Here is a 57671-nt window from a genome sequence, read left to right on the forward strand (position 1 = left end):
CACTGCGGAGAGCCTATCATGCAGTTGTCAAAGGTCGCTGCGTTGGCGCTTGTTGCTAGCTGTCCAAGCCTACTGTCCGTATCTCGGGCGGGGGCCGCTTCTGAATGCTCAATCTCAGGGACACTAGCGGATTGGGGCGAGAACTCGACGGCCGACATTGACCTCACGTCCGGTGGAAGTTGCCAATTTCCAATCAAGATGCGCGGCACCTTGAGTAGCGCGGACATCTCTCAAAAGCCGTCACACGGCAAGCTGAAAAGGCTCAACCTGTCTACGTTCGAGTACAAGGCGAAGGCCAAATATAAGGGGAGCGATACTTTTGCCGTCAGAGCAACGGGTCAGGGCCCGACGGCTTCCGGCACGTCGGTAATCACTGTGCACGCGACGATCAAATAGCGTTCCGCGCATCGATCGCGTGGTGAACGCGTAAGCGACAGCCACGCGATGTCTCGCGCCAATGGCAACACAATGAGAAGGGACCATCGGAGCGACCGATGGTCCCAAACGCTTCAAAGGTTCTTCGTTAGCAAAAGCTTTGCTGTGTCTTGCCAAGTTTGGCTGCGAGCAGACTTGGCGGGCTGCCTGCAGGGTTGATGCTCGCTTTACGCTGGCCTTCTGGACCCTGGCCTCTTTGACGCTGGCCTTACGGACACTGGTCCCGTCGGACACTGGTTGCCATCGGCTCTGGTCAGGTCGGCGCTCGTCGCTCTCGGCGCTGGATGGTGCGAGAAACCGGCTCGATCAACCAATGCCAATTGAACTGCCACCCCAACAAATAGTCCAGGTGTTGTTGTCTGTTCCTCTCGAAGAAGTTTGGGTTAGCGAGGCTGCCAATTCCCGCATCGTTGGATGAACGACAACCGGCAGTCCGCCGACCGGATTGCGAATGGCGCAGGTCCTCGCGCTGGACCAGTCAGCGCGAGTTTTGCTTTTTCGGGGATCGCGCCCTCCTGGCGGGTTTTGTCACTGCAATGTCAGCCGCGGCAGGGCTTGCAACTGACGCCGCGAGAATTTCGTATTGAGCATGCATCCAATGGACTTCCGCCTTTCCGTCGGGTTGACCATCGGCGACCCAGAGGTGGTAGGCGCGCTCGCGAATTGCCTCTTCCAGATTTGGCATGGGATTTTCCTTGCGAATGATCCGCCCGGCCCCGGCCAAAAGACTTGCTCTCGTAGGGTTAATGAAATCTTAACGGGGAAGCGGAAAGCCAAGCGTCGCGCGGGTACGACCCAACGGCGGTCGGCGCTGCGAGAAATCTCGGCAGCCCTCGTGGAGGCCGGTCGCAACGAACGGTAATCCGCATGCGGCTACCGGCATCAAGCTCATGCTTACAGAAAGGCGACGGGACCGTGCACTCGCCGCCTCTTTGGGAGGCGCGGGGGCCGCACAGCGAAACTAGTCAGTCGATTGGCGCGAGCCGTTCGTGCCACTGCGCCGCAAGGTTTTTGATCTGCTCGAAATTCAGGATCGCCGGTTCACCCTCGCGGACGATTGTCGTCCGCTTGCGTTCCTTGGGTAGCAACGCCATCGCGCGCGATACTGCCGCGTGCAGTTTCATCGAGCCGTGATTTGTCAGGGTAACGAGCTCTTCCGGGTCAAGGGCCATGGGTCCACGCCTACGCTACCGGCTGGCCCGCAAGCCAGCACACGCGCCCCGAGTGCCCAATTCTCCAGATATCCCAACATGGTTAATAGTTCGTTATCGTTTGGCTCTGTCATTGGAATTGGCGCGCGCGGGTAACGCAGCGTGTTGTCCCGTAAGGAAAATGAGCCTCTCAGGCTGCACCGGCCCCTCTTTGGGCCGAACCCCATCCCGCCCGATTTCAAATGCTGAATGCGTTGGCTCCCGCCAGGCTCACAGCAGGGTGAGTTCGCCCGCTCCGCGCCTGCCCGCGCACCAGTGAGCCATTGCAGTCGCAATTGGTCAGGCTACCGCCGCCAACGTGCCATCGGCATGCGGGCTTGCGCAAAGCAGACGCTTGCGAATGGCCTCTTCAACGAGCGCGAGCGCTTCCTTGGCTTGTCGCGCTTGGGCTTCCGCAACTTGGGCGCGAAGCTCCACGGCCGTCAGCTTGTCCTTCTGAGCTTCAATGCAGCACTGGGCTTGCTCCAGCGCTCGGCAAGCATCCTGCAACTTACGTTCGGTGGTGACGGTGAGTTCACGCTGTGCCCGCTCCGCGGCTTCCGCTCGCACTTCGGCCAGCCGCAATCTTTCTAAGGCGCTCGTGCAAAGTGATTGGGCACGAGCTTCGGTCTCGCGGGCGTGCTTCTCCATATCGCGGAAGACATCGGCCGCTTGATATACCAGATCGAGAGCTGTTGCTCCCTTGTCTGGTGCCAGCGGTGAGGGAAAGCTCAGGACGCCCTCATCCCCTCCAACTGGCGCTCTGGAACCACGCTGCGCCATGCCGATCAAGCTCATCGCGAACACACATACGAGCAGTATCATGAGTAGGTATGGTTAACGGATGGTTAAACAGTTGCATACTTGGAGATGTCGCGACTGCGCGCGGCGGGCAAGGCATGCAAAATCAGTCAGCAATGTCCGTACCTAGCGGAGGAACAGGAGCTCGCGCCAAAAGCGCTTTCGGCTCCATAAGCGTTCTTCTGCCCGATCGCCGCCGACGGGCGATAGCCGGGACCGCGCATCCTTCGAGGCCTCCGCTTTGCTCCGGCGCCTCAGGATGACGGAGATGGGTTGGCGCGCTCGGACCAGTCCGCCACGAACAGCCCTCGCACCTCCATGCAAATTTGATCGGCTGCCATTCCAAGGGAATAGACGTCCATCGCGTTCCCAGGCGGTTGACCTTTTTACCGCCAACCAGTTGGATGCGCGCGCAACGAGGCACGACGACATTCATCGTGGATCTGGAGAGGTCGACGATCAGGCCTGGGCCCGCGCGGGGCTTGGTGCGATCCGGTGTTGGACTGTGCCTTAGGGTTCGACAGGGGCTTCTCATGACTTTTTCCAGCATCTTTGCGCAGTTCGTTGCGCTCCTCGGCGGCATCGCGCTGCAATGGCGCAAGCTATCGGGCACCGTGCCTGCGCCGGCCTGGGGCCAGACGCCCTCGATTCCCGAAGCAAAGCCGCAAGGCGCGATCCCGACCTTGAAGATGCCGACGGCCAGGGGCTGGAGCGAGGGGCAGAAGCCGACGGTCGCCCCCGGGCTCAAGGTCAACGCGTTCGCGACCGGGCTCGACCATCCGCGCTGGATCGAGGTGCTGCCGAATGGCGACGTGCTGATCGCGGAGGCGACGCAGATCGCCGGCGCGCCGAGGTCGGTGTTTCACTATGCGATGCAGGCGACGATGCGGCGCGCCGCGGCGCTCGGCGTGTCCGCCAACCGCATCACGCTGCTGCGCGACAAGGACGGCGACGGCGTCGCGGAGCATCGCGGCGCGTTCATGGAAAACCTCAGCCAGCCGTTCGGCATGGCGCTGGTCGGCGACACCTTCTATGTCGGCAACACCGACGGCGTGATGGCCTTCCCCTATGTCGCGAACGCGGACCGCATCACCGCGCCGGGCAAGCGGCTCACGACGTTCAAGCCGAGCGGCCACTGGACCCGCAGTCTTCTGGCAAGCCCGGACGGCAAGAAGCTCTACGCCGGCGTCGGCTCGCTCAGCAACATCGCCGAGATGGGCATGGAGGTCGAGGAAGGCCGCGCCGCGGTCTACGAGCTCGATCTCGCCGCCGGCACGCATCGCATTTTTGGTGCCGGACTGCGCAACCCGGTTGGCCTTGCATGGGAGCCAACCACGGACGTGCTCTGGACCGTCGTCAACGAGCGCGACGGCCTCGGCGACGAGACGCCGCCGGACTATCTCACCTCGGTGCGCGACGGCGGCTTCTATGGCTGGCCCTATTGCTACTGGGGCAAGACGGTGGACGACCGCGTGCCGCAGGATCCGGCGATGGTCGCCAAGGCGATTCAACCGGACTACGCGCTGGGCGGCCATACCGCCTCGCTCGGCCTGTGCTGGATGCCGGCAGGGACCCTGCCCGGCTTCGGGGACGGCATGGTGATCGGCCAGCACGGCTCGTGGAACCGCAGCAAGCTGTCCGGCTACAAGCTGGTGTTCATTCCGTTCGAGAACGGCCGCCCGTCCGGCCCGGGTCGCGACATCCTGTCGGGCTTCCTGTCCCCGGACGAGAAGGAATCCTACGGCCGCCCGGTCGGCGTCGTGATCGGCCCCGACAAGAAGTCGCTGCTGATGGCCGACGACGTCGGCAACGTGATCTGGCGCGTGACGGGCGCGTAAAAATTACGTCCCCACACACAACGTGGCGCGCTGCTTGCGCAGCAGCGCGATCACGGATAGCGCGGTGATCATGCCGGTCTTGGGATTTTCGGACGGGACGTTCTCGATGCCCATCGAGAACCGCGCCGAATCCGCTTCGACCTCGATGCGATGAACGTTGCGTGTCACGGTGGGATCGGCCCAGACCTGCATCTGGGTGCGATCCGGCCCGATGCCCGCCAGTGATAACGCAACCGCGACATTGACGTTGGCAGGAAAACCCTTCGCCGCTTCGCGCGCAGATCCTTCGAACAGCTTGAGCGGCTCGCGCAGATTGTCGATGTCGATGTTGTTCTCGACGATGAAGGGCGCGCCCTTCAAGCCGTCGATCGGCTTGCGCGTGACCATCTTCACGGAATGGATGGTGCCCACGGCAGCGGCGTTGACGGCATCGAGCCCGATCAGCGCGCCGGTTGGAACGATGATGCGGCCGCCATTGGCGCGCGCGAGATCGACGAGATCGAAATTATCGAGCAGCCCGCCGACGCTGACGACGACCGCGGCCTTGCCGCGCTTCACCGCGGGCTCGACGATCGCACGCAACTGGCTGCTCGGCGCGCATTCGACCACGATGTCGGCGGCGTCGCCGAGCTGGTCGATCGGCATGATCTGCGGCGGACGGCGCAGACCGCTGATGAACGCCTGATGCTTGGCGGGGTCGCGCACCGCGACGGCCGATAGCGTCAGCCCCTCGATGCCCTGATCGAGGGCGACTGCGATCTTGGTGCCGATCGAGCCCAAGCCTGCGATGGCAACCCGCAATTCGTTGGAAGCTTTCTGTCCAGTCATCGCGTCCCACCTTCTCGCCCGGCCAATGTCATAACCGCTCACGCCTCCCGCGCATAGCTGCGCAGGCGCGCCTCCAGCACCGCCAGCATGGCATCGCGGGCGGGATCGCGCGAGCCGCGCAACCATGCCGCTGCGAGCGGCAGCCGGCCGACCGGACCGCTCTGCTTCGGCCGGAGCGGCACGAAGCGCACGCCCGTCACCGCCACCCGCGTGGTCCAGCGCGGCACGATGGCAACGCCGAGCTTGGTTGCGACCAGGTTGATGATGGTCTGCTTTTCGTCGGCGACCTGCACGATGCGCGGCGTCAGCCCGGCCTGCTCGAACAGCTTGACCGTGAGGTCGTGGCTGTGCGGCCGCGAGCGGCGGTCCGGCACCAGCATCGCCTCGTCGGCGATCTGCGCCAGCGTGATCGACTTGCGTTCCGCCAGCGCGTGCCGCTGCGGAAATGCCACGATGGCGGTCTCCTGGAGCAGATCGCGGAATTCGAGCCGCTTGTCCGGTTGAACCGGCGGGCGAACGAAGGCGAGATCGAGCGCGCCGGTGAGGATCTTTGGCAGCAACCGGACGGTCTTGTCCTCCAGCAACTGCACCGCGATATCGGGATGCTTGTCGCGGAAATCGCGCAGCAGTGGCGGCAGAAGTCCGGCCGCCGCGCTGTCGATGGCGCCGACCCGGAGCCGTCGCGCGGCCCCCGCACGCGAGCGGTTTCGCAGATTACTCTCGACGGCCTCGACCTTGGCGAGGATCGCGCGTGCATCGCGTAATAGCGCCGTGCCGTCCTCCGTGAGCGACACCGCCCGCGTCGTCCGCGCGAACAGCCGCGTCCCCAGATCCTCCTCCAGCAACCTGATCTGCCGGCCGAGCGCGGAAGGCAGCATCTGGAGCTGCTGCGCCGCATGCCCGAAATGCAGCTGCTCGGCCGCCGCCACGAAGCATCGGAGTTGATGCAATTCCATCCAAGGTCCTCTCGTCTCAACCCGCGAGGATTATATCATTTTTTTGTATAAACCAGCGCCAATTGAGTATGCCTGCTGCCCCCGCCTAGGCTCGCTGCCGGCGTGGACCTCCGGGGTCCGCCGACACAATGAAACCGAATTTCAGGGAGGCCAGGGTGGCGAGCGAGATTCAGACGCGCGTGCTGCGCAAGATCACCTGGCGCATCGTTCCCTTCATCATGCTGCTGTACTTCGTGGCCTTCATCGACCGCGTCAACATCGGCTTCGCCTCGCTGACGATGAACAAGGACATTGGCCTGTCGCCCGCGGTCTACGGTTTCGGCGCCGGCATCTTCTTCTGGGGCTATTTCCTGTTCGAGGTGCCCTCCAACATCATCCTGCACAAGATCGGCGCGCGGATCTGGATCGCGCGGGTGATGATCACCTGGGGCCTCGTGTCGGCGGCGATGGCGTTCGTGCAGGGCGCGACGAGTTTCTACATCCTGCGCTTCCTGCTCGGTGTCGCCGAGGCCGGCTTCTTCCCCGGAATCATCCTCTATCTCTCCTACTGGTTCCCGGCACGCCAGCGCGCCGCGGTGACCGCGCTGTTCATGGCGGCGGCGCCGCTCTCGACCGTGCTGGGCTCGCCGATCTCGGGCGCGCTGCTGGAGATGGACGGCCTGTTCGGCTTCAAGGGCTGGCAGTGGCTGTTCGTGCTGGAGGCGCTGCCGGCCGTGCTGCTCGGCTTCGTCGTGCTGGGCTTCCTGACCGACCGTCCCGAGAAGGCGAAATGGCTCGCCGACGACGAGCGCCGCTGGCTGATCGAGACCATGAATGTGGAAACCACCAGCAAGGCCGCGACCGCGAGCCACAGCATCTGGCGCGGGCTGGCCGATCCGCGGGTGCTGGCATTGTCGCTGATCTATTTCGGCACCTCGGCCGGCCTCTACACGCTCGGGGTCTGGGCGCCGCAGATCATCAAGCAGTTCGGCCTGTCCTCGCTCCAGGTCGGCTTCCTCAATGCATTGCCGGCAACCGCCGCCGTCGTCGCCATGATCCTGTGGGCGCGACATTCGGACCGCACCGGCGAGCGCACCTGGCACGTCGTGTGGGCCTGCCTGATCGCCGCAGCAGGCCTCGCCTATGCCGGCCTCGCGGCCGGTGTCGTCGCCGTGCTGGTCGCGCTGGCGCTGGTCAATATCGGCATCTCCTCGGCAAAGCCGCCGCTGTGGAGCATGCCGACGCTGTTCCTGTCAGGCCCCGCGGCCGCAGCCGGCATCGCCACCATCAACTCGATCGGCAATCTCGGCGGCTTCGTCGGGCCCGCCATGATCGGCTGGATCAAGGACCAGACCGGCAGCTTCGTCGGCGGATTGTATTTCGTCAGCGGCCTGCTCGTTCTCTCGGCGGTCCTGACCCTGCTATTGTCGCGCGCGCAGACCGCGCCCGTCGAACCCGTCCCGCAATCCCACTGACATCCCAAACGGAGCATCTTCATGCGCACTCATTCGATCGCAGCCATTCCCGCCGACGGCATCGGCCCCGAGGTCATCTCGGCCGGCGTTCGCGTGCTGGAGGCTCTCGCAAAGCGCAGCGGCGACCTCGCCTTCAGCGTCAAGACCTTCGACTGGGGCTCGGACTATTACAAGAAGCACGGCGTCATGATGCCGGCCGACGGACTTGCCGAGCTCAAGAAGTTCGACGCGATCTATTTCGGCGCGGTCGGCGCGCCTGATGTGCCCGACCACATCACGCTGTGGGGCCTGCGCCTGCCGATCTGCCAGGGCTTTGACCAATACGCCAATGTGCGACCGACCAAGATCTTGCCCGGCGTCGCCTCGCCGCTGCGCAATGTCGGCGTCGGCGATCTCGACTGGGTGATCGTGCGCGAGAACTCGGAAGGCGAATATGCCGGCATGGGCGGCCGCGCGCACAAGGGCCTGCCGGAAGAGGTCGGCACGGAAGTCGCGGTGTTCACCCGCGTCGGCGTGACGCGGATCATGCGTTACGCGTTCCAGCTCGCGCAGTCGCGTCCGCGCAAGCTGCTCACGGTCGTGACCAAGTCGAACGCGCAACGCCATGGCATGGTGATGTGGGACGAGATCGCCGCCGAAGTCGCCGGCGAATTCCCCGACGTCACCTGGGACAAGATGCTGGTCGACGCGATGACGGTTCGCATGACGCTGCATCCGAAGAGCCTCGACACCATCGTCGCGACCAACCTCCACGCCGACATCCTCTCCGACCTCGCCGGCGCGCTCGCCGGCAGCCTCGGCGTGGCGCCGACCGGCAACATCGATCCGCAGCGCCGTTTCCCCTCGATGTTCGAGCCGATCCACGGTTCGGCCTTCGACATCACCGGCAAGGGCATCGCCAATCCCGTCGCGACGTTCTGGACCGGCGCGCAGATGCTCGAGCATCTCGGCGAGAAGGACGCAGCCATGCGGCTGATGGCTGCGGTCGAGCGCGTCTGCGCGGCCGGCGTGCTGACGCCTGACGTCGGCGGCAAGGCGACGACGAAGGACGTCACCGACGCCGTGATCGACGCCATCCACGGCTCGAACGTCTAGCAGGCCCTGGAGAGCGGGCGTCGGAGGGGCATTCAACGCCGGACCGGGAGCTCGACGCAGCGAGCGTCGAGCCCCCCGGCCTGGACGTCACTGCACGCCTCGGCGGGCGAACTCGTCGCCGACCTTGGCCTCGATGAGCTTTGCTGCCGAGACGTCGCGATCGCCGCCCGCTTTGTCACCCTGTCTGAGTTTGGCCAGTCCGCGTCCATAAAGCGCGCCTGCCTGGCCCGGTGCCAGGCGCAACGCCGAATCGTAGTCGTCAATGGCCGCGGCCAGTTGACCCATCTTCAGGCGGATCAGCGCACGTGAGTCGTATGCCGCGGCATCGTTCGGTCCCGACTTGATCGCCCTGTCGCAGTCGTCGAGCCCCGCCTGCAGATCACCGGTGACCGCCCGGGTCCAGCAGCGTCCGCTCCATGCCAGCGTCAAATCCGGATCGAGGCGGATCGCCTCGTCGAAATCCCGCGCGGCCCGATCGTACTGGTTCAATTTCAGGTGGGCCACCGCGCGGTTGGCGAAAGCGCCGGCATAGCCGGGTTTGAGCTTGATTGCCTCATCGAAAGCCTTAATCGCGTCGTCATAGGCTCCTTTCCTCAAATAGGCCACGCCGCGATTATTCACCGGCTTGACGTAACCTGACGCAAGCTCGATCGCGCGATCGAAATCGGCGATCGCACGGTCGTACTCCGCTGCCGCGCTATAGGCGTTGCCACGATTGTTGTAGGCCACAGCCAGCGCGTCCGCCCTGATATCACCCGAATTGATGAGCGCCGCACAGCCGGCGATCCGGACCTGGGCCGGGACGCGGTCCGCACCATTGCACTGCTCAATGTTCTTGAGGCGGCCGCTTTTCTGCGGCTCCTGCGCGGCCACCGGTGAACCGAGCAACAGCAAGACGAGAACAGGCGCGACGCTATCGACGATGGCGGCCCTCTTGATCATGTCCGTGTCAAGCCTCGCTGATGGGCGAACACCGCCCTGGATGCTTCGCATGCCGCGACAGGGACAAGATGCCCGCCTTGAAGATCGCTTTAGCAGCCTCGGCAGATCTTCATCCTGGGACCGGTCTCCTGGGGCTGCCGCGCCGTGGTGGTGCCGTTCTTCTTGAGCAATTTGCTCTTGCCCTCTTCGATGAGCGTCGAAAACTTGACCCCGCCGTCATCCGAAATTTCGATGTGCGGCGTGGTGCCCCGGATTCCCATCGTTGCAACGGGCGTATCGACCTTCATATCGCCGGTCTTCGCGACCTGGCCGGCAACGAATGTGGCCGTTCCCTTGGTCAGATTGAAAAACGACGAGTTGGACTTTCCAGCCGGCTCATACACGTACTCGTCCAAAGTCATGCGCGCGTTGCTCGACAGGTTGAACGACGAGCCATCGATGAAGTTGATGCTGACACGGCTGTCCGTTTCGGTTCGCACCACGTCGCGCAGATACACGACATCGCCGGCCTTGGTTTGAGCGGCCTGATCGGGAAGGTTCGCCTGGACGACGACCGCACCGTCGTGCTCGATCGTGACCGACCCCGTGACGGCCACGACCTTTCCGATGGGCTTTGGCGCAACATCCCGAAGGACGGGCCTTAACGGATCGACTTGAGCCTGCGCCGGCGCCGCAAGTCCACTCGCGATGACCCAGGCAAAACCGGCCACCAAGGCTGTAATCGTGTGGCTGCACATGACCCGCCCTTTCCGAGAAGATCCTGCCGAGAAGATCCTGTTCGCGTGCCCGCTTGCCGGGCTTTGGAAGTCCCGGCCAGGCTCGCACGTCATGCACCGCGAATATCTACCACCCGGATCGGTCCTGTGGACCAGCTCTCCAGAGGGAGTACCTCCTTTTTGCCATTGATCTTGGCGCCAAGCCGTTTGCCTCGCTACCGAAAGTGAGCCACTTTTTCGCACCGCTTAGTCGTCAACAGTTCCGAGAGACAAGCTGCTCGTGTCGAGTACGCGGCATCTCGCGTGACCTGGTCAATCTTCCGTACCCATAGAGATGGGGGATTTAGTCAAACGTTTTCGGCGCGCAAGCCTGGGATGCCAGCGCCATTGTTTGCCCCAGTGGCGTAGGCAAAACCGAGAAGAAGACCGCGGCACCGCGCCAAGCCCGAATAATTCGGCATGCAAGGCCAAAGTCAATGTTCATCGCTTCGGGCGTTGCCCCCCATGCTGCTATTGCGGCTCTGCCTCTCCAGATCATCGGCATGGTTCGGACAGCGTTTGGTCACGCGACTCTCACGCGTGACAGCGGCGCGGCAACTCGGGTCAGCGTTGGCGACCTTGTCTGTCGCGGTGACGTAATCGAGACCGCTGCGGATGCGCAGATTGGAATTCGGCTTCTCGACGACACCGTATTCAACGTCTCCAGCTGCGCTCGCATCGAGCTGCGCGAATTCACCTGCGATTCCGACGGCGCTTCGCGTTCGACCGTGCTCGCAGTCGCCAGCGGAAATTTTGCTTTCGCGGCCGGCCGGCTGGCAAACAGCGGCACCCTGACGATCGACACCCCCATGGGAAGCGTTCGCAGCCGTTCCCATGCGAGCGGATTCGGCCTCCTGACGATCGCGGCGTTGACCTTCTCGATGATGAAGGACGCACAAGCCGCAGACCCGGACACCACGTTTCTGGACGACGACAGGATCACCTACAAGGACCTGCAGCACGGCGCCTTCGAGCTCATCACCAAGGAGGCGGTCCCGCGACACATCATCGTGGATGATCCCGGCGAGACCATCGTCCTGCACCGGATCGGCTCCTCGGTCAGCATGAACCAGGTTGCCAACAGCGCTGCTCGAATGGAGGAGTTGCAGGCGGCTCAACAGGACGTGCTCGCCAATCTCACGCGAGGCGCAACAGGATCGAGCACGCCACCTTTCGCCGACTCGCTTCCGCTGGAGCACATCAATTTCACGTTCGAAGACAGAATTGTGCCGTTGGGCTCGTCTACGCCAGAGCCGGTGTTCGTGACCCCACTCATCGTACGGCCGCCGCCGACACTGGGCGTATCGGCCGGGCCGGTCGAGATCGACACGATCACGTTCGACGAGTTCACCGCGACCACCGGCACCTTCGCCGCCAGCAGCGCGTTCAATGCCACATTGACCTATGGTATTAGCGGCGGGACGGTCGGCAACACGGTCCTGAATGGAAGGACATACGATCTTTCGCAGGCCGGACCGTATGGCACCCTCTATCTCAACAGCACATCCGGCGCCTACGCATTCGTTCCGAACAGCGCTGCAATCAATGCCCTGCAGTCGCCGACGAGCACGAGCTTCGTCATCACGGTCTCGGACGGCGGGCTCTCGGCGAGTCAGACCTTCACCATCGCCATCAACGGCGTCAACGACACCGCCGCGATCTCAGGCAACGCCAGCGGCGGGGTGGTGGAGGCGGGCGGCACCGCCAATGCGGCGCCCGGCACACCAACCGCAACCGGCACGCTCACAGACACGGATGTCGACAACCCGCCCAACACCTTCACGGCCATCAGTTCGCTGACCAAGAGCACCGGCGGCTACGGCAGTTTCACGATGACTGCCAACGGCGTGTGGACTTACATCCTCGACGATCACAATAGCACGGTGCAGGCCCTTCGCGTCGGCGACACCCTGACCGATACCTTGACGGTGACCACCATCGACGGCACCCCGCAAGTCGTGACGATCACGATCCGAGGCAGCAACGACGCCGCCGTCATCTCCGGCACATCGACCGGTTCAGTCGTCGAGGCGGGCGGTGCTTCGCCCGGCATGCCGATCGCGGCAGGCACACTTGTCGCCACGGATGTCGACGACCCCTTCAGCACCTTCGTGGCGGTCGGCGCGCCGACGGCAAGCGCGCACGGCTATGGCTGTTTCACGATCACCGCGGCAGGCGAGTGGACCTACAAACTCGACAATGCCAACGCTGCGGTTCAGGCCCTCAACAAGGCCGACACGCTGACCGACTGCTTCACTGTGACCACGACCGACGGCACGGCACAGGTTGTGACGATCACCATCAACGGCAGCAACGATGCGGCCGTCATTTGCGGAACGACGACCGGCTGGGTGCTCGAGGCCGGATGTGTGGCCAATGGAAAGCCTGGCAAGCCGACTGCGACCGGCACGTTGACCGATGCCGATCCCGATGATCCGTCCAACACCTTCACCCCGGTGAGCACGCCAAAGACGAGCGCGGGCGGCTTCGGGACCTTCACGATGACAGCGCTGGGCACGTGGACCTACACGCTCGACAACAACAACAGCGCAGTGCAAGCCCTCAATGACTGCGATACTCGGACCGATCACTTCACCGTGACGACGCTCGACGGTACGCCGCAGGTGGTGACAATCACGATCAAGGGCATGAATGACGCCGCCATCATTTCCGGAACCACGACGGGCTCGGTGCTCGAAGCCGGCGGCATCTCGTCCGGGATCCCATGCGCGACCGGCAAGCTCGCCGATACCGACGTCGACAATCCGGCCAACACCTTCACAGCGGTGACCTCGTGCACTGCAAGCGATGGCGGCTACGGCACCTTCACCATGACCGCGTCCGGCGTGTGGACCTATGTGCTCGACAACAACAACTGCGTGGTGGACGCGCTCGACATCGGCGATACGCTCACCGATCACTTCACGGTGACGACCATCGACGGCACCGCCCAGGAGGTGACGATCTGCATCCGTGGCGCCAGTGAAGCCGACCCCAACGACTTCGACAATCTGGCAACAGGAGCAACCGTCGTCTGCGATCCCCCGTTTGTCTACGGCACGCCGGGGGATGACTGTATCGCCGGCGGCGGCAATTTTCCCCAAACGGTCTACGGAGGTGCCGGTGACGACACCCTCAACGGCACCGGCGTGAACGACACCATCTTTGGCGGATCGGGCAACGATGCGATCAAGGGCAACAACGGGGATGACGTCATCTACGGCGGCTCCGGACGAGACAATATCGACGGCTGCAACGGGTGCGACACCATCATCGGCGGGCTCGGTTCGGACAGGCTCACGGGCGGCAATGGCGATGACAACTTCGTGTATCTGTCGACGGCAGATTCCCGTGCAGACCGGTTCGATACGATCACTGATTTCAAATCAGGAGCCGACAAGATCGATTTGACGGCCATCGGAGCGCTCGGATTCCTGATCCTGGCATTGACCTCGACAAGCACATTCGTGCCGGCCCACACCATCGCCTGGATTTACGACGGCTCGGCCAATGAAACCGTCGTCTATGTCAATCCGACGGATCGAACGCTCCATATCGGTGATTCCGGTCTGCTGGAAGTTCATCTCCAGGGTGTCGCGACCATCGATTCGTCTGATTTCATCGTGGACCAGACCGCCGCGCTGGCCCCGGCTTTGAGCGACACCATCGGCCCGACCGCAGCCATGCAAGGTGACACGGCCGTCGTTGCGATCAGTACGTCCGAGGTCTCCGCCGACACGACGGACGGTAACAGTCCGCCCTCCTCGAGTGGAGGCTCAACCGCTCCATCGGTGGATGTCGGCCATCACCTCGATGCCGCTCAGGATCGGAGCAGTGTGAGCGAGGCAACCACCTCTTCCACCTCGAGCCAAGCTGCCACGCCATCCACCCTCTCGGATCCGGCAACCGTTTCGCCGTCGATGGACTCCTTCAGATTTGTGTTCGAACAGACCGCGACCAGCGAGAGCACCCATTCGAGCGGAACTGGCGCGGGCGGCATGCCGCAGGAAAGTCATCCCGTGCCGGATGTCGCCCCCACCATGGCGAGCGCTGCCGATACGGGAAGTGCGGTCGATGCCGTCCCCGAGATCACCCTCGACAACGGCGACGGCGCTCATTCGAGTTCTCCTCAGGCCAACGAACACCGTCACACTCCGACCGGGGAGCCAAGCAGGCCTCATTCTCAATTTCATTCTGCGGCTGATGACGCACACGGACACTGGCAGGAAAATCCGCACGGGCTGGGCCATTCCTTCCACTTCCTGAATCCGGCGATCGAGAGATCGGGCATCGCATTCGAGAACGATGTCCCAGCACCGCTAGACCATCACGAACGCCCGGCAAAAGCCGACGGACATGGTGACGCCGCGCTAGCCGCCGAGCTTTCGCAACTGCATCATAACGCGCACCTTGTCGACGGTTCAGTCGGATCTCATGTGCATCACGACCTCATCGTGTGACCCTGGTCTGCTGACGATGCCGGCAACGTATCGCGGCATGTTCGCGTGAGACTCGCTCCGCAAGCCGGAGAGAGAACGCACTTCCTGGTTTCCGATCAGACCGGTCCCGGACCTACCGCCGGCTCGGCGTTGTCGGCGTCGCCATCGCGGCCGTCGGCTCCGGCGGCGTCAGATGGCGCGGGACGATGATGGACTGTCCGGGTGTGAGGGGCGCGTTCTCCGCCAGCGAGTTGCTCTGCGCGAGCGTCCACAACGGCACGCGGCGGGCTGCAGCGATGCTCGCCATGGTGTCGCCCGCGCGCACCGGTACCCGCACGCCGCTGTCCCACAATTCCACCAGCGTATCCGCCGGCACGAGATAGCGCAGCGGCACGGCATCAGCCTGGCCCTGCGCGGGGATACGCGGCAGCTGCGCCACCATCTCGACGATCTGGCGATGAATGTCGTCCGACTTCTCGATGTTGATGTGGCTGACCCGCGAATTCTCCTTGAGGTCGTAGCTCGCATAATGGCCGCGATAGCCGGGCACGGCCACGACGTCGCCGCCGCCGAGCACGCTGTCGGACAGGAAGATGTTGATGAAGCGCTCGACATTGAGCGGCACGTCGCCGGTCGCATGCGCGGGGTCGATGGCGATGACGAGGCTGATCGGAATGTTCTCCTTGGCCGCCATCTCGGAGATCACGATCGAGCACAGCCCGCCCATGGAATGGCCGATCAGCACGATCGGCGCCGGCGCCTCCTTGTAACTGGAGATGACGCGGCCGCCGATGAACCGGCACAGGGTGAACTCATAGACGTCGGCCGCGAAGCCGGCCTGCGTCAGCTTCTCGCCGAGCCGGTCCATGCCGGTCGAGAAGATCGGCCCCATGGCGCCCCGGAACAGGTAGACCTTCGGCGGCGGCAACGGCTCCACGGGCGCAGCAGGAGGCGGCGGCGCGGCGGTCGCGACCGCAGGGCGCTTGGACTTGGCCGGAGAGGCAACAGCCGTACCGGTGCCGAGGGCAAGCAGCGCGACCGCTGCGAGCACGACTAGCCGCCTCAAATCCATCATCAATCCAGCCGTCCCACACGCGAGGCAAGGGCCTCTCCCAAACCGGCTTAGTGACGACCGATTTGGCGGATTTTGGGGCGCCGAGGGCCGTCCGGACCGCACCAGGCGGCCGGACTCCTATGGGACTTCAGTATTTTGCGACGACGGGCGTGCCCCAGTCGAACTTGTAGTTCAGACCTGCCTTCACGATGTTGCCGCGGGTCGAGAAATTGTAGGTCGCGAAATCGACCCCAACGGGATTGGTCTGCGGGCCGGTGATCGTGCGGCTGCCGAGATCGTAATAGAGGTACTCGCCTTTCACGCTCCAGTTGCGGGCGAAGGCCCATTCCGCGCCGGCACCGACCGTCCATCCGAAACGCAGGTCCGAGGCGCTTGCGGTGAACTGGCGCCCGAGCCCCGGCACAGCGAAGAATTCGTTGATGTTAGCTGTGTCCTTGACGTTGGCATAGGCGAGACCGCCGGTCACGAACAGCAGCAACCGCTGCGACACGATTCCACCGAGACGGCCGCGCACGGTCCCGAAGAAATCAATCTTCTCGCTCGCGCTGGTTCGAACAAGGGGACCGATTGCCGGCAGATCGACATTGCGGGAGTCGTTGATGTCGGCGAAATCGAAGTCTGCCTCGATGCCGACCAAGCCGCGACCAAACTGGTAATTCCAGCCAACCTGTCCGCCGACGAGATAGCCTTCCGGCCGCAATCCACCGACGGCAAAGGGGACGGCGCCAGGCTGCGAGATCGTGATCAGAGGGGAGCCGGAAACGGCGACGTCGCTGGAATTATTCCAGGCATAGCCGCCGTTCACACCGATGTAGAAGCCGCTCCAATTGTAGCCGGGATCGACAACTGCGGGACGTGCCTTGTAGGCAAGATCGGCGGCCGAAGCAGCCACCGGTCCGAGAGCGAGGAACAGGGTGGCCGCGATGATCTTCTTCATGTTCATTTCCAATCCATCGCGTCCGACGGACGGACGCGCGATTCTAAAATTCTGCAGAATTGGCGATATCCTAGGCGGCCAGGCCGCATCTGGCTGTCACCTGAAAGACACAACCTTGGCGTGAGGGCTGGGACAATTCCGACGATACTGAGCGCGTCGCGACGCTCACAGCCTGCCCTTGAGCCGGCTGCGATGCGCGGTCTGTAGCAACACCGCAGCCTTGCCCTAGAGCGGCAGGATCCGGTTCAACAGATCGAGCAGGGTGCGCTGCTCGGCCTCGCTGAGCGGGACGAGCATCTTCTTGTTGTACGGCTCCGTCAGCCTTGCCGCCTCCTGAATGAGCTTTGCGCCCTTTGGCGTGAGCACGAGCTCGACGGCCCGGCGATCCGCCTTCGAGCGGTTGCGCTTGATGAAGCCCGACGATTCCAGCTCGTTCAGGATCTTGATCAGGTTGGGCAGGCGCAACCGCAGCAGGCTTGCAAGGCTGCTCGGCGGAACGCCGGGATTGTCGCGGATGACGGCGAAGATCGCATAGGTCGCGGGCGTCACGCCCAATGCGGCGAACTCTTCGTAAAAGCCCTCGAAGAATTTCAGCTGCGCCAGCCGCAGCATGAAGCCTGGCGTGCGCTGGAGCGCCTGCAAATTCAACGATTTCTCCGGCGGCTGGCCGGGCTTCCCTGCGGGTCTCACGAGCTCATGTTCCTCGAACCTCGGCGGCCAGACATCCGCCGAATTGACTCTCCCGAAAATAGATATAAAATATAACTATTATTTAGCGGCACCAAGACCGCCCACGGGAGGGAGACAATGAACAGCAAATTCCTGCATAAATTGTGCATTTCGGCCCTGATGCTGGCCGCAGCGCCGGCATTCGCCCAGGATGCGGTGAAGATCGGCATCCTGAACGACCAGTCGGGCCCGTTCGCCAGCTATCAAGGCATCGGCTCGGTCGTCGCGGCAAAAATGGCGGTCGAAGACTATGGCGGAAAGGCCGCGGGCAAGCCCGTCGAGGTCGTCGCGGCGGATCACCAGAACAAGACGGACATCGGGATCGGCATCGCGCGGCGCTGGTACGAGAACGACGGCGTCGACGCGATCTTCGACATTCCGAACTCGTCGATCGCGCTTGCCGTGGCCGGCATGAGCGCCGAGAAGAACAAGGCCTTCGTCGGATCGGGCGCCGGCACGGTGCTGCTGACCGGCGAGAAGTGCACGCCGAACACCGTGCACTGGACCTACGACACCTATGCCTACGGTCGCGGCCTCGGCAAGGCGATCGTGCAGCAGGGCGGCAAGAAGTGGTTCTTCATCACAGCCGACTACGCCTTCGGACACGATCTGGAGAAGCAGGCCGCGGAGGCCGTGAAGGCATCCGGCGGCGAGGTGCTCGGCAGCGTGCGGCATCCGCTGGGAACGGCCGACTACGCCTCTTTCCTGCTTCAGGCGCAGGCTTCGGGCGCCAACGTCGTCGGCTTCGCCAATGCCGGCGACGACACCATCACCTCGATGAAGCAGGCCGCCGAGTTCGGGCTGACCAAGGACCACAAGCTGGTCGGATTGATCCTGGGAATGAACGGCCTGCCCGCGCTCGGACTGAAATTTGCGCAGGGCGCGCAGATCATGAACCCGTTCTATTGGGATCTGAACGACGGCACGCGCGCTTTCGCCAAACGTTTCGCCGAGCGCATTCCGTCGAAGGCTTATCCGAACGACATGCAGGCCGGCGTCTATGCCTCGGTCATTCACTATCTCAAGGCGGTCGACAAGGTCGGCGGCGCCAAGGACGGCAAGGCCGTCGTCGCCGCGATGAAGGAGATGCCCACCGACGATGCGCTGTTCGGCAAGGGCTATATCCGCAAGGACGGACGCAAGATCCATCCGCTCTACCTGCTCCAGGTCAAGGCCCCCGAGGAATCGAATTCGGCCTGGGATCTGCTGAAGGTCGTCGCCACGATCAAGGGCGAGGACGCGTTCCGCTCCGAGAGCGAAGGCCACTGCCCGCTGACCAAGCAATAGCGGCCGGGAGCTGACCATGAGCGGCATTGCATCCAGTCAGGTCGACCCGTTTGCGCCTGACTTCCTGATCGACCCCTATCCCGCCTATCAGGCGCTACGGGCGCTCGGGCCCGCATTCGCGCTGGAGCGCTACGGCGTGTGGGCGATGGCGGGCTATGCCGAGGTCGAGCCGGCGCTGAAGGACTGGAAGACCTTCATCAGTGGCGAAGGCGTCGGGCTGCACGGGATGAACCCGGCGCTTCCGAAGCCGCTGACGCTGCAGATCGATCCTCCCGATCACGACAAGGGCCGGCGGGTTCTCGGCCGTACGCTGTCTCCGGGCGTCGCAAGGAAGCTGCGCGAGACGTTTCAGCAAGAGGCGGAGAGGAAGGTCACCGAGCTGATCGACAAAGGCACGTTCGATGCCGTGACCGATCTTGCGGAAGCCTATCCGATGAAGGTGTTTCCGGATGCGATCGGCATCCGGCCGGACGGGCGCGAGAAGCTGCTGGCCTGGAGCACGTTCGTGTTCGACAGTTTTGGTCCGGAGAACGAGATGCTTGCGGCTTCGCGGCAGGAAGGTCTCGCGGCGCAAAGCTGGATCATGGAATGTTGCGCCCGCGACGCGTTACGGCCTGACAGCCTCGGCATGATGATCTACCAGGCGGCCGACGACGGCGAGATCAGCGAGCACGAAGCAACGCATCTGGTGCGGCCGTTCCTCACCGCGGGGATCGACACCACCGTCAATGGCATCGGCAACACGCTGCTGGCGCTCGCCACGCACCCGGATGAATACCGCAAGCTGCACCATAAGCCGGAGCTGGCGCGCAACGCTTTCGAGGAAGGCCTGCGCTACGATTCCCCGGTGCAGACGTTCTTTCGCACCACCTCGCGCGACGTCGAGATCGGCGGCGGCGTGATCCCCGCGCACCGCAAGGTGCTGCTGTTCATGGCCTCCGCCAACCGCGATCCGGCGCGGTGGGACGGACCCGATCGCTTCGACGTCGAGCGGCTCGCGACCGGCCATGTCGGCTTCGGCGCCGGCATTCACGCCTGCGTCGGCCAGATGATCGCGCGTCTGGAAGGCGAATTGATCTTCGGCGAGCTCGCAAGGCGCGTGAAGACCATCGAGCTCACGGCAGAGCCGAAACGCAGGCTCAACAATTCCCTGCGCGGGCTGGAGAGCATGCCGGTTCGTGTCACCGCCGCCTGACGGCATCGCATGTGACGTTGCGGTCGGTCAGTTCCGGTGCTTGAGCCGGTCGCGGTGCGCGGCCTGCTTGGCGCGGTTGCCGCAGATCGCCATGCTGCACCATCGCCGCGCACGCCTGCGGGTGTGGTCCACGAACACCATCGTGCAGCTATGGCCCTCGCACGCCTTCACGTTCGAGAAGTCTTCCTCGCAGACGAATTTCGCCATCGCTTCGCCGACCGGCAGCAGCAGTGATTCCGGCGATCGCCAGCGCCGCGTCGTGCGCAGCGCGAGGCCATGATTGTCATCGTGATGCCGGGCTTCGATCCGGCCGAAAGCTTCGTCGCGTGCCAGGAGGCTGTTGAGCGGATCGAGCTCGCCTAGCGCATCCGCGCCGAGTGGCCGGCCGGCATGCCTGCGGACGAACGTCCTGAACCACTCGCGCAAGGCCCTCGCCTGTTCGGCGACAGCGTCCAGCTCGCCCGGCTTTGCGCGCGTCCTCAGCATCTCCAGTTCTTCCGCGGGGACGAGCCTGGCCTGCGTCAGCCAGTCGACCAGGCCATCGCCGTCGTTGATCCAGTCGACGGGCACATCAACCGGCGTCGCGATCGAGTTCAGGAAATCGAGACCGAGCGAGTCGGCGATGAACATGGCGGGCGGTCTGTTGTTTGACATGCGTCGCCTCTCTGCCGGGCGGGAATATCCGCTATGTAACCTGTTAAATGCCTATTGACAAGTTACGCATCGGGCTAATAACCTCAACTTAGTAGTTTAACAGGTTACTATCCAGGAGGCGAAGATGGCCAAGGCGGAGATGACTGTGATCCTGGCCCATGGCGCATGGGCCGATGGATCGAGCTGGGCGCGCGTCATCACGGCGCTCAAGGCCGAGGGCATCAAGGCGCAAGCGGCTCCGCTGCCGCTGACCTCGCTTGCGGACGATGTCGCCGCCCTCAACCGGAGCCTGGACCGCACCGAAGGCCCGGTGGTGCTGGCGGGACATGCCTATGCCGGCGCGGTGATCGCATTGGCGCGCCCCGCACACGTGAAGGCGCTGGTGTATGTCGCAGCGCTGGCACCTGACGAAGGCGAGAAGGTCGCGGACGTGTTCTATCGTCTCGCCCCGCATCCGCGGGCGCCGAAGCTTGCGCCTGACGACAACGGCCTGATCTGGCTGCCTGAAGACGCCTTCGCGACCGCCTTCGCACAAAACGCATCCGCGGAAGATCACACCGTGCTCGCCGCCGTGCAGCGGCCGATCTCGGTCGACTGCATCACGGTCCCTGCCGGGCGTCCGCTCTGGAAGGACGTGCCGAGCTGGTACCTGCTCGCGGAGCAGGACCGCATGATCGTGCCGGAGACACAGCGCTTCATGGCCGAGCGCATGAAGGCGCAGATCCGTACCCACGCCGTCGATCACACGCCGAGCCTTACGGCGCCCGCTTTGGTCGCCGAGATCATCCGCGACGCGGTTCGTTCCGTGCGCGGCAACTAGCGCTTCATCCCCCATCGAAAAACGGAGAACGACATGACCACCACCCGATATCGCACGGCAGACGTCGACGGCTTCAAAATTTTCTATCGCGAGGCCGGACCTTCGGGCGCGACGAAGCTGCTGCTGCTGCACGGCTTCCCGAGCGCCGGTCACATGTTCCGCGACCTGATCCCGTTGCTCGCGGACAAGTACCACATCGTCGCGCCCGACCTTCCCGGCTTCGGTCAGTCCGACATGCCGCCGCGCAAGGACTTCATCTACAATTTCGACAACATCGCGCATGTGATCGAGCGCTTCACCGAAGTGATCGGCTTCGACCGGTTCGCAATCTACGTGTTCGATTATGGCGCGCCGACGGGATTTCGGCTGGCGCTCAGCCATCCCGAACGGATCACGGCCATCATCTCGCAGAACGGCAACGCCTATGAGGACGGCCTCAGCGATGGCTGGACCCCGATCAAGGCCTATTGGCAGGATCCCTCGCCGGCGAACCGCGACGCGCTACGCGCCTTCCTCACGCCGGAGACGACGCGCTGGCAATACACGCACGGCGTTCCAGATCCGGCCATGGTGTCGCCGGACGGCCAGAACCTCGACAATTTCTACCTGGCGCGTCCGGGCTCGGACGACGTGCAGCTCGACCTGTTTGGCGACTACAAGAGCAACGTTGCGCTCTATCCGCTATTCCAGAGCTACTTCCGCACGCGCAAGCCGCCGTTCCTGGCGGTGTGGGGCAAGAACGACCCGTTCTTCATCCCGCCCGGCGCCGAAGCCTTCAAGCGCGACAATCCCAACGCCGAGGTGCAGTTCTTCGACACCGGCCACTTCGCGCTGGAAACGCATGCGCGCGAGATCGCGGACAGCATCCGCGATTTCCTCGGCCGGCTGCGCTAACGCGAGGATTTCATATGTCGCCATCCGTCGCCATCGTGACAGGCGCAAGCTCGGGGATCGGCCGGGCCACCGCAATACGGCTCGCGGAGGACTTCGGCGCGGTCGTCGTCACTGCACGCAGCGCGGACCAGCTGGAAGCAGCCGGACGCGAGATCAAGGCGGCCGGCGCCGAGCCGCTACAGCTCGATCTCGACCTGGCGGCTCCGGCTTCGGCCGACACGCTCGTGAGCCGGACGCTGGATCGCTTTGGCCGCATCGATGCCCTCGTCAATGTCGCCGGCGCTGTTCCCGGGCTCGATGTGTTTGAGATGACCGATGCGCAGTGGGACGCCGGCATGGCGCTGAAATTCCACGGCGCGCGGCGTTTGACGATCCGTTCCTGGGACGCGCTCAGGCAAGCCGGAGGACGTGTCGTGTTCATGTCCGGCAATGCGGCGGTGATTCCGAAGCCGGGAGCCGCGGCCGTCGGCGCCATCAATGCCGCAATCGAAGCCATGGCGAAGGCGTTCGCGGAACGCGGCATCGCCGACGGGGTTCAGGTCAACAGCGTCTCGCCCGGCGCGATCATGACCGGCCGCCGCCTGTCCATGATCGAGAAGGCTGCGGCGTCCCGCAACATCTCGCTCGACGAAGCAAAACGACAGGCGCTCAATCAAGCCGGCATCGTCAGGTTCGGCGAAGCCCGGGAAATCGCCGAGCTCATCGCATTCGCGGTCTCGCCGCGGGCGCGCTGGATGACCGGCACGGTGCTGCGCATGGACGGCGGTGAGGTGAAATCAACGTGATGGAGCAGCCGACATGGCACATGCGAGACGGACTCCGGAACGATTGAGCGCATTCTCGGACGGCGTGTTCGCCGTCCTGATCACGGTGCTGGTGCTCGAGCTTCGCCCGCCCGAAAGCCCGACCTTCGCGGCGCTGCTGGCGTTGTGGCCGACCTGGCTCTCCTATGCCGTCAGCTACGTTTTCATCGCGATCGTCTGGGCCAATCACCATCATCTGATGCGCTATGCGAGCGAAACGACGCCGCGGCTGATGTGGTTCAATTTTGCCCATCTGTTCTCGGTGTCGCTGCTGCCGCTCTCCACCGCCTGGATGGCGGTGAGCGAGCTCGCGGCGCAGCCGGTCGCTTTCTACGCCGCAGTGTTCTTCCTGGTGAACGCGACCTATGTCGCGCTGCTCTGGGACCTCGTCGGGCGTGCGCCGGCGGGCGAGGTCCAGCCACGGGAGCGCAGGATCATGCGCACCCGCTCGATCGTCACGCTCGCGACCTTCGCGATCGCAGCCGGCGTGGCTTTGAGATTCCCCGTGGCCGGACTTGCAATGTGCTGCTGCTGCCTGATCGTCTATCTGAAGCCGGAAGTGCCGGATGGCGAGGACGAGGCATAAAGCAATGCCGCCGTCGACCTGCAGGTCGACGGCGGCACAGACGAGATCTCAAGCTAACGTGCCGACTTCAGTTCCGTGCCGGCGCCGTTGCGGCCGCCGAGCGCGCCTGGCGCGGCGCGCGGGGTTCGGCAACCGGAGCAGCCGGGGCGCGCGAGCGCATGATTGCGGCGTCGATCTCGGCGATGACCCGGCGCTGGATCGCCTCGTTCTTGTCGATCGAGATGTGGCCGACACCGGTGCCGCGGACGTCGACATTGTCGAGCTTGCCGCGCAGGCCAGCCGCGGCCCGCACCGGCTCGCCGGGACCGTCGCCGATATAGATGTTGATGTAGCGCTCGGCGCCGGTCGACAGCCTAGTCTTGAACACGGAATCGAGGCCGATCGCGAGCTTCACGGGCACGCCGAGCTGGTTGAGCTTGGCGATCATGTCCGGCAGCGCGGTCGCGCCCGAGGAGTGGCCGACCAGGACGATGGTCTTGATGCGGCCGGCCTTGTAGGCGGTCGCGGCTTCATCGGCGAGCGAGGACCAGGACACGAAGTTGGCGACGGTCACCGGGATGCCCTGGGCCTGGAGCCGGGAGCCGATCGTGTCGAGCCCGAGCGAGAAGATGTTGAGCACGCCGCGGAGCAGGTAGACATGCGTGGTCTGGGCGGCAGCCTGGCTCGGGGCCGCCCTGGCGGTGGTCGGGTTGATGGCAACAGCTGACAGCAGGAGCAGGCAGATCGCCCACACGCGGATGGCGGACAACTGGCTGGCGCCGGCGGTGTGACGGCCGTTCGGTCTCATCGGTCTTTTCCCTGGGGACAATACGCTTTGCGATCGGCCGGAATCGTAGCCACGCCCTGCTCGCAGACGCAACAAAGAGGCGCGTGAGTGGCAATCTTAGCCACAGCCCGTGACCATCGCGCAACACTTGCCTGAAACCGGCCACCGAAGCGCCTGTTTTGAGACCATTTTTCTCCGGGCAATTGCGGCCGGGCAAGAGCATTCCTATTTCAGGGCTCCGCTGACCTCCTCCCGGGACGGTTCCAGCCCCCTCCCCAGCCTTTGCCCCTCAGACTTGCGGCCATCATGTCCTCCATCATTTCCGTCGCCAATTTGTCGAAGACCTATGGGTCCGGCTTCAAGGCGCTCAAAAACGTCAATCTCGACATCAAGCGCGGCGAGATCTTTGCGCTGCTCGGACCGAACGGGGCGGGCAAGACCACGCTGATCTCGATCATCTGCGGCATCGCCAATCCCAGCGAAGGCAAGGTCCTCGTCGGCGGCGAGGACATCCAGACCTCCTACCGCAAGGCGCGCTCGCTGATCGGCCTCGTGCCGCAGGAATTGCACACCGACGCGTTCGAGAGCGTGTGGGCCACGGTGAGCTTCTCGCGCGGCCTGTTCGGCAAGCCGAAGAACCCCGTCCACATCGAGAAGGTGCTGAAGGACCTCTCGCTCTGGGACAAGAAGGACAACAAGATCATCACGCTTTCCGGCGGCATGAAGCGCCGCGTGATGATTGCCAAGGCGCTGTCGCACGAGCCGCAGATCCTGTTCCTGGACGAGCCGACCGCCGGGGTCGACGTCGAGCTGCGCAAGGGCATGTGGGAGGTGGTGCGCACCCTCCAGCAATCCGGCGTCACCATCATCCTGACCACGCATTACATCGAGGAAGCCGAGGAGATGGCCGACCGCATCGGCGTCATCAACAAGGGCGAGATCGTGCTGGTCGAGGACAAGGCGACCTTGATGGAGAAGCTCGGCAAGAAGCGGTTGACGCTGCATCTGCAGGGCAAGGTCACGACGCTGCCGGACAGCCTCAGCCATTACGAGCTCGACCTCTGCGACGGCGGCGCGACGCTCGTCTACGACTACGACACCAAGGGCGAGCGCACCGGCATCACCAGCCTGCTCAGCGACCTGCGCAACGCCGGCATCCGCTTCAACGATCTCGACACGACGCAGTCGTCGCTCGAGGACATCTTCGTCGACCTCGTGAGGACGTCATGAATCACCGCGCCATCCGCGCCATCTATCTTTTCGAAATGGCGCGCACCTGGCGCACGGTGCTGCAAAGCATCGTCTCGCCCGTCGTCTCGACATCGCTCTATTTCGTGGTGTTCGGCGCTGCGATCGGCTCGCGCATCAGCGAGGTCGAGGGCGTCAGCTACGGCACCTTCATCGTGCCGGGGCTGATCATGCTCTCGGTGCTGACCCAGAGCATCGCCAACGCTTCGTTCGGCATCTACTTCCCCAAATTCACCGGCACGATCTACGAGATCCTGTCGGCGCCGATCTCCTATTTCGAGATCGTGCTCGGCTATGTCGGCGCCGCCGCGACCAAGTCGATCATCCTCGGCCTGATCATTCTCGCCACCGCCGGCCTGTTCGTGCCGCTGCACATCCATCATCCGGTCTGGATGCTGGCCTTCCTGGTGCTGACGGCGGTGACGTTCAGCCTGTTCGGCTTCATCATCGGCATCTGGGCCGACGGCTTCGAAAAGCTCCAGATGATCCCGATGCTGGTGGTGACGCCGCTGACCTTCCTCGGCGGCAGCTTCTATTCCATCGACATGCTGCCGCCCACCTGGCGCACGGTGGCGCTGCTCAACCCGGTCGTCTATCTGATCTCGGGCTTCCGCTGGAGCTTCTACGAGATTGCGGATGTCAGCGTGTCCGTCAGCATCGGCATGACGACGGCGTTCCTGGTGATCTGCCTCGCCATCATCTGGTGGATTTTCCGGACGGGTTACCGGTTGAAGAACTGATTGTCATTCCGGGGCGTGCGAAGCACGAACCCGGAATCCATTCATCCAGTGGCTCTGCCGCACGATGGATTCCGGGCTCGTGCTTCGCGCGCCCCGGAATGACGACGGTGCTTACCGATAGCAATGGAAGCGGTGGTAGCCGTCATAGTAACCGCGGCAGCGGTAATGGCGATGATGCGGAATGCCGAACACGCCCTCCACCGCCCCCACGGCGCCACCAACACCGGCGCCGACCGCGCCACCAACCACGCCACCCACAGGGCCGGCGATCCGGTTGCCTTCGTAGGAGCCTTCCTGGGCGCCGCGCACGATGCCCTGGGCGTGGCCGGCTTGCGGCAGCGACAACAACGCGAGCAGGATGGCAGCGGCTGCGAACAGCAGACGGATTGGCAGACCAGCCGGCAATTGCGCGGCGGCGATACGGGCTTTGTTCATCTTCGGTCCCAAGGGAATTAAAGGGGGCAAGGCGGCGAAAGCCGCCTGTCGGGGTGGCCACGATCAACGCCCGAAGCGGCCGAATGGTTGCGCCTTTATGACGAATTGTCGGCGTTGTGAACGCTCGGCACGCTCGCGAAAATGTCAGCGCCGCCGCCAGCCACGTGGCACAAAGCGGCCTTGCTTACGCCCGGCATCGCGTTAACGATGGACCGCCAGGCCGCTGGAACGAAAGCCGGATTGCAGACATATTGCACGCCGGGGGACGGAGAGCCGCAGCGCCTGGCGTGAACAGGCCGGAGGCCAAGAACTCAAATGCGTTTCCAGATGCGTTCATTTTTTATCGCTTTCACCTCCCTGATGCTTTTGAGCGCGGGCACCGCGCAGGCCAAGGTCGAGATCACCGTCGACAAGGACAATCAGCAGATGACCGTCGCGGTCGACGGCGTCGCGCGCTATCGCTGGCCGGTGTCGACCGGCATTCCCTCGCGCGAAACGCCGAACGGCGCATTCCGCGCCTTCCGCATGGAAGAGGATCACTACTCCAAGGAATTCGACGACGCGCCGATGCCGCATGCGATCTTCTTCACCAAGGTCGGGCACGCCATCCACGGCACCGACTCGGTCGGCCGGCTCGGCTCGCCCGCGTCGCATGGCTGCGTGCGGCTGTCGCGCCAGAATGCGACGACGCTCTACGCGCTGGTGCAGCAGCAGGGCGTGCTCAACACCACGGTGACGCTGACCGGCTCGGCCCAGGTGGCTCTGGCCCGCAATCCGCGCGGCCGCAACCCCACAGCAGTGGCCCGCGCTCCGCAGCCTGCCGAAGAGCAATACGCCACGTCAGGCGATCCCGTGAATTTGGCGCCGCCGGCGCAGCCCGCCCGCCGCTACATGCCACAGGACGACAACTACATCTATCCGGCCGACGGCAGCGACACCGGCGCGCGCTACCCGGCGCCGCGCCCCTCCACCCGGCCGCTCTATGACGCGCAGGTCTATCAGCAGCAGCAACCGCGCTCCTATTACGACCAGAGCGCTGGCCAGCAGGGCTACTATTATCAGCCGCAGCCCCGGCAGGTTTATCAGCCGCGCGGCTATTACTACCAGAACTGACGCTATTCGAACGCAGCGTTGCCGCGTTCAACGACGAAGGCGCGGCCGCCCGGCTCCCAAAATCTCGGGCCCGGTCGCGGCTTCGTCTTTGTGACGTTGCCGACACGCCGGCAAAGTGCTCGACTACCAAGCACTGCCCCTTGCCCAGCGTGCCGCCATGCCCTCACGTATCTCAACGATCTTGACTGTGATCCTGGTTTCGATGGCGGGAGAGGCTATGGCCTTCGATCTCGAAGCGCATCGCGGCGGCCGCGCGCTGCTGCCGGAAAACACCCTGCCGGCCTTCGCCAATGCGCTGTCGATGGGCGTGGACACGCTGGAGCTCGATGTCGGCGTGACCGCGGACGGCGAGGTCGTGGTGTCGCATGAGCGCGGGCTCAATCCCGATCTCGCGCGGAGGTCCGACGGGGCCTATATCACGCCGCCCGGCACGCCCTTCGTAAAACTGCGCCTCGACGAGGTCAGGTCCTATGACGTCGGCCAGATCCGTCCCGACAGCTCTTATGCGAAACAATTTCCCGATCAGCGGGCCGTTCCGGGGACACGCATTCCCACCCTGAGCGAGCTGTTCGCGCTGGTGCGAAAGTCCGGCAACACTCGCGTGCGTTTCAACATCGAAACCAAGATCGATCCGAACCATCCGGACGAATCCCTCGATCCGCAAGCTTTCGTCACCAAGGTGCTCGGACTGATCGACGCTGAAAAGTTTTCCGACCGCGTCATGATCCAGTCGTTCGACTGGCGGACCCTGCTGCTCGTCCAGCAACAGGCGCCCAACATTCCGACGGTCTACCTGACGCTCCAGCGCGGCTCAGGCCAGACGGTGGCGCTCGACAAAGCCACCAACTGGACGGCCAGCTTCAGCCCCGCCGATCACGGCGGCTCGCTGCCGCGGACGATCAAGGCTGCGGGCGGCGCGGTCTGGTCGCCCTATTTCGGCGATGTGACCGGAGCGCTCATCTCGGAGGCGCACGCACTCGGACTGCGCGTCGTGGTGTGGACGGTCAACAAGCGCGAGGACATGGCGCGCATGATCGAGCTCGGCGTCGACGGCATCATCTCGGACAGGCCGGATTTGCTGAGGGACGTCGCAGGCGAGAAGGGAATTGCATTGCCGGCGGGGACGCAGGTGGCGCCGTAGAAGCAGCCCGCCTCGTGGCCCGGATGGAGCGCAGCTCCATCCGGGCTACGAAGAATCGTTCCTACTCCCCGTCGCGCAGACGCCGGTACAGCGCGCCCAGGATGTTGGAGTAGTCGTCGGTCCAGACCCGCACCCGATCGTCGGCTTCGGTCTGCTCCCATGACTTGGAGGCGGCGAGCCGGCCGATGTCGGCGTCTTCGCGCGCGGAGATGACGACGTCGGTCGAGAAGATGTAGTCGCTGTCGCGCCCGGAATCCTCGTTGAAGACCCAGCTCTTCAAATCATTGGCGTCGGCGATGCCGACCACGACGGTCTCGAGATCAAGGTGCCGGTTGGAGACGTGCATCACCACGGCGCCGTGCGGAGCCAGCTTGTCCTTGTAGATCTTCATCGCCTCTTCGGTGGCGAGATGGATCGGAATCGCATCCGACGAATAGGCGTCGACGATGATGAGGTCATAAGCGCCGTCGGGCTCCTTCGCAAAGGTCAACCGTGCATCGCCGATCACCGGCTTCATGTCGGGCATGCAGCTCGAGATGTAGCGAAAGTTCTTCGGATCGCTTGCGGCGTCGACCATGGACTGGTCGATCTCGAAGAAGGTCCAGTTCTCGCCCGGCTCGGCGGCGCAGGCGAGCGTGCCCGAGCCGACGCCGATCGCGGCGACCTTCAGCGGCGCGCCCTTGCGCTCGCGGATCGCGGTGACGGCCTGACCGATGCCGCCATCCTTGTGGTAGTAGGTGATCGGCTCGGGCCGGCCGGCGACAGGCGTGCCGTCATTGTTGCGGAAGCGCTCGGCGCCGTGGATCGTGGTGCCGTGCATCAGCACGTGGAAATAGCCGCCGGGCGTCACCACGATCTTGTGCACGCCGAAGAAGCTGCGCACCGTCGTGACGCGGCCCTCGTCCGCGGGATAAACGCGGATCAACGCCAGCGCGAGCGCGACGGTCGCAAAGATCTTCCAGCGGCCGGCGTTGAGCGCCAGTGCGAGCAGCGCGGCGAGCACGCCGACGGCGCCGGCGATCCAGACGCGGTGATCCTCAAACCAGGTCGAGAGACCGCCGGTCATATAAGACGGCGCAACGAGCGCCACTGCGAGCACGGCGAGCGCCAGCCAGTACCATCTCACGATGCCCGCCAGCAGCTCGTTCGCAGGCGGCCGGCACAGCGCGGCGAGCGCGATCAGGATCGGATATTCGGCGATCCACGAGAAGGTGAATGGGGCGACGAGGCCGGCGAACAGCCCGCCGACCATGCCGCCGAACGACAGCGCGACATAGAAGCCGGTGAGATATCTGGCGGCCGGCCGTGTCCGCGCCAGTTCGCCGTGGCAGGCCATGGCGATGACGAAGAAGCACAATTGGTGGCCGCCGAGGGTCAGCAGCAGATTCTGTTCGCCGCCGAAGGCCAGCAGGAAAATGACGCCCGCGATCGCGACCGGCTGGAGCATCAGCATCCATTTGTGCGGCAGCAGCGGCCGCGACTGGAACACCACCACCCAGGTGAGCAGATACAGCGACAGCGGCAGCACCCAAAGCAACGGCGCCGCCGCCACGTCGGTCGAGATGTGCGCGGTGACGGCGATGAGCAGGCCTGACGGCACCGCGGCGAGGAAGATCCAGCGCAGCCGCGTCACCATGCCAGGCGCAGGTGCATTGACGTCCTCGGTCTGCACGTCCGCCACGGCAAGCTTCGGCGAGCGCAGCAGCAGCACGCCACAGGCGGCAATGAGGAGGATCAGGAGGCCATAGCCGGCGGTCCAGAACCGGTTCTGCGTGTGCAGCGTGAACATCGGCTCGAGCAGGAAGGGATAGGACAACAGCGCGAGGAAGCTGCCGATGTTGGAGGAGGCATAGAGGAAATAGGGATCGTGCCCGGCGGGATGGCCGGTGCGGACGAACCAGGCCTGCAGCAGCGGATTGTTGGCGGCGAGCGCGAAGAACGGCAGGCCGATCGAGACCACGAACAGGCCGAGCAGCCAGAAGGCATAGCCGGAGGCCGGCGGCTCGCCATAGGCGGTGGCGATGCCGAGCGGCAGCGTGGCGAAGGCTGCGATCAGCAAAACCAGATGCACTGCGACCGGAACGATCCGGTTCCTGGCCTGCATCAGGAGATGCGCATAGGCATAGCCCGCCAGCAGCAGCGACTGGAAGAACACCATCGCCACCGACCACACCGCCGGCGAGCCGCCGAGCCGCGGCAGCACCATCTTCGTGAATAGCGGCTGCACCGAGAACAACAGCAGCGCGCTGACGAAGATCGCGGCGGTGTAGACCGTCAGCAGCAACCGGTTGCGCGACGAGGACGGCTGCTCCGTGGCGGCGGGTTGCACGATCGAATCCATGGAAGCTCCAGCAAAAGCGTTTTCCGGCGAGGTGGGCACCGGTTCGCGCGAGAAAACGCGTCGGATAAGTCCTCCGGCGGGCGCCGGACGCGCGCAATGGAGCACAAGGCGCCTGAACGGGCAATAAAGGGACACGTGATGTTGCAGCGACGATTGCTTGATATAGAGATGTCATTCCGGGGCGCCTCGAAGAGGCGAACCCGGAACCTCGAGATTCCGGGTTCGATGCTGCGCATCGCCCCGGAATGACGCCAGGGACATCATGAGCGAAACCGACGTCGTCATCATCGGCGCTGGCCATAACGGCCTCACCTGCGCGGCCTATCTCGCGATGGCGGGCCTGCGCGTGCGCGTGGTCGAGCGCCGCAAGGTGGTCGGCGGCGCCGCGGTCACGGAGGAGTTTCATCCCGGCTTCCGCAATTCGGTCGCGGCCTACACCGTGAGCCTGCTCAATCCACAGGTGATCCGCGACCTCGCCCTCGCCGAGCAGGGCCTGCGGGTCGTCGAGCGGCGCGCGCAGAATTTCCTGCCTGCGCCCGACGGCAGCTATCTCCTCACCGGCGAGGGGCGGACCAAGGATTCCGTCGCGCGGCTGAGCACACATGACGCAGGCGCGCTCGACGGGTTCTCGCGCGAGCTGGAAGATATCGCCGACGTGCTCAGGCAGTTCGTGCTGCGTGCGCCACCGAACCTGCTCGACGGCTTTGGCACGAACGCGATCCGGGAGGCGGTGAACGCGTTCCAGAGCGCCAACATCCTGCGCGGCCTCACGCTGGAGCAGAGCCGCAGCCTGCTCGATCTCTTCACCCGCTCGGCCGGCGAGATGCTGGACGAACGCTTCGAGCACGACCTGGTCAAGGCGCTGTTCGGCTTCGACGCCATCGTCGGCAATTATGCCAGCCCCTACGCGGCGGGCTCAGCCTATGTGATGTTGCATCACGCCTTCGGCGAGGTGAACGGCAAGAAGGGCGTCTGGGGCCATGCCATCGGCGGCATGGGCGCGATCACGCAGGCGATGGCGCGCGCAGCACGGGGCCGCGGCGTTGTGATCGACACCGATGCGGGCGTGCGCGAGATCATCGTCGAGCGCGACCGCGCGGTCGGCGTCGTGCTGGAGAACGGCACGGCCATCCGCGCAAAATATGTCGCGGCCAACGTCAATCCAAAGCTGCTCTATACGCGGCTGATCGCGGCCGACGCCCTGCCGAAGGACTTCCTGGCCCGCATCCGCCACTGGAAGAACGGCTCCGGCACCTTCCGCATGAACGTCGCGCTGGACCGCCTGCCCTCCTTCACGGCGTTGCCTGATGACGGCGATCATCTCACTTCCGGCATCATCCTCGCCCCGAGCCTCGGCTACATGGATCGCGCCTATCTCGATGCGCGGGCGCAAGGCTGGAGCCGAGAGCCCGTCGTCGAAATGCTGATCCCCTCGACGCTCGACGACACGCTGGCGCCCGAGGGAAAACACGTCGCGAGCCTGTTCTGCCAGCATGTCGCGCCGGAGCTGCCCGATGGCAAATCCTGGGACGACCATCGCGACGAGGTCGCCGATCTCATGATCGCGACGGTGGACAAATACGCACCGGGTTTTGCGGCCAGCGTGCTCGGCCGCCAGATCCTGTCGCCGCTCGATCTCGAGCGGCAGTTCGGCCTTTTGGGAGGCGACATCTTCCACGGCGCGCTGACACTGAACCAGCTGTTCTCGGCGCGGCCGATGCTGGGCCACGCCGATTACCGCGGGCCCCTGGGCGGCCTCTATCATTGCGGCTCCGGCGCCCACCCCGGCGGCGGCGTCACCGGCGCCCCCGGCCACAACGCGGCGCAAGCGATCCTGAGGGATCACCGATCGCTGTTCGGAAGCCGTGGATAGGTCTGTGGATGGGCTGTGGACAGGCTGTTGGCAGGGCTGTGCGAAAGCGGTGGGTAGCCGGTGCGCGGCGGCCCCGGGGAGCCGCGTGCGAGGCGGTGGAAAAGCTGGGGATGAGTGGCGGGATAAGGCCGTGGACAACGAGCGGGAAACGAGCGGACGGCCCTGTGGATCCCCAAAACGACCTCGCCCGCCGGGGGCAATTCCCCGTGCGGGCGATCGTCAGGAAACAGCCTCTAAAGAAAAATCAGCCCCCGCCGGGAAATGGGAAGCGGAAATTACTTCAAGGAGGTGCTAATCGAACCGAACTTGTCGTTCAGGCTGGTGCCCAGGCTGTTCACCACCGTGATGATCGCCAGTGCGATACCCGCTGCGATCAGGCCGTACTCGATCGCGGTTGCACCGGACTCGTCCGACCAGAACTTCTGGATCATGCGCTTCAAGACTTGCCTCCGTTTCAATTACAGAATGAGTGGACTGGTTCCAACATCCGAAAATCTACGGGGCTCAACCTTCGGTCGGGTTAATCTGGGAACCGCAAGTTATACGGAAAATTGGGAACAAAAGTTCCAAAAATTGGACTCAGCGGAACCCTAGGATGCAGCTTTCCCCCACCCATCGCGCCTGCTTTTCGATCGGCACCGAGGCCGCGGCCAAGCAGGTCGTCGATGTGCTCACAGAGGTCTTTTTGGAGGGCGATGCGGCCGTCGCCGCCTTCGAGCGGCCGGACGGACAATGGGACGTTACTCTCCATTTTGCCGAGGCGCCTGACCAGGCATTGCTGCGCGAAGTCGTTGCGACGTCAGCAGGAAACGACATCGCGGGGACCCTGACCTTCGACACCATCGAGGCCAAGGACTGGGTCAAGGCGAGCCTGGAAGATCTCGTCCCGGTACCGGCCGGGCGCTTCGTCGTGCACGGCAGTCACGACCGCGACCGGGTCGCGCCGAACAAGCTTGCGATCGAGATCGAGGCGGCGCTCGCCTTCGGCACCGGCCACCACGGCACCACCCGCGGCTGTTTACTGTTGCTTGACCACGTCCTGAAGAGTTCCCTGCCGAGGAGCCTGCTCGACCTCGGCACCGGCACCGGCGTGCTGGGGATCGCGGCGGCGAAAGCGCTGCATCGCGCGGTGCTCGCCTCCGACATCGACGCGCCATCGGTGCGGGTGGCGGCCGAAAACGCGACGCTGAACGAAGTCGGCAACCAGGTGCGGGTGATCCGCGCCACCGGCTTCGCCGCACCGGATTTTGCCAGATGCGGCCCGTTCGACCTGGTCCTGGCCAACATCCTTGCCAACCCGTTAAGGCAATTGGCCGGCCCGATGGCGCGGCACCTCGCGCCCGGCGCCCGCGTCATCCTCTCGGGCCTCTTGACCCACCAGGCCCCCGCCGTGATCGCCGCCTACCGCGCACGCGGCCTCGTGCCGCTGCGGCACCTGCGGATCGAAGGGTGGAGCAGCTTGTTGCTGCGGAAGATGGGGTGAGCGAGGTGCCGTAGGGCAAAGCGGAGCGTGCCCACGCACTTTTTGCGACCGAGAGAGATGGTGGGCACGACGCTTCGCGCCTTTGCCCACCCTACGGCATTATCGTCGCCGTCCCTACTCCGCCGGCTTCTTGTCCCGGCGCAGCGCGCGCTCGCCCCGCAAGGCGCGCCGGGCACGGCGTTCGGCGAAACGATCGATCATCTGGGTGATGAGGCCGCGCGGCTTCTTCGGGGGCGTTGCGGCCGGGTCGCGCGCGGCCGGCGGCGAAATCTTCTCAAACGTGAACGCTGGCATCGTGTGTCCCCTCGCCGTTGAGATGAACCACCTGCTCGAATTTCCCTGTTATCCGGACGAAGCGCAACTGCTGCATCCTGCACTCCACTCAATTCGAATGGAACATTTTCAAGCACACTCCATGCCAGATGCGATGCAAATGCGTCTACATTGCGGACCGCCCCCCATGATCCTAGACTGAGCCCATCATGTTCGAAGCGCATTTCCAGACATTTGAGGAGCCCGAGGCCGGCGTCGCATTGACCGCGCGCCTTGCCACGCTCCGTGAAGAACTCGCCCGCCGCAAGCTGACCGGCTTCGTCATTCCGCGCGCCGACCAGCAGCAGAATGAATATGTCCCCCCGTCGGAAGAGCGGCTGGCCTGGCTGACCGGCTTTACCGGTTCAGCGGGATTGGCTGTGGTGCTGACCCATGCAGCCGCGGTGTTCGTCGATGGCCGCTACACGATCCAGGCGGCCAAGCAGGTCGACGCAAAGGCCTGGGCCGTGGAATCGCTGATCGATCCGCCCCCGGAAAGCTGGGTGTCGGCGCACTTGAAAGCCGGCGACCGCCTCGGATTTGATCCGTGGCTGCACACTTCTTCGGCAGCCGAACGCCTCGCCGCCGCCTGCACCAAGGCCGGCGCCGAGCTGGTCGCCGTCGACTCCAATCCGGTCGACGCGATCTGGCAGGACCGGCCGCAGCCGCCGCTGGCCGCCGTGGCGGTGCATAGCCTGCAAAATGCCGGGGTCGCCGAGGCCGAGAAGATCACGCAAATCAAAAGCGAGATCGACAAGCTCGGCGTCGACGCGCTGGTGCTGTCCGACAGCCACGCCGTGGCCTGGACCTTCAACATCCGCGGCGCCGACGTCGCCCATACGCCGCTGCCGTTGTCCTACGCGCTGGTGCCGAAAGACGGCCGGCCGACCGTGTTCATCGACCACCGCAAGCTCTCCAACCTCTCGCGCGACCATCTCGAGCAGTCCGCCGACGTGCGCGAGCCCGATGCGATGGCGCCGACGCTGATGGCGCTCGCCAAGAGCGGCGCGGCGATCGCACTCGACAATGCCACCGCGGCCGACGCACTCAGCCGGCTGATCGTGAGCGCCGGTGGCAAGCCGGTGCGCGGCAGCGATCCGATCGCGCTGCTGAAGGCGGTCAAGAATGCGACCGAGATCAAGGGCACGAAGACGGCCCATGTGCGCGATGCCGTGGCGCTGGCGCGCTTCCTCGCCTTCATCGACCGCGAGGCACCCAGCGGCAAGCTCACCGAGATCGACGCGGTGGAGGCGCTCGAGACCTTCCGCCGCGACACCGGCGCGCTGAAGGACGTGTCGTTCCCGACCATATCAGGCACCGGCCCGAACGGCGCCATCGTGCACTATCGCGTCACCCGCAAGAGCAACCGGCGCATCGCGCCCGGCGATCTCTTGCTGATCGATTCCGGTGCGCAATACGAAGACGGCACCACCGACGTCACCCGCACCATGGCCGTGGGCGAGCCGACGGCCGAGATGCGCGACCGCTTCACCCGCGTCTTGCGCGGCCACATCGCGATTGCGCGTGCGGTGTTTCCCGACGGCACCACCGGCGCGCAGCTCGACACGCTGGCACGGCAATATCTCTGGGCCGCCGGCGTCGATTTCGAGCACGGCACCGGCCACGGCGTCGGCAGCTATCTCAGTGTGCACGAAGGACCGGCGCGGATCTCGAAGCTCGGCACCACGCCGCTGAAGCGCGGCATGATCCTCTCCAACGAGCCGGGCTACTACAAGACCGACGGTTTCGGCATCCGCATCGAGAACCTCGAGCTGGTGGTCGCCGCCGACATCAAGGGCGCGGAGAAGCCGATGAACGCGTTCGAGACGCTGACGCTCGCACCGATCGACCGCCGGCTGATCGATGTCGCGATGCTGGGCAAGGACGAGCTCCACTGGCTCAATGCCTACCACGCGCGCGTGCGGGCCGAGGTGCGGCCGGCGCTGGACGAGGCGACGAAGGCGTGGCTCGATCAGGCGACGGCGGAGCTGAAGGCGTAAGGTCGAAGCGCATAGCACTACGCGATTTGCGCAAGGCTCTTTCCTCACGACGGATGTCATTCCCCGCGAAAGCGGGGAATCCAGTACGCCGCAGCCTCTCGATTCAATCAATACGGCCTCTGGAATACTGGATCGCCCGCTTTCGCGGGCGATGACAGCTGAGTTTGAGGTACGCCGCACAACATGTCGGCACGTGCGCCCCGTAAATGTCCGCCCCTCCGCACGCCCTCATCATAACCATCCCGGAATCCGTATAGCCGCATTCCGAAACGCCAATATCCGTCTTGTGCGAGCACGCTACAGTCCGATTCGAATTTCAGAGACGGACACGTAATGCACGGCATGATCAGCAAGCCGCCAGGAGCGGCGGCCAACATCGCGACCTCGCGCGTGGTGCTGCTGTTGCTGGTCGTCATGACCGGGATCGCGCCGATCTCGCTCTATATGCTGGTTCCGGCGCTGCCGGTGCTGGCGACGAATTTCGGCAGCGACATCTCGGTCGCGCAGATGACGGTGTCGCTCTACATGGTCGGCATCGCGCTGTCGCAGCTGATCATGGGTCCGCTGTCGGACAGGTTCGGGCGGCGCCCGGTGCTGCTCGGCGGGCTGACGCTGATGGTGGCGGCCAGCATCGCTTGCATCTTCGCGCAAACCTTGCCGCAACTGATCGCGGCGCGTTTCTTCCAGGCACTGGGCGGCGCCGCCGGCATGGTGGTCAGCCGCGCCATCATCCGCGATATCTACGAGCGCGATCGCGTCGCCTCGATGATCAGCCTGGTGGTCGCGGCGCTGATGATCGGGCAGATGGTCTCGCCCCTCACCGGCGGCCTGATCGAGACCGCGTTCGGCTGGCGCGCGATCTTCTACGCCATCACGATCGGCGCGATCCTCGTCGCCGCCGGCATCGCGGTTGCCCTGCCGGAGACACGCCGCACCCGTGCTGCCGGCAGCGGCTTTCGCGGCGACGTCGGCATTCTGATTCGCAACCGCGCCTTCGTCGGTTACGTGATGTGCCAGGTGCTGGCTTCGCAGATCATCTTCACCTTCGCCGGCGGCGGCCCCTACATCGTGGTGACGCAGATGGGCCGCACCAGCGCCGAATACGGCGCTTGGTTTGCGACGACCGGTTTTGCGTATCTCGTCGGCAACCTGCTCTGCGTGCGCTTTGCGCCCAGGCACTCGCTGGAGAAGCTGATCTGGTTCGGGCTCGGTTTGCAGCTCTGCGGCAGCGTGCTGAACCTGACGTGGAGCTTCATCGGCTGGAACGAAGCGCCCGCCTGGCTGTTCGGCACGCAGATGATCGTGATGGCCGGCAATGCCTTCGTGATGGCGAACTCCGCGGCCGGCGCGATCAGCATCCGTCCCGAGGCAGCAGGCACCGCGTCGGGCGCGATGGGTTTCCTGCAGCAGGGCATCGGCGCGCTGATGTCGCAATTCGGCGCCTATCTCGGCGGCCACTCCGCCACGACGCTGCCGCTCACCTCAGCCGTCCTCGCGATCTCGCTGCTCTGCGCCTGCATGATGATCTTCGTCGTCCCCCGCCGCGAGGTCATGGTGAGCGAGACGCTGATCGAGCAGGCGGAAGAGGAAGAGAGCGGGATGATGTGAGACTTTCTTCCTTCTCCCCTTGTGGGAGAAGGTGGCGCGCATAGCGCGCCGGATGAGGGGTCTGTCTCCGCACGCTCCCTGTCAAAATTCGACTCGGGGATAGAACCCCTCATCCGGCGCTTCGCGCCACCTTCTCCCACAAGGGGAGAAGGGAAGAAGAGCTCACTCCCCGATCAGCGTCAGCCACTCATCCTCGGTCAGCACCTTGACGCCGTGCTTGTTGGCTTCCGCGAGCTTTGAGCCCGCGCCGGGGCCGGCGACGACAAGGTCGGTCTTCTTCGACACTGAACCTGACACCTTCGCCCCCAGACGCTCTGCGGTGGCCTTGGCCTCGTCGCGCGTCATCTTCTCCAGCGAACCCGTGAACACCACCGTCTTGCCGGCGACGGCGGAGTTGCTCTTCGGCTTCTCGGCGTCGACGATCTGATCGAGCTCTTTGACGAGCCGCTCGACGATGCCGCGATTGTGGCTTTCGCCGAAATAGTCGGCGATGCTCTTGATCACGGTGTCGCCGATCTGGTCGAGCGCGTCCATCTCGACCATCGCCTCCTCGTCTCCCTTGGCGACCTTGAGGCAGGCATCGTGGAAGGCGTCCCAGGAGCCGTAGCCGCGAGCCAGCGCCAGCGCCGTGGTCTCGCCGACATGGCGCATGCCGAGCGCATAGACGAAGCGCTCCAGCGCGATCTTGCGCCGGCTCTCGATGGCGCCGAACAGATTGCGCACCGAAGTGGCGCCGTAGCCCTCGATCTCTTCGAGCTTCAGCTTCGCATTGCGCTTCTCCAGCGTGAAGATGTCGGCAGGTTCCTTGACCCATCCTTCATCGAAGAAATACTGGAGCTGCTTCTCGCCGAGACCGTCGATGTCGAAGGCGCGACGCGACACGAACAGCTTGAGGTGCTCGATCTTCTGATAGGGGCAGGCGAACTCGCCGGTGCAGCGGGCGCGCGATTCTTCCTCACCGGCGGCCGTCTCCCCGCGCGTGACGTCGGTGTGCAGCGGGCACGGGCACTTCTTCGGGAAGTGAAATTCCTTGGCCGTCTTCGGCCGCTTGTCGAGGACGACATCGACAATCTGTGGAATGACGTCGCCGGCACGCTGGATCACGACGGTGTCGCCGATCCTGATATCGCGGCCCTCGCGCAGCACCTCGCCCTTGTTGCCGATGCCCTTGATGTAGTCCTCGTTGTGCAGCGTGACGTTCTGCACGATCACGCCGCCGACGCCGACCGGCTCGAGCTTGCCGACCGGCGTGAACGAGCCGGTGCGGCCGACCTGGATCTCGATGTCACGCAGCACCGTCATGGCGCGCTCCGCCGGGAATTTGTGCGCGATGCCCCAGCGCGGCGTGCGCGAGACGAAGCCGAGTCGCTCCTGCCAGTCGATGCGGTCGACCTTGTAGACGACGCCGTCGATGTCGTAGTCGAGCCGTGCGCGCTGCTCCTCGATCGATTGATGAAAAGCCAGCAGCTGCTCGACGGAGTGACACAGCCTGGTCAGCGGATTGGTCTTGAAACCGCAGCGCTCGAACCAGCCGATCATGCCGCTCTGCGTGCCCTCGGGCATCGCGCTCATCTCGCCCCAGGCATAGGCGAAGAAGCCGAGAGGCCGCGAGGCCGTAATGGTCGGGTCCTTCTGCCGCAGCGATCCTGCGGCAGAATTGCGCGGGTTGGCGAAGATGGTGTCGCCGGCAGCCTTCTGGCGCTCGTTGAGCGCGAGGAACGCCTTCTTGGTCATGTAGACCTCGCCGCGCACCTCGCAGATGTCGGGGATGTTGCGGCCCTTCAACTTCTGCGGCACGTCTTCGAGCGTGCGGATGTTGGCGGTGACATCCTCGCCGACCGCACCGTCCCCGCGCGTCGCCGCGGTGATGAGCTCGCCGCCCTCATAACGCAACGACATCGAGAGGCCGTCGATCTTCGGCTCGGCGGAGAAGTTGATCTGGTCGTCATCGAGCTTCAGGAAGCGCACGATGCGGCCGACGAAGTCGCGGACGTCCTCCTCCGCAAAGGCGTTGTCGAGCGACAGCATCGGGACCGAGTGCGACACCTTCTTGAAGCGGCCCGACGGCGCTGCGCCGACCTTTTGCGAGGGCGAGTCCGCACTGACGAATTCCGGAAAGCGCTTTTCGATGGCGTTGAAGCGCTGGCGCAGCGCGTCATATTCGGCGTCGGTGACGGTGGGCGCGTCATCCTGATAGTAGCGCTCGTTGTGCCCCTCGATCTCGAGCGACAGCCGCATGTGCTCGACCTTGGCCTGCGCCTTGGTGAGGTCGGCGACGTCACGAAGCGGTTTTGCTTTTGATTTTGTTGCTCTGGCCATCATGCTTAATGTTCTAGCTCGTCGTTCCGGGATGGTCCGAAGGACCAGACCCGGAACCTCGAGATTCCGGGTTCGCACTTCGTGCGCCCCGGAATGACGGTGGGGAGGGACTTGTGGCGTATTACGTCTACATTCTAGCAAGCCGGCGGGACGGGGCAATCTACGTCGGCATCACCAACGATCTCGTGCGGCGTGTCTATGAGCACCGACTCAAGGCCGTGCCAAGCTTCACGACAAGATACAACATCACGCAGCTTGTTTGGTTCGAGGTCTACGACGATCCCATCTCGGCGATCTCGCGCGAGAAAGAACTCAAGAAGTGGAAACGGACCTGGAAGACCCAGCTGATCGAGAAAGACAATCCCAATTGGGATGATCTCTACGAGTCGATCTGCAATTGAAAGAGTCATTCCGGGATGGTCCGAAGGACCAGACCCGGAATCTCGAGATTCCGGGTTCGCACTTCGTGCGCCCCGGAATGACGATGGAAATCAAGCCTAGCTTGCCGCCTTGAGCAGCCGCTCCGCGGCCGCGCGCGCCTCGGCCGTGATCTCGGCGCCGGCGAGCATGCGGGCGATTTCCTCGCGGCGGTGGTCGGCGGCGAGCGCGTTGACGCGGGTCGCGACGCGCTTGCCCTTGTCCAGCGCATCCTTGGAGATCAGCAGATGCTGGTCGGCGCGGGCGGCGACCTGCGGGGCGTGGGTCACGGCCATCACCTGCACCTTGCCGGCAAGCCGCGCCAACCGCCCGCCGATGGCGTCCGCGACCGCACCGCCGACGCCGGTGTCGATCTCGTCGAACACCAGTGTCGGCGCCGAGCCGCGGTCGGACAGCACGACCTTGAGCGCCAGCAGGAAGCGCGAGAGCTCGCCGCCGGAGGCGACCTTCATCATCGGCCCCGGCTTCGTGCCCGGATTGGTCTGCACCCAGAACTCGACGCGGTCGAACCCTTGCGGGCCTGGGGCCGCCTCGTCGGTCGTCACCTGGGTGATGAATTTCGCGCGTTCGAGCTTGAGCGGTGCGAGCTCGGCATTGACAGACTTGTTGAGCTTTTCCGCCGATTTCTGCCGCGCAAGTGACAACTTCTTGGCGGCAGCGGCGTAGCGGCCATCGGCCTCGATCGCAGCCTGCTCCAGCTTCTTCAACTGCGAGGCGCCGGCGTCGATCAGCACGACGTCGGCCGCGTACTGGGCAGCGAGCGCCGCGAGCAGGTCCACCGGGGTCGAATATTTGCGCGAGGCTGCACGCAGGGCGAACAGCCGCTCCTCGATGCGTTCGAGCTCGGCCGGGTCGAAATCGGTCGCGGCAAGCGCGGCCAGCAGATGCTGGTCGGCTTCCTCCAGCGCGTTGATCGCGATGTCGATCGCCTTCACGGCAGGCTCGACCAACGCCGGCGAATTGACACCGCGGCGCTCCAGCCGGCGCACGGCAGCCGAGAGCGTTGCGACCGGCGAATGATGGCCGCCGACCGCTTCCTGCGCCTCGCGCAGATCGGAGGCGATTTTCTCGCCCTGCATCATGGTGGTGCGGCGATGGGCCAGCGAGGTCTCCTCGCCATCCTTGGGCGCCAGCTGCTTCAGCTCGTCCGAGGCGTGGCGCAGATAATCGGCCTCGCGCGCGGCGCGCTCCATGCCGGCGCGATGCTCCTCCAGCGCCGTGTTGGCGGTGCGACGGGCGTCCCAGAGCGACTCAACGGCCGCGACGTCCTTTTCCAGCCCGGCAAAGGCGTCGAGCAGGCGGCGGTGGGTGGCGGCATCGACCAGCGCGCGCTCGTCATGCTGGCCGTGGATCTCGACCAGGGCGGCGCCGACCGCCTTCAGCGTCTGCACGCTGATCGACTGGTCGTTGATGAAGGCGCGGGTGCGGCCGTCGGCGAGTTGCACCCGGCGGAGAATCATCTCGCCGGTATCGTCCAGCCCGTTCTCGGCGAGGATTTTCGCCGCAGGGTGATTCTTGGGGATATCGAAGACGGCGGTGACCTGCCCCTGCTCCGCGCCATGGCGCACGAGGCCGGCGTCGCCGCGGCCGCCGAGCGCCAGTGCAAAGGCATCGAGCAGGATGGATTTGCCCGCACCGGTCTCGCCGGTCAAAACCGCAAGGCCGGTGGCGAATTCGATATCGAGCCGTTCGATCAGGACGATGTCACGGATCGACAGACGCGCCAGCATGGAACCAGATTTCCTAGCCGAGACCCATCTTCTTGAAAGTCCGGCTGATCCAGGACCCCTGATTCTCGCTCGGTTCGAGACCGCCCGATTTTACAAGATTATAGGCGTCTTTGTACCAGCGGCTGTCAGGAAAATTGTGGCCGAGCACGGCCGCCGCGGTCTGTGCCTCGCCGACGATGCCGATCGCCATATAGGCCTCGGTGAGCCGGAACAGCGCCTCTTCGACATGGCGGGTGGTCTGGTACTGCGTGACGACGGCCTTGTAGCGGTTGATCGCCGCCGTGTAGTCGCGCTTCTGCATGTAGTAGCGGCCGACGTTCATTTCCTTGCCGGCGAGCTGGTCGCGCGCGCCCTCGATCTTGGCCTTGGCCGAGGTCGCATATTCCGAGTTCGGATATTTGCGGTTGACCTCTTCCAGCGCGGCGATCGCCTTCTCGGTGCGGGCCTGGTCGCGGCTGATGTCCGGGATCTGGTCGTAATGGGAGGCCGCGATCAGATACTGCGCATAGGCCGCGTCCGGGCTGCCCGGATGCAGCGTGACGTAGCGGGTCGCAGCGCCGATGCAGCCGTCATAGTCGCCGCCCTGGTAGGACGCATAGGCCGACATCAGGAGCGATTTGCGGGCCCAGTCGGAATAAGGATGCTGGCGGTCGACCTCTTCGAACTTCTTGTTCGCCGCCTTCATGTCCTTCTTCTCGTTCATGAGGTACAGGCCCTCATTGTAGATCTTGTCGGCGGGCTCCTCGACGAAGGTGTCGTCCTTGGCGGTGAACTTGTCCCAGAGCGCGCCGGTGCCGCAGCCGGCCAGCGGCAGCGCGAGCACGATGAGGGTGGCGGCGTGAAGCAGCCCGCGGACTCCAGACGAGACCGAGAGATATCCGCGCGTCATACGCTGTGCCGACATGAGTTTAAGCCCTGACGCCCTGTGATGCGGTGTCCGCCAGCCCATGAACCCCGTCCTGGGCGCGAAATGGTGCCGTGGTGCCTGCCATGCGACCACGCCGATGTAACCGAAAAACGATCCTGAACCAACCGGATAGGCAGGCATTTCGCCCGGATTAAGGCGAACGCGCCGCAATCCTAGCCGATCATCGTTACCAGGAGTTTCCCGGGGCAAGGCGCCGCCACACGGCCACGGCGACAGGTCTCTTCAGGACACGTCTCTTCAGGACACGTCCGGCCCGTAGGCCGCGGCGACCCGGCCGCCGACGATGCCGCGACCGACTTCGCCCGCGGGGCGCGTGGTGCGGCGAGCCGCCTCGCCCTCGACCACCCGCCAGGCGGTACGGTCGGCGAGCAGCGCGGTCAGGACGGCGTGGTTGAGCTTGTGGCCGCCGCGAACCGAGCGGTAGGCGCCAAGCAGCGGCAGGCCGGCCAGCGCGAGGTCGCCGATCACGTCCAGCACCTTGTGGCGGGCGCATTCGTCGGCGTAGCGCAGGCCCTCGGTGTTGAGCAGCCGCTCCTCGTCGAACACGACGGTATTGTCGAAGGAGGCGCCGAGTGCGTAACCCGCGCTCCAGAGCCGGGCGACGTCGCACATCAGGCCGAAAGTCCGGGCGCGGCCGACTTCGCGGCGGAAACGTTCCGGGCTCAGGTCGAAGCCGTAGCTCTGCTGACCGATGACGGGATTGGTGAAGTCGATCTCGACCTCGGCGCGGAACCCGTTGGCGTAGGGTCGGATCTCGCCGAAGGAGTCACCGATCTTGACCGAGATCGGCTTCAAAACCTGAATGAAGCGGCGCTGTGCCGGCTGGCTGACGATGCCGGCCTGGTCGATCGCCGCAATGAAAGCCGCGGCGCTGCCGTCCATGATCGGCACTTCCGGACCGTCGATCTCGATGGTGGCGTTGTCGACGCCCATGCCCCGCAGCGCGGCGAGCACGTGCTCGGCGGTGGACACCAGCGGACCATTGCGATCGCCGAGGACGGTGGCAAAATCGGTCGCGATCACCTGATCGGCGGTCGCCTGAACTTCGCGGTCACTTCCCTCAAGCCCGGTGCGGACAAAAATAAAACCTGCGTCGACAGGCGCAGGCCCAAGCGTGAGAGTGACAGGAAGACCGGAATGAACGCCTACGCCTGCCACGGTGGCTTGCGCACGAAGCGTTGTTTGCCGGCTAAATTTCATCAGGAACCCGCCCCACTACGACCACTGCGACTTATACGAGACCCGTCTGGCCGGCCAGTGCCGACGCTTCCGAATCTCCGTATCCCCAAGTCACGGCAAACCATAGTCACTGCCTCAAACAGCGCCAACTCACGCTTTTTTACCGATTGTTACCCCAAACCTGCCGTATTCGCGCCAAGGCTTAACCAAATTGCGCCGAGTTTTGGGGCCGTTTCCGGCAGTTTTACTGAACCACCGAATACGTAATTAATGATTTAAAATCAGTTGTTTGGTCGCACAATCCGGATAGGCACGGGGCAAAAGGAAAGGTCCCGGCAAGCTTCCCGCCGGGACCTTTTTTCGTCAGCCTTATTGTAACAATCCTCAGGTCGCCTGCCGCCTCAGGAAGGCGGGGATATCAAGATGGTCGTCACCCTGTGGCGCCGGCGCAACAGGTGCCGGGCGGCCGTGCATGTCCAGGCCCTGCGGCGCGGAGCGACGAGCATACTCTGATACCGGCTCAGTAGCCGCGATTTGCTGCGCCACGGTCTTCTGAGGCCGGCGATCGGGCAGCGGCGGCATTGCCGGACCTGCAGTGCGGGCTGCGACCGGCGCCTCACTCTCCTCGTCGCGGCGGCCGAGGCCGACATTGGCGAGACGCTGGAGCAGCGACAGGCGGGTCTTTTGCGGGGTCTCTTCTTCAACCTCGCCACGGGCCTGGCGAAGCTCGGCCTGGGCCGGCATCGGCAGTTCCTCGATCCGCGGCATCCGCGGTGCACGGACCGGCGCACGCTCGGCCTGCGGCGGGATGAAGGTGTCCGGCGTCATCGGCTCCTGCATCGCCACCGGGGCCATGTCAGGCTCCGGGAACAAGGTCGGCTTCTGGGCGATCGGGCGCACCGTGACGTCGCCATAGGTCTGCATCGGCGCGGGCGCCTGCGGGACCTCGGCAACGGCCGCCGCGATGGCGGCAAGCGCGGCGCGCTCGACATTGGGACGCGGCGCGACCGGCGCCGGCGCTGCGGCCGGCATCTGGGCTTCCAGCTTCTGGGCGCGCTCGGCCATGCGCTGATTGTCGGCACGCAGACGCGCGGTCAGGTCGGCGAGACGGCTCTCGGCAGCGGCGGCCGGAGCAGCGGGAGCCTGCTGCACCTGTTGAATCTGCTGCGGCGCCGCATTCGCGACCGGAGCGCTGGTGGCCTGGCTGTTGCGGGCGATCGCGGCCTGCTCGATACCGGTGGCGACCACCGAGACGCGGATCAGGCCGTCGAGCGCTTCGTCGAAGGTCGCGCCGACGATGATGTTGGCGTCCTGATCGACTTCCTCGCGGATACGGGTCGCGGCTTCGTCGACCTCGAACAGGGTGAGGTCCTTGCCGCCGGTGATCGAGATCAGGAGGCCCTTCGCGCCCTTCATCGAGCTGTCGTCGATCAGCGGGTTGGCGATCGCGGCTTCAGCGGCGGTCAGCGCGCGCTTGTCGCCGGAAGCTTCGCCGGTGCCCATCATCGCCTTGCCCATCTCGCGCATGACGGCGCGAACGTCGGCGAAGTCGAGGTTGATCAGGCCTTCCTTGACCATCAGGTCGGTGATGCAGGCAACGCCGGAATAGAGCACCTGGTCGGCCATCGCGAAGGCGTCGGCGAAGGTGGTCTTCTCGTTGGCGACCCGGAACAGGTTCTGGTTCGGGATGATCAGGAGCGTATCCACGACCTTGTGCAGCTCGTTGATGCCGGCTTCCGCGGTGCGCATGCGGCGGCCGCCCTCGAAGTGGAACGGCTTGGTCACGACGCCGACGGTGAGGATGCCCATGTCGCGCGCGGTCTTGGCGATGACCGGAGCTGCACCCGTGCCGGTGCCGCCGCCCATGCCGGCGGTGACGAACACCATGTTGGCGCCCGAGAGATGGTCGCGCAGCTCGTCGATCACCTCTTCCGCCGCCGCCGCGCCGACGTTCGGCTGCGAACCCGCGCCGAGGCCTTGCGTGACCGCGGTGCCCATCTGCACGATGCGCTGCGCCTTCGACATCGTCAGCGCCTGCGCGTCGGTGTTGGCGACCACGAAGTCGACGCCCTGGAGGCCCGCCGTGATCATGTTGTTGACGGCGTTGCCACCGGCGCCGCCGACGCCGAACACGGTGATGCGGGGCTTCAGTTCGTGAATATCAGGAACATTGATGCTGATGGTCATGTTTGCCTCTCGATCACGCGCGCGTGGTGGGTTCGCCCCGGCCGGCGGCCGCGGGAGTTGGTGAAATTCGAAGATTGCGGAACCGGTCCATCAGAAGCCCTCGCGTAGCCATCGTCCGACCTTTCCAAAATAACCGCCCGTCCCTGTCTTGACCTGCTGCCGCGTATGCCGCGGTTCGACATGCTCGTGGTGAACATATTGCGGGTAGACGAGGAGCCCCGCCGGCACCGCGAACGCGGCGTTCTTCGCCTCGTTGGGCAGCCGGCCGAAACCGAGCGGACGTCCGATCCGCACGGGCCGGCCGAGAATCTGGGTGCCGAGTTCGACGAGACCGGTGAGCTGCGAGGCGCCGCCGGAGAGCACGACGCGACCGTTTGGCTCTGAGGCGAAGGGCGAATCCTTCAGCTTGTCCCGAACCATTTCGAAGACTTCCTCGGCACGGTGCTTGACGATGTTGGCAATGGTGGCGCGAGAGACGATCTGCGGCAGATCCTGCTCGTCACCGGCTGTCGGTACAGACATCAGCTCACGCGAGTCCGATCCGCCGGTGATGACGGTCCCGTATAACGTCTTGATTCGCTCGGCATCGGCAATGGTCGCGGAGAGTCCACGCGCGAGATCCATCGTGATGTGTTGCCCGCCGACCGCAAAGCCCGCCGCATACACGAAGCGGCCGCCGGAATAGACCGCGATCGTCGTGGTGCCCGCGCCCATTTCGACGACGGCCGCGCCGAGATCGGCCTCGTCGTCGGTCAGCACCGACAGGCCGGCCACGTAGGGGCTCGCCGCCACGGCTTCGACATTGATGTGGCAGCGCTCCACCGCCAGCATCACGTTACGGGCGACGGTGGCATCGCAGGTGACGACATTCATGTCGACGCCGAACTGATGCGCGACCATGCCGCGGGCATCGCGGATGCCCTTGACGCCGTCGAGCGTGTAGCCGACCGGCAACGCGTGCAGCACAGTGCGGCCTTCGCCGGTGGCGTGCCGCATGCCGGTGGAGGTGACGCGGCTGACATCGGCCGCCGTCACCGCGCCACCGCGGATATCGGCCGCGGCTTCGACCAGCTGGCCGGAAAGCCGGCCACCGGAGACCGACAGCAGCACGGACTCGACCCGCACCTTGGCCATCTTCTCCGCCAGCCCGACGGCCTGGCGCACCGCCTGCTCGCATTCGGCAAGATCGATCACCGCGCCGGCCTTCATGCCGCGCGACTGGATCTGGCTGTAACCGATCAATTCCACCGCATGGGTACGGCCGCGCAAGGCATCGCTCGGCGCCGACGGCTTCAGCCGCGCGATCATGCAGGCGATCTTGCTGGTGCCGATGTCGAGGCAGGCGACGAGGCCGCCGCGCTTGTGCGGCATCGGGCGCGTCTTCGGGGTCTGGGTGCGATCAAGACCGGTCATGCGGCGTCCCCGGCCTTCTTTTTCTTCTTGTCCTTGAACAGGTCCTCGCGCGCCTTGGCGGCGTCGTCGGACAGCTGCACCACCAGACGATCGGGCAGGCGCATGTCGACGGCGACGATGTCGCGGGAGAACAGCTTGTCCTCCTTGTCGAGCTTGGACAGCATCGCGAGAGCGTTGCCGACGTCCTGCTCGGGCAGACGAATATCGAGGCCGTCCTTGAGCCTCAGGTTCCAGCGCCGTTCGCCGACATAGATCGCGGCCTTGGTCACCGAATTGATCTGCGGATAGCGCGCCAGCAGCGCCAGGAAATCGCGCGCCTGGGTGTCGGCGCCCTTGCCGACCACGAGCGGCAGCGACAGGAACCGGCGCGAGACGTAGGGCTCGAGCACGGCGCCATCATCGGCGATGACGGAGAGCCGGCCGGCCTCCTGCCACAGCGCGAACGCCTTGCGCTCGGTGAGCTCGATCATGAGCTGGCCCGGATAGAGCTTCAGCACGGTCGCATCCGCGATCCAGGGATTGGCCTTGAGCTTGTCGCGCACGGCGTCGGCGTCGAGGAACAGCAGCGAGGAGCGGCCGCTGACGCCGCCGACCGCGAGGATCTCGTCCTGGCTGAGCTGCTTGCGGCCGTTGATGACGACCGAGGTGATGCGGAAGCCGGCGGAATTGGCCAGCGCGTTGCGGGCGTCGCTGACCGCCGTGATGAAATCCTGGAGATGGCCGCCTTTGACGATGCCTAAGCCGCAGCTGCCGAGCAGCAGCAGAACGGTCATGGTGATTCCGACCCGGCGCGGCAGATAGCGCTCGACCAGCGCGACCACGCGCGGCGGGGGGTCACGCTCGACCACGGGCTTGGCTTTGGTGCGGATCTTGTCCTTGGCAGCAGCGCGCTTCTCGTCACGCCTCTCCTGCACCCACTCGCGCAGAAGCACGACCGCTCCGATAGCGGCCGCCTTCAGGTCAGCTTGGGGCCTCAGCGATCTCAGAAACGACCGAGTGAGGCTTCCTGCACCATCCATTGCACGAGCTCGTCAACAGTTAGCCCGCGACATCGCGCGGGTCCTGGCGAACATGACGTCTCGGACTTGCCGGGCCGGGTGCTGGTCTTCAGAAGTAGAAAACCTCTCCCCTTCAAAGCGTTCGCTGGAGGTGACATCACCCGCAACAGCCCACGCGCCGGCAGCCAAAGCGTCATATGCGCCGCCAGCGTTAACCTTCGGACGTCCTGGTAAACAAAAGGTAAACTTCGTTAACGCGGGATGCGTTTTGCCCAGGCTTGTGAGGCATTTGTGCCGCGATACCCGGCATTTTACCGGTTTTGGGTTCCAAAACCGGCCATTTCGCCTGTTCCGCCGTTAACCAGTCCTAATTATTTTCGCGCGCCCCGCCCGGCGAGCTCGACCAGGCCGCGCAGGAAGTCGACGAACTCGATGCCTTCGGCTTTCAGCGCCTTGGGGTAGAGCGAGGACTTGGTCAGCCCGGGCAGCGTGTTGGTCTCGAGATAGATCAGGCCCCTGTCCGAGACGATGAAGTCCGAGCGGGAATAGCCGGTGCAGGACATCGCGCGATGCGCCAGCATCGCCTGCTCCTTCAGCGCGGCGGTGATCTCGGGCGAAAAACGGCCGGGACAGATCTCCTGGGTCGACTTCAGGAGATATTTTGCGGCGTAGTCGAAATTGCCCTCGCCCGGAATGATCTCGATCGGCGGCAGCGAGATGATCGAGCCGTCGGTGCGCTCCAGCACGCCGCAGGTGGCCTCGACGCCTGCGATGTAGGGCTCGATCACATAGTCTTCGTGCTTCGCCGCATTACGGACGGCGACGAGATCCTGCCTGGCGTTGACGAAGATCAGGCCATAGCTCGAGCCGTCGCGCGCCGGCTTTGCGATCAGCCTTCCATATTCGGCGAAGGCCTCGTCGATCTTGTCCAGCGCAACGTTGGCCGGCGGCGTCACGCCGCCAAGCGCGGCGAAATGCTTGGCCGCGACCTTGTCGAAGGCGAGATGCGAGGAGGCCGAGCCCGATCCGGTGAAGGGCACGCCGCGCGCCTCGCACATCACCTGCAATTCACCGTTCTCCGCGCGCCCGCCATGCAGGCCGAGCACCAGCACGCGATTCTCGGCCTTGGCCTGGTCCAGCGCCTGCGCCAGCGGAATGCCTGATGTGCCGGGCTTGAACTCGTCCTCGAACGGACGGGCGTGTTCGAGCAGCTGTTTCGACTGCACCACATGCACCTTGTCCTCGACGTCCCACCACCAGAGATCGGCCTCGGGCAGCGCCTGGTGCAGCGCCTGGGCCGAGGCGACCGAGACGAGACGTTCGCGGTTGGAGCCGCCGAAGAGGATGGTGATGCGCATGTTCGTTCGTCGCTTGTCCAGGGTTAGCCGGGAATTCCAATCCGCTTGATTTCCCAGTGGAGCTCAATTCCGGAATTCGCCTTCACGCGTTCACGCACGGTCTCGCCCAGCGTCTCGATGTCGTGCGCGGTGGCGTCGCCCGTGTTGATCAGGAAATTGCAGTGCATCTCGGAGACCTGCGCGCCGCCGACGCGCAAGCCGCGGCAGCCGGCGGCATCCACCAGCTTCCAGGCGGAATGGCCGGGCGGATTCTTGAAGGTCGAACCGCCGGTCTTCTCGCGGATCGGCTGCGCGGTCTCGCGGTGGCTTTGCACCTCCGCCATGCGCGCGCGGATCGCATCAGTGTCCCTGATCTCGCCGCGAAAGCGCGCCGAGGTGAAGATGATGGAAGGATCGACCCCGCTGTTGCGATAGACGAACTTCATGCCGGCGTTGGAGAACACGTGCTTCGTGCCGTCGCGCCCGACGCCGCGCGCCTCGATCAGCACGTCCTTGGTCTCGCCGCCATTGGCCCCCGCATTCATGCGCAGCGCGCCGCCGATGGTGCCGGGAATGCCGAAGTAGAATTCGAGCCCGCCGATATTGGCGGAGGCCGCCACTTCCGCCACACGCTTGTCGAGCGCGGCAGTTCCGGCGGTGACGACATCGCCGCTCGCGCTCGCCTCGCCAAAGGCGCGCGGCGCGAGACGGATCACCACGCCCGCAATGCCGCCGTCGCGCACGATCAGGTTGGAGCCGACGCCGACGACATAGACGGGAATGTCGGAAGCGAGATGGGCGAGGAAATAGGCGAGATCATCCTCGTCCGCCGGCGTGAACAGCACCTGCGCGGGACCGCCGACGCGAAACCAGGTGAGCTCGGCGAGCGACTGGTTGGCCAGCATCCGGCCGCGTAGATCGGGCATCGCGGCTTTGAGCGAGGGGGTGATGTCGGGAAATCCCACTGCCCTACCCCAGCGCCTTCAGTTCGCCCGGCAACGCATACGCCCATTGCGTGATGTTGCCCGCCCCAAGGCACACGACGAGGTCGCCCGGCTTCGCCAGCCCCTTGATGATGCCCGCAAGCTCCGGCGCCGCCGGCAGGCCGATCACCTCGCGGTGGCCATGGGCGCGCAGGCCCGCGACGAAATGATCGCGATCGACGCCGTCGATCGGCGCTTCGCCGGCAGCATAGACGTCGGCGACAACAACCGCATCCGCATCGTTGAAGCAGGTGCAAAATTCCTCGAACAGCGATTGCAGGCGCGTGTAGCGATGCGGCTGCACCACGGCGACGATCTTGCCGTTGGTGGATTCCCGCGCCGCCTTCAACACTGCTGCGATCTCGACGGGATGATGACCGTAATCGTCGATCACCGTGACGCCGTTCCACTCGCCGGTCTTGGTAAAGCGGCGCTTGACGCCGCCGAAGCCTGCGATCGCCTTGCGGATCGCCTCGTCCGACACACCGAGCTCGCGCGCGACCGCAATCGCGGCCGTCGCGTTGGAGGCGTTGTGGCGGCCCGGCATCGGCAGCATGAGATCGGCGATCTCATGCATGGCGCCGGTCTTGCGATCTCGGAACGCGACCTTGAACTTCGATCCGCCGCCCATCGGGGTCAGATCGACGAACCGGACATCGGCCTGCGGATTCTCGCCATAGGTGATGATGCGGCGATCCTCGATCCTGCCGACGAGGCTTTGCACGACGGGATGATCGATGCACATCACGGCGAAGCCGTAGAACGGCAGGTTCTCGACGAAATGCCGGAACGCGTCCTGCACGGCCTCGAAGGTCTTGAAGTGGTCGAGATGCTCGGGGTCGACATTGGTGACGATCGCGACGTCGGTCGGCAGCTTCAGGAATGTGCCGTCGCTCTCGTCGGCTTCGACCACCATCCACTCGCCGGCGCCAAGCCGCGCATTCGAGCCATAGGCGTTGATGATGCCGCCGTTGATCACGGTGGGATCGAGGTCGCCGGCGTCGAGCAGCGTTGCGACCATCGTGGTCGTGGTGGTCTTGCCATGGGTGCCGGCGATGGCGACGCAGCTCTTCAGCCGCATCAGCTCGGCCAGCATCTCGGCGCGGCGCACCACGGGAATGCGGCGTTCGCGCGCCGCCATCAGCTCCGGATTGTCACGCTTGATCGCGGTGGACACGACGACGACCGCAGCGCCGTCGACATTCTCGGCCTTGTGGCCGACCGAGACCTTTGCGCCCTTCTTGCGGAGGCGATCGAGATTGTAATTGTCGGAGGCGTCCGAGCCCTGCACGGCATAGCCGAGATTGACCAGCACCTCGGCGATGCCGCTCATGCCGATCCCGCCGATCCCGACGAAGTGGATGGGTCCGATCTCGCGCGGCAGTCTCATGCTCTGTTCCCTGACCTCGCCGCCGGAAAAAGGCGGCATCTGGCGAAGGTCACGGCCAAATCAGCCGCGCCGTTCCTACTGGATGCCCCGCTTTAGAAGGCGAAGACAAGGGCTTTTTCGCGTCAGATTCGCGCGACCTTGACCACCAGATCGGCCAGCCGCTCGGCGGCATCGAGCCGGCCGGCGCCGCGGGCGGCTTCGGCCATGGATGCGAGGCGCGCGGGCGCGGCGGCGAAGGCGGAGATCTCGGCGGCGAGCCGGTCGGAGGTGAACTCGGTCTGCGGGATGCGGACCGCGCCGTCGACCTTGACCAGCACGCCGGCATTGGCGAACTGGTCCTGGTCGATCGAGCCGGGCAGCGGCACCAGGATCGAGGGCCGTCCGATCGCGGCGAGCTCGGCGACCGTGCCGGCGCCGGAGCGCGACACCACCAGATGGTTGGAGGCGAGCCGTGCCGGCAGATCGGTGAAGAACGGCGCGAGCTCGGCATTGATCTTGAGCTTGTCATAGACCGCGCTGACGCGGCTCATGTCCTCGTCGCGGACCTGCTGGGTCAGGATCAGCCGGCTCCACAGCGCAGGTTCGAGCCGCTCGATCGCGCCGGGCACGATGTCGGCCATGATGCGCGCGCCCTGGCTGCCGCCGACGACCAGCAGGCGCAGCGGTCCGCTCGCCTCGGGCGCGGCATACGCAACAGCGGCCGCAGCGAGGACTGCGGGACGCATCGGCGTGCCGACCGTCGTGGTCTTGCCTGATAGCGCCGGATCGCGGTCGAGCACGCCGGGCAGCGACGTCGCGATGGCGCGGACGCGGCCCGAAAGGAACCGGTTGGCGCGGCCGAGCACCGCGTTGGCGTCGTGGATGATGCCGGGCACGCCGGCGAATTTCGCCGCGACCAGCGGCGGCAGCGTTGGGTAACCGCCGAAGCCGACGACGGCGACCGGCTTCAATCGCTTGATCAAGCGATAGGCGGAGAGCGTGCCGGCGGCGAGCGTGAGGCCGGCATAGGCCAGCTGCAACGGATTGCGGCCGCGCGCGGTCTCGCTTCTGACGACGTCGATCGTGTCCTTGCCGAACAGCCCGCTATAGCGCAGCGCGCGCTCGTCGGTGACGAGGCGGACGCGAAAGCCGCGCCGGATCAGCTCGACGCCGAGCGCCTCGGCCGGAAACAGATGGCCGCCGGTGCCGCCCGCGGCAAGAAGAATCAGGGGGGACGTGTCCATGGAGAGGCCTTTTACAAGGTCTTTCCCGTCATTGCGAGCGAAGCGAAGCAATCCAGAATGCCACCGCGGAGACAGACTGGATTGCTTCGCTGCGCTCGCAATGACGAAAAAACTAGGCGTAGCTGCGCATCGCGTCGGCGCGGCCGCTGGCCTCGACCTCGGTGCGCGGACGCAGCCGCGTCAGCGCCAGCATCATGCCGACGCCATAGGCGAGCGACACGATCGAGGAGCCGCCATAGGAGATGAAGGGCAGCGTCATGCCCTTGGCGGGGATGAGCTGGAGGTTGACCGACATGTTGATCGCGGCCTGCACGCCGAACAGGATCGCAAGACCCGACGCCGCAAAGCGCGAGAACATGTCCTCATTGGCATAGGCGCGCGAGAGCGTGCGGATCACGACGAATGCGAACAGCGCCAGCATCGCTAGGCACAGGATGATACCGAACTCCTCGGCGGCAACCGCGAACACGAAGTCGGTGTGGCTGTCCGGCAGGCTGCGTTTTGCAATGCCCTCGCCCGGTCCGAGGCCGAACCATCCGCCGTTGTAGAAGGCTTCCATGGCGGTATCGACCTGGAAGGTGTCGCCGGAGGCCGGGTTCATGAAGCGTTTGATACGGCCGGCAACGTGCGGGACGAACAGATAGGCGCTGAACAGACCGGCCGCTCCGAGCCCGGCAAGACCAAATACCCAGATCATGCGCATGCCCGCGATGAAGAACAGCGAGCCCCACACCATCAGGATCAGCATGGTCTGGCCGAAGTCCGGCTCCATCACCAGCAGCGCGACCAGCATCATCAGCAGCACCAGCGCCATCGAGGTCGCCGGCATCTCCGGCCGCTTGGTCGATTCCGCGAACAGCCAGGCGGCGATGACGACGAACGAAGGTTTTGCGATTTCGGAGGCCTGAATGTTGACGCCGAGCAGCGTGATCCAGCGCCGCGAGCCCTTCACCTCGGGGCCGATCGCCAGCGTCAGCACGATCAGGATGATGCTCGCAGCGAAGATGATCAGCGCGCTGCGGCGGATCGCGCGCGGCGACAGGAAGGAGACCCCGAGCAGCACCAGGCAGGACGGGAGCAGGAACATCACGTGGCGGCTGAAGAAATGGAACGGATCAAGCCCGATGCGGGTCGCAACCGGCGGGCTCGCCGCCAGCGACAGGATCACCCCGGTCAGCATCAGCGCCAGGATGGCGCCCATCAGCGGCTTGTCGACGGTCCACCACCACTCGGAAAAGGGGGTGCGTTCTTCACGGGAGAGCATGGGCGGCCGCTTTCGGACAGAGGTCCGTCCATTGGTCGCCGAGGTTGGTTTACGGGGGGTTAATGAAATGTGGATGTTTGAAGATGATCTCCGCAGCGTCCACAAAACACACTGTCGTGCCCCGGCTTGACCGGGGCATCCAGTACGCCGCGGCCTTTCGGCTCAAGCGTCGTCTCTGGAATACTGGGTCGCCCCGTCAAGCCGGGCGACGACAGCGGAGCAAGCGATAGCCGCCTGCCTTCAAACCACCGGCTTCGCGCCCTACTCGTAATTGATCGCAATATCCCCCGCGCGCGGATCGCGCTTGTAGATCTGGTCAGGCCCGGGAATGAAGCCGATCCTGACGGCTCGCTCACTGCTCCAGACGACGACAACATCGAGATGGCCGCGCACGCTGAGAAAGGTCGGCGTGCTCTCGGGCGAGAACGTCCGGCCGCGCGCAATGATGCTGGCTTGCGTGCTGTCGGGCACCGTCGCTCCGCACGACTTCCAGACCACGACGACCAATTGGCTACCGCTCGGCGAGGCAAACGCGCGCTGGCGAACGACGCGGCATGCGCCGAAGCCGCTCATGACATTGTCGACGATGACAACGAAGACAAAGCCCGCGACGATCGGAACAGCAAGGGCAGCAACGACAAGTCCGATCCGGCGTCGCCGCGGCATCCTCACACCACCGGCTTCACGCCCGGCAGCGCCTGCACCAGCTCGCGGAACTTGGTGCCGCGGATTTCGAAGTTGCGGTACTGGTCGAAGGAGGCGCAGGCGGGCGACAGCAGCACCACGGCATCCGCGAGGCCTGATGCCTCCGCATCGCGCGCGGCGTGCTCGACGGCGACGTCGAGAGTCTGGCTGATCTCGTGCGCCACCTGCGTGCCGAGCGTTCCCGAAAACTCCTGCGCCGCCTCGCCGATCAGATAGGCTTTGCGGATGCGCGGGAAGTAGCCGGCGAGACTCGTGATGCCGCCCGCCTTGGGCTTCCCGCCCGCGATCCAGAAAATTTCCGAAAAGGACGACAGCGCATGCGCGGTGGCGTCCGCGTTGGTGCCCTTGGAATCGTTGACGAACAGCACGTTGCCGCGGCGGCCGACCTGCTCCATGCGATGCGCAAGGCCCGGAAAGCTGCGCAGGCCGTTCTGCAGCACATCCAGGCTAATGCCCATAGCGAGTGCGGCGGCGGCAGCGCAGGCGGCGTTCTGCGCATTGTGCTGGCCGCGCAGCGAGCCGATGCCGCCGAGCTTTGCGACTTCGCTGCGGGCGCCGCCCGCGGTGCGCACGATGCTGCCGTGCTCGACATGGATGCCGCTCGCCAGCGGATTCCTGACGGAGATGCGCTCGACCTTCCTGCCGGCGCGATCGAGCCGGTCGGCGATGTCGCGGCAAAAACCGTCATCGACGCCGACGATCGCGGTGCCGCCGGCCTGCACGCCCGCAACGAGGCGCTCCTTCACCGCGGCGTAATGCGCGATCGTGCCGTGACGGTCGATATGGTCCTCGCTGACATTGAGC

General features: G+C 64.8%; 49 protein-coding genes (1 of these 49 only partly in view). 19 read left to right on the forward strand and 30 right to left on the reverse strand.

The window, feature by feature from the left end:
- Window positions 1-913: 913 nt before the first annotated feature.
- The 3 genes from NLM15_RS34845 to NLM15_RS34855 all read right to left on the reverse strand — a co-directional run bounded on the left by NLM15_RS34845 (window position 914) and on the right by NLM15_RS34855 (window position 2450).
- Window positions 914-1120 carry a DUF2934 domain-containing protein gene (locus tag NLM15_RS34845; RefSeq protein WP_254122440.1) on the reverse strand — a complete coding sequence of 69 codons (207 nt, stop codon included), beginning with the start codon at window positions 1118-1120 and terminating at the stop codon, window positions 914-916.
- Window positions 1121-1400: 280 nt separating this feature from the next.
- Window positions 1401-1607 (reverse strand): hypothetical protein, encoded by a 207-nt coding sequence (locus NLM15_RS34850; protein ID WP_254122441.1) that lies wholly within the window; start codon window positions 1605-1607, stop codon window positions 1401-1403.
- Between the two features lie 318 nt (window positions 1608-1925).
- Window positions 1926-2450 carry a hypothetical protein gene (locus NLM15_RS34855; RefSeq protein ID WP_254122442.1) on the reverse strand — a complete coding sequence of 175 codons (525 nt, stop codon included), beginning with the start codon at window positions 2448-2450 and terminating at the stop codon, window positions 1926-1928.
- Window positions 2451-2959: 509 nt separating this feature from the next.
- Here NLM15_RS34855 and NLM15_RS34860 point away from each other — a divergent pair.
- A complete protein-coding gene (locus NLM15_RS34860) occupies window positions 2960-4264 on the forward strand; it encodes a sorbosone dehydrogenase family protein (RefSeq protein ID WP_254122443.1) in 1305 nt (434 codons plus the stop codon).
- Between the two features lie 3 nt (window positions 4265-4267).
- On the opposite strand, the gene NLM15_RS34865 is transcribed toward NLM15_RS34860, so the two are convergent.
- Both NLM15_RS34865 and NLM15_RS34870 read right to left on the reverse strand, forming a co-directional pair.
- Window positions 4268-5092, reverse strand: a complete 825-nt coding sequence (locus NLM15_RS34865) for an aspartate dehydrogenase (protein WP_254122444.1) — start codon at window positions 5090-5092, stop codon at window positions 4268-4270.
- A gap of 38 nt (window positions 5093-5130) precedes the next feature.
- Window positions 5131-6048 carry a LysR family transcriptional regulator gene (locus tag NLM15_RS34870; RefSeq protein ID WP_254122445.1) on the reverse strand — a complete coding sequence of 306 codons (918 nt, stop codon included), beginning with the start codon at window positions 6046-6048 and terminating at the stop codon, window positions 5131-5133.
- A 155-nt stretch (window positions 6049-6203) separates the two neighbouring features.
- Here NLM15_RS34870 and NLM15_RS34875 point away from each other — a divergent pair, with 155 nt between their 5' ends.
- Together NLM15_RS34875 and NLM15_RS34880 are read left to right on the forward strand one after the other, a co-directional pair.
- On the forward strand, window positions 6204-7502 hold the full coding sequence (locus NLM15_RS34875; RefSeq protein WP_254122446.1) for an MFS transporter: 1299 nt from the start codon (window positions 6204-6206) through the stop codon (window positions 7500-7502).
- A gap of 21 nt (window positions 7503-7523) precedes the next feature.
- Window positions 7524-8597: a tartrate dehydrogenase gene (locus NLM15_RS34880; RefSeq protein ID WP_254122447.1), complete on the forward strand. Its 1074-nt coding sequence runs from the start codon at window positions 7524-7526 to the stop codon at window positions 8595-8597.
- An 87-nt stretch (window positions 8598-8684) separates the two neighbouring features.
- On the opposite strand, the gene NLM15_RS34885 is transcribed toward NLM15_RS34880, so the two are convergent.
- Window positions 8685-9539 carry a tetratricopeptide repeat protein gene (locus tag NLM15_RS34885; protein ID WP_254122448.1) on the reverse strand — a complete coding sequence of 285 codons (855 nt, stop codon included), beginning with the start codon at window positions 9537-9539 and terminating at the stop codon, window positions 8685-8687.
- Window positions 9540-9628: 89 nt separating this feature from the next.
- Entirely contained in the window at window positions 9629-10276 is a 648-nt protein-coding gene (locus NLM15_RS34890; protein WP_254122449.1) for a FecR domain-containing protein, read from the reverse strand.
- A gap of 455 nt (window positions 10277-10731) precedes the next feature.
- Here NLM15_RS34890 and NLM15_RS34895 point away from each other — a divergent pair, with 455 nt between their 5' ends.
- Window positions 10732-14754, forward strand: a complete 4023-nt coding sequence (locus NLM15_RS34895; protein ID WP_254122450.1) for a VCBS domain-containing protein — start codon at window positions 10732-10734, stop codon at window positions 14752-14754.
- A 112-nt stretch (window positions 14755-14866) separates the two neighbouring features.
- On the opposite strand, the gene NLM15_RS34900 is transcribed toward NLM15_RS34895, so the two are convergent.
- The 3 genes from NLM15_RS34900 to NLM15_RS34910 all read right to left on the reverse strand — a co-directional run bounded on the left by NLM15_RS34900 (window position 14867) and on the right by NLM15_RS34910 (window position 17435).
- Window positions 14867-15808 (reverse strand): LysM peptidoglycan-binding domain-containing protein, encoded by a 942-nt coding sequence (locus NLM15_RS34900; protein WP_254122451.1) that lies wholly within the window; start codon window positions 15806-15808, stop codon window positions 14867-14869.
- A gap of 127 nt (window positions 15809-15935) precedes the next feature.
- Complete coding sequence (locus NLM15_RS34905) at window positions 15936-16745, reverse strand: outer membrane protein (RefSeq protein WP_254122452.1); 810 nt, start codon at window positions 16743-16745, stop codon at window positions 15936-15938.
- A gap of 225 nt (window positions 16746-16970) precedes the next feature.
- Window positions 16971-17435, reverse strand: a complete 465-nt coding sequence (locus NLM15_RS34910; RefSeq protein WP_254122453.1) for a MarR family transcriptional regulator — start codon at window positions 17433-17435, stop codon at window positions 16971-16973.
- Window positions 17436-17552: 117 nt separating this feature from the next.
- Here NLM15_RS34910 and NLM15_RS34915 point away from each other — a divergent pair, with 117 nt between their 5' ends.
- Entirely contained in the window at window positions 17553-18761 is a 1209-nt protein-coding gene (locus NLM15_RS34915) for an ABC transporter substrate-binding protein (protein ID WP_254122454.1), read from the forward strand.
- A gap of 16 nt (window positions 18762-18777) precedes the next feature.
- Entirely contained in the window at window positions 18778-19956 is a 1179-nt protein-coding gene (locus NLM15_RS34920) for a cytochrome P450 (protein WP_254122455.1), read from the forward strand.
- A gap of 27 nt (window positions 19957-19983) precedes the next feature.
- Here the strand turns inward: NLM15_RS34920 and NLM15_RS34925 are convergent, their stop codons facing one another.
- On the reverse strand, window positions 19984-20610 hold the full coding sequence (locus NLM15_RS34925) for an ABATE domain-containing protein (RefSeq protein ID WP_254122456.1): 627 nt from the start codon (window positions 20608-20610) through the stop codon (window positions 19984-19986).
- A 124-nt stretch (window positions 20611-20734) separates the two neighbouring features.
- On the opposite strand from NLM15_RS34925, the gene NLM15_RS34930 reads away from it, so the two are divergent.
- Genes NLM15_RS34930 through NLM15_RS34945 form a run of 4 tightly spaced genes read left to right on the forward strand, consistent with a single transcriptional unit; the run spans window position 20735 to window position 23713 of the window.
- Window positions 20735-21430, forward strand: a complete 696-nt coding sequence (locus NLM15_RS34930) for an alpha/beta fold hydrolase (protein ID WP_254122457.1) — start codon at window positions 20735-20737, stop codon at window positions 21428-21430.
- 33 nt (window positions 21431-21463) lie between these two features.
- On the forward strand, window positions 21464-22324 hold the full coding sequence (locus NLM15_RS34935; protein WP_254122458.1) for an alpha/beta fold hydrolase: 861 nt from the start codon (window positions 21464-21466) through the stop codon (window positions 22322-22324).
- A gap of 14 nt (window positions 22325-22338) precedes the next feature.
- Complete coding sequence (locus NLM15_RS34940; RefSeq protein ID WP_254122459.1) at window positions 22339-23109, forward strand: SDR family oxidoreductase; 771 nt, start codon at window positions 22339-22341, stop codon at window positions 23107-23109.
- Window positions 23110-23152: 43 nt separating this feature from the next.
- A complete protein-coding gene (locus NLM15_RS34945) occupies window positions 23153-23713 on the forward strand; it encodes a TMEM175 family protein (RefSeq protein WP_254122460.1) in 561 nt (186 codons plus the stop codon).
- 67 nt (window positions 23714-23780) lie between these two features.
- Here NLM15_RS34945 and NLM15_RS34950 read toward each other — a convergent pair whose 3' ends face one another.
- On the reverse strand, window positions 23781-24500 hold the full coding sequence (locus NLM15_RS34950) for a hypothetical protein (protein WP_254122461.1): 720 nt from the start codon (window positions 24498-24500) through the stop codon (window positions 23781-23783).
- A 285-nt stretch (window positions 24501-24785) separates the two neighbouring features.
- On the opposite strand from NLM15_RS34950, the gene NLM15_RS34955 reads away from it, so the two are divergent.
- Window positions 24786-25709, forward strand: coding sequence for an ABC transporter ATP-binding protein (locus tag NLM15_RS34955; protein WP_254122462.1), 924 nt, complete (start codon window positions 24786-24788; stop codon window positions 25707-25709).
- Window positions 25706-26467, forward strand: a complete 762-nt coding sequence (locus tag NLM15_RS34960) for an ABC transporter permease (protein WP_254122463.1) — start codon at window positions 25706-25708, stop codon at window positions 26465-26467. Before NLM15_RS34955 ends, NLM15_RS34960 begins: the two co-directional genes overlap by 4 nt.
- 111 nt (window positions 26468-26578) lie before the next feature.
- Here NLM15_RS34960 and NLM15_RS34965 read toward each other — a convergent pair whose 3' ends face one another.
- Window positions 26579-26902, reverse strand: coding sequence for a hypothetical protein (locus tag NLM15_RS34965; RefSeq protein WP_254122464.1), 324 nt, complete (start codon window positions 26900-26902; stop codon window positions 26579-26581).
- Window positions 26903-27229: 327 nt separating this feature from the next.
- Here NLM15_RS34965 and NLM15_RS34970 point away from each other — a divergent pair, with 327 nt between their 5' ends.
- Together NLM15_RS34970 and NLM15_RS34975 are read left to right on the forward strand one after the other, a co-directional pair.
- On the forward strand, window positions 27230-28015 hold the full coding sequence (locus NLM15_RS34970) for a L,D-transpeptidase (protein WP_254122465.1): 786 nt from the start codon (window positions 27230-27232) through the stop codon (window positions 28013-28015).
- A 157-nt stretch (window positions 28016-28172) separates the two neighbouring features.
- Window positions 28173-29156 carry a glycerophosphodiester phosphodiesterase gene (locus NLM15_RS34975; RefSeq protein ID WP_254122466.1) on the forward strand — a complete coding sequence of 328 codons (984 nt, stop codon included), beginning with the start codon at window positions 28173-28175 and terminating at the stop codon, window positions 29154-29156.
- A 61-nt stretch (window positions 29157-29217) separates the two neighbouring features.
- Here the strand turns inward: NLM15_RS34975 and NLM15_RS34980 are convergent, their stop codons facing one another.
- Window positions 29218-31497 (reverse strand): fused MFS/spermidine synthase, encoded by a 2280-nt coding sequence (locus tag NLM15_RS34980; RefSeq protein ID WP_254122467.1) that lies wholly within the window; start codon window positions 31495-31497, stop codon window positions 29218-29220.
- A gap of 262 nt (window positions 31498-31759) precedes the next feature.
- Here NLM15_RS34980 and NLM15_RS34985 point away from each other — a divergent pair, with 262 nt between their 5' ends.
- Window positions 31760-33370 carry an NAD(P)/FAD-dependent oxidoreductase gene (locus NLM15_RS34985; protein WP_254122468.1) on the forward strand — a complete coding sequence of 537 codons (1611 nt, stop codon included), beginning with the start codon at window positions 31760-31762 and terminating at the stop codon, window positions 33368-33370.
- A gap of 275 nt (window positions 33371-33645) precedes the next feature.
- On the opposite strand, the gene NLM15_RS34990 is transcribed toward NLM15_RS34985, so the two are convergent.
- Window positions 33646-33801, reverse strand: coding sequence for a Flp family type IVb pilin (locus NLM15_RS34990; protein ID WP_375166950.1), 156 nt, complete (start codon window positions 33799-33801; stop codon window positions 33646-33648).
- Window positions 33802-33965: 164 nt separating this feature from the next.
- Between NLM15_RS34990 and NLM15_RS34995 the strand changes: the two genes are divergently transcribed.
- Window positions 33966-34853, forward strand: coding sequence for a 50S ribosomal protein L11 methyltransferase (locus NLM15_RS34995; RefSeq protein ID WP_254122470.1), 888 nt, complete (start codon window positions 33966-33968; stop codon window positions 34851-34853).
- A 114-nt stretch (window positions 34854-34967) separates the two neighbouring features.
- On the opposite strand, the gene NLM15_RS35000 is transcribed toward NLM15_RS34995, so the two are convergent.
- Complete coding sequence (locus NLM15_RS35000; protein WP_254122471.1) at window positions 34968-35147, reverse strand: hypothetical protein; 180 nt, start codon at window positions 35145-35147, stop codon at window positions 34968-34970.
- 188 nt (window positions 35148-35335) lie between these two features.
- On the opposite strand from NLM15_RS35000, the gene NLM15_RS35005 reads away from it, so the two are divergent.
- Window positions 35336-37165, forward strand: coding sequence for an aminopeptidase P family protein (locus NLM15_RS35005; RefSeq protein ID WP_254122472.1), 1830 nt, complete (start codon window positions 35336-35338; stop codon window positions 37163-37165).
- A gap of 333 nt (window positions 37166-37498) precedes the next feature.
- On the forward strand, window positions 37499-38773 hold the full coding sequence (locus tag NLM15_RS35010) for a multidrug effflux MFS transporter (RefSeq protein WP_254122473.1): 1275 nt from the start codon (window positions 37499-37501) through the stop codon (window positions 38771-38773).
- Between the two features lie 162 nt (window positions 38774-38935).
- On the opposite strand, the gene ligA is transcribed toward NLM15_RS35010, so the two are convergent.
- The gene (ligA, locus tag NLM15_RS35015) at window positions 38936-41092 is read right to left on the reverse strand and encodes an NAD-dependent DNA ligase LigA (RefSeq protein ID WP_254124584.1); all 2157 of its coding nucleotides are present in this window, start codon (window positions 41090-41092) and stop codon (window positions 38936-38938) included.
- Between the two features lie 113 nt (window positions 41093-41205).
- Between ligA and NLM15_RS35020 the strand changes: the two genes are divergently transcribed.
- Entirely contained in the window at window positions 41206-41493 is a 288-nt protein-coding gene (locus NLM15_RS35020; protein WP_254122474.1) for a GIY-YIG nuclease family protein, read from the forward strand.
- Window positions 41494-41589: 96 nt separating this feature from the next.
- Here NLM15_RS35020 and recN read toward each other — a convergent pair whose 3' ends face one another.
- The 13 genes from recN to murD form a co-directional block, all read right to left on the reverse strand.
- A complete protein-coding gene (recN, locus tag NLM15_RS35025; protein ID WP_254122475.1) occupies window positions 41590-43260 on the reverse strand; it encodes a DNA repair protein RecN in 1671 nt (556 codons plus the stop codon).
- A gap of 13 nt (window positions 43261-43273) precedes the next feature.
- A complete protein-coding gene (locus NLM15_RS35030) occupies window positions 43274-44164 on the reverse strand; it encodes an outer membrane protein assembly factor BamD (RefSeq protein WP_254122476.1) in 891 nt (296 codons plus the stop codon).
- Between the two features lie 261 nt (window positions 44165-44425).
- On the reverse strand, window positions 44426-45388 hold the full coding sequence (lpxC, locus tag NLM15_RS35035; RefSeq protein ID WP_254122477.1) for a UDP-3-O-acyl-N-acetylglucosamine deacetylase: 963 nt from the start codon (window positions 45386-45388) through the stop codon (window positions 44426-44428).
- A 363-nt stretch (window positions 45389-45751) separates the two neighbouring features.
- Window positions 45752-47554 carry a cell division protein FtsZ gene (gene ftsZ / locus NLM15_RS35040; protein ID WP_254122478.1) on the reverse strand — a complete coding sequence of 601 codons (1803 nt, stop codon included), beginning with the start codon at window positions 47552-47554 and terminating at the stop codon, window positions 45752-45754.
- 90 nt (window positions 47555-47644) lie between these two features.
- Window positions 47645-48967, reverse strand: coding sequence for a cell division protein FtsA (gene ftsA, locus NLM15_RS35045; RefSeq protein ID WP_254122479.1), 1323 nt, complete (start codon window positions 48965-48967; stop codon window positions 47645-47647).
- Window positions 48964-49986, reverse strand: a complete 1023-nt coding sequence (locus NLM15_RS35050) for a cell division protein FtsQ/DivIB (RefSeq protein ID WP_254122480.1) — start codon at window positions 49984-49986, stop codon at window positions 48964-48966. Before NLM15_RS35050 ends, ftsA begins: the two co-directional genes overlap by 4 nt.
- A 350-nt stretch (window positions 49987-50336) precedes the next feature.
- On the reverse strand, window positions 50337-51323 hold the full coding sequence (locus tag NLM15_RS35055) for a D-alanine--D-alanine ligase (RefSeq protein WP_254122481.1): 987 nt from the start codon (window positions 51321-51323) through the stop codon (window positions 50337-50339).
- Between the two features lie 23 nt (window positions 51324-51346).
- Window positions 51347-52267: a UDP-N-acetylmuramate dehydrogenase gene (gene murB / locus NLM15_RS35060; RefSeq protein ID WP_254122482.1), complete on the reverse strand. Its 921-nt coding sequence runs from the start codon at window positions 52265-52267 to the stop codon at window positions 51347-51349.
- 4 nt (window positions 52268-52271) lie between these two features.
- On the reverse strand, window positions 52272-53675 hold the full coding sequence (gene murC, locus NLM15_RS35065; RefSeq protein WP_254122483.1) for a UDP-N-acetylmuramate--L-alanine ligase: 1404 nt from the start codon (window positions 53673-53675) through the stop codon (window positions 52272-52274).
- A gap of 122 nt (window positions 53676-53797) precedes the next feature.
- A complete protein-coding gene (gene murG, locus NLM15_RS35070; RefSeq protein WP_254122484.1) occupies window positions 53798-54898 on the reverse strand; it encodes an undecaprenyldiphospho-muramoylpentapeptide beta-N-acetylglucosaminyltransferase in 1101 nt (366 codons plus the stop codon).
- 112 nt (window positions 54899-55010) lie between these two features.
- A complete protein-coding gene (gene ftsW, locus NLM15_RS35075; RefSeq protein WP_254122485.1) occupies window positions 55011-56162 on the reverse strand; it encodes a putative lipid II flippase FtsW in 1152 nt (383 codons plus the stop codon).
- A 261-nt stretch (window positions 56163-56423) separates the two neighbouring features.
- A complete protein-coding gene (locus NLM15_RS35080) occupies window positions 56424-56828 on the reverse strand; it encodes a hypothetical protein (RefSeq protein ID WP_254122486.1) in 405 nt (134 codons plus the stop codon).
- A 2-nt stretch (window positions 56829-56830) separates the two neighbouring features.
- Window positions 56831-57671 carry the 3' portion of a UDP-N-acetylmuramoyl-L-alanine--D-glutamate ligase gene (gene murD / locus NLM15_RS35085; protein WP_254122487.1) on the reverse strand. It continues 560 nt past the right edge of the window, so 841 of the gene's 1401 nt are visible here — the last part of the coding sequence; its start codon lies off the right edge, out of view; the stop codon is at window positions 56831-56833.

Origin of the sequence: Bradyrhizobium sp. CCGB20 (assembly GCF_024199855.1) — a bacterium.
Classification (GTDB): Bacteria; Pseudomonadota; Alphaproteobacteria; order Rhizobiales; family Xanthobacteraceae; genus Bradyrhizobium.

What these genes read in the sequence shown, in the direction of transcription:
- NLM15_RS34980 (WP_254122467.1), bottom strand. Translation starts at nt 31,497, where the DNA reads ATGGATTCGATCGTGCAACCCGCCGCCACGGAGCAGCCGTCCTCGTCG.
- NLM15_RS34935 (WP_254122458.1), top strand. Translation starts at nt 21,464, where the DNA reads ATGACCACCACCCGATATCGCACGGCAGACGTCGACGGCTTCAAAATT.
- NLM15_RS34940 (WP_254122459.1), top strand. Translation starts at nt 22,339, where the DNA reads ATGTCGCCATCCGTCGCCATCGTGACAGGCGCAAGCTCGGGGATCGGC.
- NLM15_RS34965 (WP_254122464.1), bottom strand. Translation starts at nt 26,902, where the DNA reads ATGAACAAAGCCCGTATCGCCGCCGCGCAATTGCCGGCTGGTCTGCCA.
- NLM15_RS34845 (WP_254122440.1), bottom strand. Translation starts at nt 1,120, where the DNA reads ATGCCAAATCTGGAAGAGGCAATTCGCGAGCGCGCCTACCACCTCTGG.
- NLM15_RS34960 (WP_254122463.1), top strand. Translation starts at nt 25,706, where the DNA reads ATGAATCACCGCGCCATCCGCGCCATCTATCTTTTCGAAATGGCGCGC.
- NLM15_RS35010 (WP_254122473.1), top strand. Translation starts at nt 37,499, where the DNA reads ATGCACGGCATGATCAGCAAGCCGCCAGGAGCGGCGGCCAACATCGCG.
- NLM15_RS34860 (WP_254122443.1), top strand. Translation starts at nt 2,960, where the DNA reads ATGACTTTTTCCAGCATCTTTGCGCAGTTCGTTGCGCTCCTCGGCGGC.
- NLM15_RS35030 (WP_254122476.1), bottom strand. Translation starts at nt 44,164, where the DNA reads ATGTCGGCACAGCGTATGACGCGCGGATATCTCTCGGTCTCGTCTGGA.
- NLM15_RS35050 (WP_254122480.1), bottom strand. Translation starts at nt 49,986, where the DNA reads ATGGATGGTGCAGGAAGCCTCACTCGGTCGTTTCTGAGATCGCTGAGG.
- NLM15_RS34915 (WP_254122454.1), top strand. Translation starts at nt 17,553, where the DNA reads ATGAACAGCAAATTCCTGCATAAATTGTGCATTTCGGCCCTGATGCTG.
- ligA (WP_254124584.1), bottom strand. Translation starts at nt 41,092, where the DNA reads ATGGCCAGAGCAACAAAATCAAAAGCAAAACCGCTTCGTGACGTCGCC.
- NLM15_RS34955 (WP_254122462.1), top strand. Translation starts at nt 24,786, where the DNA reads ATGTCCTCCATCATTTCCGTCGCCAATTTGTCGAAGACCTATGGGTCC.
- NLM15_RS34900 (WP_254122451.1), bottom strand. Translation starts at nt 15,808, where the DNA reads ATGATGGATTTGAGGCGGCTAGTCGTGCTCGCAGCGGTCGCGCTGCTT.
- NLM15_RS34855 (WP_254122442.1), bottom strand. Translation starts at nt 2,450, where the DNA reads ATGATACTGCTCGTATGTGTGTTCGCGATGAGCTTGATCGGCATGGCG.
- NLM15_RS34850 (WP_254122441.1), bottom strand. Translation starts at nt 1,607, where the DNA reads ATGGCCCTTGACCCGGAAGAGCTCGTTACCCTGACAAATCACGGCTCG.
- ftsW (WP_254122485.1), bottom strand. Translation starts at nt 56,162, where the DNA reads ATGCTCTCCCGTGAAGAACGCACCCCCTTTTCCGAGTGGTGGTGGACC.
- NLM15_RS35080 (WP_254122486.1), bottom strand. Translation starts at nt 56,828, where the DNA reads ATGCCGCGGCGACGCCGGATCGGACTTGTCGTTGCTGCCCTTGCTGTT.
- NLM15_RS34890 (WP_254122449.1), bottom strand. Translation starts at nt 10,276, where the DNA reads ATGTGCAGCCACACGATTACAGCCTTGGTGGCCGGTTTTGCCTGGGTC.
- murG (WP_254122484.1), bottom strand. Translation starts at nt 54,898, where the DNA reads ATGGACACGTCCCCCCTGATTCTTCTTGCCGCGGGCGGCACCGGCGGC.
- NLM15_RS34985 (WP_254122468.1), top strand. Translation starts at nt 31,760, where the DNA reads ATGAGCGAAACCGACGTCGTCATCATCGGCGCTGGCCATAACGGCCTC.
- NLM15_RS34990 (WP_375166950.1), bottom strand. Translation starts at nt 33,801, where the DNA reads ATGATCCAGAAGTTCTGGTCGGACGAGTCCGGTGCAACCGCGATCGAG.
- ftsZ (WP_254122478.1), bottom strand. Translation starts at nt 47,554, where the DNA reads ATGACCATCAGCATCAATGTTCCTGATATTCACGAACTGAAGCCCCGC.
- NLM15_RS34865 (WP_254122444.1), bottom strand. Translation starts at nt 5,092, where the DNA reads ATGACTGGACAGAAAGCTTCCAACGAATTGCGGGTTGCCATCGCAGGC.
- murC (WP_254122483.1), bottom strand. Translation starts at nt 53,675, where the DNA reads ATGAGACTGCCGCGCGAGATCGGACCCATCCACTTCGTCGGGATCGGC.
- NLM15_RS35055 (WP_254122481.1), bottom strand. Translation starts at nt 51,323, where the DNA reads ATGCGCATCACCATCCTCTTCGGCGGCTCCAACCGCGAACGTCTCGTC.
- ftsA (WP_254122479.1), bottom strand. Translation starts at nt 48,967, where the DNA reads ATGACCGGTCTTGATCGCACCCAGACCCCGAAGACGCGCCCGATGCCG.
- NLM15_RS34950 (WP_254122461.1), bottom strand. Translation starts at nt 24,500, where the DNA reads ATGAGACCGAACGGCCGTCACACCGCCGGCGCCAGCCAGTTGTCCGCC.
- lpxC (WP_254122477.1), bottom strand. Translation starts at nt 45,388, where the DNA reads ATGAAATTTAGCCGGCAAACAACGCTTCGTGCGCAAGCCACCGTGGCA.
- NLM15_RS34930 (WP_254122457.1), top strand. Translation starts at nt 20,735, where the DNA reads ATGGCCAAGGCGGAGATGACTGTGATCCTGGCCCATGGCGCATGGGCC.
- recN (WP_254122475.1), bottom strand. Translation starts at nt 43,260, where the DNA reads ATGCTGGCGCGTCTGTCGATCCGTGACATCGTCCTGATCGAACGGCTC.
- NLM15_RS34995 (WP_254122470.1), top strand. Translation starts at nt 33,966, where the DNA reads ATGCAGCTTTCCCCCACCCATCGCGCCTGCTTTTCGATCGGCACCGAG.
- NLM15_RS34975 (WP_254122466.1), top strand. Translation starts at nt 28,173, where the DNA reads ATGCCCTCACGTATCTCAACGATCTTGACTGTGATCCTGGTTTCGATG.
- NLM15_RS34905 (WP_254122452.1), bottom strand. Translation starts at nt 16,745, where the DNA reads ATGAAGAAGATCATCGCGGCCACCCTGTTCCTCGCTCTCGGACCGGTG.
- NLM15_RS34970 (WP_254122465.1), top strand. Translation starts at nt 27,230, where the DNA reads ATGCGTTCATTTTTTATCGCTTTCACCTCCCTGATGCTTTTGAGCGCG.
- NLM15_RS34885 (WP_254122448.1), bottom strand. Translation starts at nt 9,539, where the DNA reads ATGATCAAGAGGGCCGCCATCGTCGATAGCGTCGCGCCTGTTCTCGTC.
- NLM15_RS34920 (WP_254122455.1), top strand. Translation starts at nt 18,778, where the DNA reads ATGAGCGGCATTGCATCCAGTCAGGTCGACCCGTTTGCGCCTGACTTC.
- NLM15_RS35005 (WP_254122472.1), top strand. Translation starts at nt 35,336, where the DNA reads ATGTTCGAAGCGCATTTCCAGACATTTGAGGAGCCCGAGGCCGGCGTC.
- NLM15_RS34895 (WP_254122450.1), top strand. Translation starts at nt 10,732, where the DNA reads ATGTTCATCGCTTCGGGCGTTGCCCCCCATGCTGCTATTGCGGCTCTG.
- NLM15_RS34880 (WP_254122447.1), top strand. Translation starts at nt 7,524, where the DNA reads ATGCGCACTCATTCGATCGCAGCCATTCCCGCCGACGGCATCGGCCCC.
- NLM15_RS34870 (WP_254122445.1), bottom strand. Translation starts at nt 6,048, where the DNA reads ATGGAATTGCATCAACTCCGATGCTTCGTGGCGGCGGCCGAGCAGCTG.
- NLM15_RS34925 (WP_254122456.1), bottom strand. Translation starts at nt 20,610, where the DNA reads ATGTCAAACAACAGACCGCCCGCCATGTTCATCGCCGACTCGCTCGGT.
- NLM15_RS35000 (WP_254122471.1), bottom strand. Translation starts at nt 35,147, where the DNA reads ATGCCAGCGTTCACGTTTGAGAAGATTTCGCCGCCGGCCGCGCGCGAC.